The organism is Clavibacter sp. GW821-FHT01D01 (assembly GCF_059422605.1).
The window spans coordinates 1-52,900 of record NZ_JBWKXC010000014.1; the positions used below are offsets into that span (position 1 = coordinate 1).

Below are 52,900 nucleotides of genomic sequence, written 5' to 3' on the forward strand. Positions count from 1 at the left end.
GGGCCGGTGACGATCCATGTCCTGCAGGGGTCCACGGTCCTGGTGCCCGGGCCGTGCGGGACCCGCCACGCCGGACCGGGATGCTGACCGGCTCGTGCCCTCGCACCGCGCGGCGACCCCGATCGCGCACCAGGCCCGTGGCGTAGGGTGACGCTGATGTCCCGCGCCGTAGAACTCCCCCTCGACCTCCCCGAGCTCACCGTGCAGTCGGCGGGCGGTGCCCGCGTCCGACGCTCGGTCCTCCCGTCCGGCGTGCGCATCCTCAGCGAGGACGTGCCCGGCAGCCGCAGCGCCACGATCGGCATGTGGGTCGCGGTCGGCTCCCGCGACGAGCAGCCGGGCGACCTCGGATCCACCCACTTCCTCGAGCACCTGCTCTTCAAGGGCACGCCGTCGCGCACGGCCCTCGACATCGCGGTGTCCTTCGACGCGGTCGGCGGCGAGCACAACGCCGTCACGGCCAAGGAGTACACCTGCTACTACGCGAAGGTGCAGGACCGCGACCTCGGCATGGCCGTGGACGTGCTGGCCGACATGGTCACCTCCAGCCTCATCGACGCCGAGGAGTTCGAGACCGAGCGCGGCGTCATCCTGGAGGAGCTCGCCATGGCGGACGACGACCCGGGCGACGTCACGAGCGAGCGCTTCTTCGAGGCCGTGCTGGGCGAGCATCCTCTGGGCCGTCCCATCGGCGGCAGCCCGGCCGACATCGAGGCCGCCGAGCGCGACGCCGTGGTCGCCCACTACCGCCGCAACTACCGCCCGCAGGACCTCGTCATCACGGCAGCCGGAGCCGTGGACCACGACGCCCTCGTCTCCCGCGTCACCGCGGGTCTCGAGCGCGCCGGCTGGGACCTCGGCGTCCCGGCGGCTCCCGTCGCCCGGCGCACGGGCGCCGCAGGGGTCATCACGCGCGGCAGCGAGCTGGTCGTCGTCGACCGCCCCATCGAGCAGACCAACATCCTGCTCGGCGTCCCCGGCCTCGCCGCCTCCGACGACCGGCGTCCGGCCCTCGCCATGCTCAACTCGGTGCTCGGCGGCGGGATGTCGTCGCGCCTGTTCCAGGAGGTGCGGGAGAAGCGCGGCCTCGCGTACTCCGTCTACTCGTTCGGCGCCTCCTACTCCGACGCGGGCGTCTTCGGCCTCTACGCCGGATGCACGGCGGCCAAGACGGCGCAGGTCTCCCGCCTCATGCTCGACGAGTTCCGGAAGCTCGCCGAGGAGCACGTCACCGAGGAGGAGCTGTCCCGCGCGTTCGGCCAGCTCTCCGGCCAGTCGGCCCTCGCCCTCGAGGACTCGGACACGCGCATGTCGCGCCTCGGCCGCTCCGAGATCACCACGGGCGAGTACGTCGACCTCGACGAGACCCTCGTCCGCCTGTCCCGGGTCACCGCGGAGGACGTCCGCGCCCTCGCCGCTGACCTCGTGTCCCGTCCGCTCTCGATCGCCGCTGTGGGCACCGTCGGCGCCGACGCGTTCGCGCCGCTGCTCGAGACCACCTCGCTCCCGTAGGAGGAACCGTGTCCCACTACATCTACCTCGTCCGCCACGGCGAGCAGCAGGATGCCGAGCACGGCCTTCCCGACGGCCCGCTCTCGGGCCGCGGCAAGCGCCAGGCGCACTGCATCGCCGACCGGCTGAGCGGGGTCCCGTTCACCTCCGTCCGCCACTCGCCGCTCGCGCGCGCCGAGGAGACGGCCGCCATCATGGCGGAGCGCATGCCGGCGATCGAGCCCGAGCCGTCCTCGCTGCTGTTCGACTGCATCCCGTCGGGTCCGGTGCCGGACATGCCGCACGCGTTCGAGTCGTTCTTCGGCGGCATCACCGAGGAGGAGATCGACGCGGGCAGCGCGCAGATGGCCGATGCGGTGAGCGAGTTCCTCGCACCCGCGCGCGGCGACCGCCACGACCTGCTCATCACCCACAACTTCGTCATCGCCTGGTTCGTGCGGCACGTCTTCGACGCCCCCGACTGGCGGTGGATGGGCATCAACCAGGCCAACTGCGGACTCACCATCATCCGCGTGCGCTCGGCGAAGCCGCCGGTGCTCGTCGTGCACAACGACCTCGGCCACCTGCCCGTCGAGCTGCGCACCGGGCTCCCCGAGCAGCAGCCGTACTAGCGCCGCGGAGCGCCGGGCCGACCCGCACCGCGCGGAGACGCGCCGGTACGCTGGGCGGATGACAACCACGGTCGCCGTCGTCGGCGCTACGGGCCGCATGGGCCAGCTGATCTCCCAGATCGTCGAGGCGAGCACGGAGTTCGAGCTCGTCGCGAGCCTCGACTCCAAGGACGAGCTGTCGGACATGCTCGGCGCCGACATCGCCGTCGACGTGACGCTCCCGGCGGTCAGCCAGGGCGTCGTCGAGTACGCGGTCGCGCACGGCATGAACGTCCTCGTCGGCACGAGCGGCTGGACGGGCGAGCGCATCCAGGCCCTGGAGCGGCGGATCACGGGCAACCTCGCCGTCGGCGTCGTCATCATCCCGAACTTCTCCGTCGGCAGCGTCCTCGCGACCTCGTTCGCGCAGATGGCCGCCCGGTTCTACGACTCCATCGAGATCGTCGAGGCGCACGGCGCCTCCAAGATCGACTCTCCCTCGGGCACCGCGGTCCGCACCGCCGAGCTCATGTCGCAGGCGCGCGGAACGCGGGGGCCCGTGCAGGCGCCGCACACCGACCAGCGCGCGCGGGGCCAGCAGGTCGCGAGCATCCCCGTGCACAGCCTGCGGATGCAGGGCGTCGTCGCCAAGCAGGACGTCGTCTTCGGCGGCAACGGCGAGGTCCTCACCATCAGCCACGACACCCTGGCGCCGAGCGCCTACGAGGCGGGCATCCTGCTCGCGCTCCGCGAGACCCGCACGGCGCGGGGCGTCGTGGTCGGGCTCGACCGGCTCATCGACCTCGACGGATCGCGCGAGCGCGCGTCCCAGCAGGCCTCGGCCGCAGCGTCCGCGGGCCCCGTGGACGACGGGGGTCCGAGCGGTCAGGCCGCCACCGTCACGAGCGCCTGATGGGCACCCGCATCGGCGTGGGCCTCATGGCCGTGCTCATGGTGCTGTACCTGGCGGTGCTCGGCCAGCGCGCCGTGCTGCTCGTGATCTCCAGCGAGCCCGTGGGCGTCGCGCTCGGCCTCGGCCTCGTCATCCTCCCGGTGCTCGGCGTCTGGGCGCTCGTCCGGGAGCTCCTGTTCGGCACGCGCAGCGCGCGCCTCGTGCGGATCCTCGACGAGGAGGGCGGCCTGCCCGAGGACGACCTCCCGACGCGCGCGAGCGGGCGGCCGATCCGCGAGGCGGCGGACGCCACGTTCCCCCGGTACCAGGCCGAGGTGGAGCAGGATCCCGACAGCTGGCGCGCCTGGTTCCGGCTGGGCCTCGCCTACGACGCGAGCGGCGACCGCCGCCGCGCCCGCGGAGCCATCCGCCAGGCGATCGCGCTGCACGGCGCCGAGCCCGCCGCCTGAGCGCCGCCCGCGACGGCATCGGCACCACGACGCACGAAGGGTGGACCGCCCCGCCCCCGCCCTTGCCCCCGCGCCGATGGCATCGTCGCCGAAGTGCGGGCCGCTACCCCTTCGCGAGCAGGCGGTCGATGGCGAGCTCCACCGTGGGGTCGCGGAAGGCGAACCCGTCCGCGAGGAGCTTCCCGGGTCGCGCGGGCTGGCTGGACAGCAGCAGCTCCTGACCGGCGTCCTGCAGCGCGAGCCGGATGAGGAACTCCGGCGCGGGGATCAGGTAGGGCCGGTGCATGCGCTTCGCCAGGTGCCGCATGAGCCGGTCGGCCATGACGGGCTCGGGGCCGGTGAGGTTCACGGGTCCGGAGACGGACGAGGTCAGGAGGTGGACGATGGCGGCGGCCTCGTCGCGGAGCGAGATCCACGGCCACACCTGCCCGCCCGTGCCGAGGCGCCCGGCCAGGCCGAGGTTCGTGAGGAGGCGCAGCGGTGCGAGGGCCCCGGCCTCGGCGAGCACCAGCCCGGTGCGGAGCGTCGCCACGCGGACGTCGGCGGAGGCCTGGAACGCCTCGGCCTCCCACGCCTCCACGACCTCGGCGAGGAAGCCCGTCCCGCGCGGGGAGTCCTCCGTGAGGCGCTCGGCCGGCCGGTCGCCGTAGAAGCCCACCGCGGATCCGTTGAGCAGCACCCGGGGCGGGTGCGCCGCGGTGGCGAGCGCTCCGACGATGGTCCGCGTGGCCGTCACGCGCGACGACCGGATCTCCTCCTGGTACGGCTTCGTCCACGGGAGCCGGCTGATGGAGGCTCCCGACAGGTTCACCACGGCGTCGACCCCGTCGAGCACCGCGGGATCCAGCCGTCCCGCGGACGGCTCCCACTCGTGCTCGTCGGGTGACGACGCCGGGTGGCGCACGAGCCGCTGCACCCGGTGGCCGGCGGACTCCAGCTGCGCCTGCAGCTCGGTGCCGATCGTGCCGCCGGCGCCGGAGATGAGGACGGTGAGCGGTGCGGGGGATGCGGTGCTGTCGGACATGGTCGAGCCCTTCGTCGGTGCCCATCAGCCTAGGACGCGGCCCCGCGAGGACGCCGGGGAACGGCCGCGGAGCGCCGGGCCCGCCGGGCTCCCGGCGTCGGACGGTCGCGTACAGTGACGTCGTGCCCCACGACGACATCGCCTTCCGATCCGACATGACCGTGGAGCTCGTCCGCTCGAGCGCCCACGACTCCGACGTGATCTTCGCCGCCCGCGTCTCCACCGCCGGCGAGAAGACCCTCGAGCGCGCCCTCGACGAGCCCGACGCGCAGGACCGCGCCCTGGAGGGCGACGTCGACACGGAGGCGGAGGAGAAGCGGGTGAAGCGCGACCGCGGCCTCATCAACTACCTCATGCGCGACCGTCACGGATCGCCCTTCGAGCACAACTCGATGACCTTCTACGTCCAGGCGCCGATCTTCGTGTTCCGCGAGTTCATGCGCCACCGCATGGCGTCCTACAACGAGGAGTCGGGCCGCTACAAGGAGCTCGACGCCGTCTTCTACGTCCCGGGCCCGGAGCGCAACCTCGTGCAGGTCGGCAAGCCCGGCGCGTACGAGTTCCACGCCGGGAGCCCGGAGCAGACCGCGCTCGTGCAGGAGGAGACCCGGCGCACGTCCGCCGAGGCCTACGCCTCCTACCAGCGCATGCTCGAGCAGGGCGTCGCCCGCGAGGTGGCCCGCATCGTGCTCCCGCTCAACATCTACTCGTCGATGTACGTCACCCTCAACGCCCGCGCCCTCATGAACTTCCTGTCCCTGCGCACCAAGCACGAGGACTCGACGTTCCCGAGCTTCCCGCAGCGGGAGATCGAGATGTGCGCGGAGCGCATGGAGGCCGAGTTCGAGCGGCTCATGCCCCTCACCCACGCGGCCTTCCAGAAGAACGGCCGCGTCGCGCCGTAGTGCGCGACGCGGCCGTGCGCGCCGTCACCCCACGCGCACCGCGACGCTGGTCCGCGAGACGGTGGGGTAGGGGTACCGCTCTCCCGTCACCCGCACCGCGAGGAGCCGCCCGCGGTCGGCGGCGACGGGCGTGTACGCGGGTGCCTCGGCGCCCGGGATGACCACCCCGTCGCGCAGCCACTGGTAGGTCAGCCAGATGGGCGCCGGGCGCCAGAACCCGGTCCGCACGGTGAGCTGCCGTCCGACGAGCGGGAGCCCGCCGATCGCCGGCACGCCCGGGGAGATGACGGGCATCGCGACGCGCGGCGTCGGGGCCGAGACGCGCTCGAGAGAGGCGCGGCCCGGTGCGCTGCCCCGGACGCCGACGGTGATGCGCTTGCCGCCGTCGAAGCGCGCGTCGACCTCGTAGGTCGGTCCCGAGGCGCCGGAGATCCGCTGGCCGTCGCGGTACCACTGGTAGGCGAGCGCGACCGGGCCGGGACGCCACGTACCGGTCCGGACGGACAGGGTGCTCCCCGCGACCGCCCGGCCGACGACGGTCGGGGTCGGCGCGGAGGTGAACGACGGCGTCCCGGGCGCGCTGCCGGTGGCGAGATCCAGGTACACGTACCGGGCCACGTCGACGTTGGGCCCGTGCCAGAACAGGAAGCGGACCGTGCGGTCGTAGCCGACGTCGACGGTGGTCGATCCCACGGCGTCGGCGAAGGTGTACGGGTCGTCGCCGAACGCGTAGACGACCGAACGCTCCTCCGGCCAGCCGGCGAGGTACCCGCGCACGTCCCAGGCGAGGGTGATCCGGGGCCCGTCGACCGTGATGACCGGGTCGTACCGCGTGGGGTACCCCAGCGAGCGGACGTCCACGGGCGCGGACGCGGCGCCGATGACGGGGACGCCGTCGATCACGCCGGCGGCCCGGAAGGAGATGACGTGCGGTCCGGCCGGGGCCGGGATGCGGATCACGGCGGAATCGAGCGGGCCCGTGTGGGCGGTCGTCCAGGGGCCCTGGCCGTCCAGCCGGTACTCGAAGCGGGGCTCGTCGACCACGAGCTCCCCGAGGTCGAGCCCGACGTAGACCTCGATCTCGGGGATGTCCGTGACCTCCCCGCCGATGTTCACGACGGGGGCGGGGAGCGCGGCGACCGGGTCCGCCGCGACGCGGGACGGCGGCGCACCGGGCGCGGCGATGGCCGGCGATGCGCCGACGAGCGAGACCCCGGTGACGAGCGCCAGGGTGAGGGCCAGAGCGGGCGTGCGCCTGCTCCGTGCCGTGAGGGTCATGGTCCACCGCCTTCTCGAGGACTCCGTCGTCCTCACGCGCAGGATGCTCCCGTGCGGGCCGTTCCGGCATCCCCCGTCCGGGGGCGGGTCGGGCCCGTCAGGGGCGACGGGGCGCGGATCCCGCTCCCGTCCGCGCGCGGTCCGAGCGTTACGATGGGAGCCGTGTCCTCAGAGAACCCCTTCGGCCAGGTCCTGGTGGCGCTCGTCACCCCGTTCACGGCCGACGGCGAGGTGGACTGGGCGGCCGTCGAGAAGCACATGGACGACGTCATCGTCGCGGGCGCGGACGGCATCGTCGTCACGGGCACCACGGGCGAGACCAGCACGCTGACCGACCCGGAGAAGATCAAGCTCGTCGAGGTGGGCCGGTCGGTGAGCGCGGGCCGCGCCAAGATCATCACGGGCGGTGGCTCCAACGAGACCGCGCACGCCATGCAGCTGGCCCGCCAGAGCGAGAAGGCCGGCGCCGACGGCAACATGATCGTCACGCCGTACTACAACAAGCCCACGCAGGCGGGCGTGCTCACGCACTTCCGGATGATCGCGGACGCCACGGACCTGCCCGTCATCCTGTACGACATCCCCGGCCGCACCGGCATCCCCATCCAGTACGAGACCATCCTGCGGGCGGCGAAGCACCCGAACATCCTCGCGGTGAAGGACGCCAAGGGCGACCTCGCGCAGGCGAGCCGCGTGCTCAACCAGACCGGCCTCATGTACTTCGCGGGCGACGACGCGAACGCGCTCCCCACGCTCGCCATCGGCGGCACCGGGCTCATCGGCGTCACCGCGAACATCACGGCCACGCCGTACCGCACCATGGTCGACGCCGTGAACGCGGGCGACCTGCGCGCCGCCACGCACGCCCACCAGCAGCTCGAGCCGCTCGTCCGCGCGGTCATGACCCACGTGCCCGGCACGGTCGCGGCGAAGTACATCCTCCACGGCCTCGGCCGCATCGGCAGCCCCCGCGTCCGCCTGCCCCTCGTCGGGCCGGAGGAGTGGGAGGCCGCCCAGATCGAGGACGAGATCGACCTCGTCCGCGACGTCCCCGGCGTCGACTTCCGCAACTTCCGCCCCGATCGCAACGCGGCCGCCGGCGGAGCCCTGCCCCAGGTCGCCGGCACCACGCGCTGACGCGCGCCCGCATCTCCCCGCAGCCGGCCCCCGGGCCGCACCGTCACCTAGGAGCCCCATGCCCCGGACCATCTACGATCCTCCCGCTCTCAAGCCCGGCACCCTGCGCATCACGCCCATCGGCGGCCTGGGCGAGATCGGGCGCAACATGACCACGTTCGAGATCGACGGCAAGATCCTCGTCGTCGACTGCGGCGTGCTCTTCCCCGAGGAGCACCAGCCCGGCGTCGACCTGATCCTCCCCGACTTCAGCTCCATCGCGGACCGCCTGGACGACGTCGTCGGCATCGTCCTCACGCACGGCCACGAGGACCACATCGGCGCCGTGCCGTACCTCCTCAAGCTGAAGCAGGACATCCCGCTGATCGGCTCCGGCCTCACGCTCGCCCTCATCGAGGCGAAGCTCAAGGAGCACCGGATCAAGCCGTACACGTTCCAGGTGAAGGAGGGCGACCGCGAGCGCCTCGGGCCGTTCGAGCTCGAGTTCGTGGCCGTCAACCACTCCATCCCGGACGCGCTGGCGGTCGCCATCAAGACGGAGGCCGGCAGCGTCCTGCACACCGGCGACTTCAAGATGGACCAGCTGCCGCTCGACGACCGCATCACGGACCTCCGCGCGTTCGCCCGGCTCGGCGAGGCCGGCATCGACCTGTTCATGTCGGACTCCACGAACGCCGACGTGCCCGGGTTCACGCTCACGGAGCGCTCCATCGGCCCGGTGCTCGAGGCCGTCATCTCGAAGGCGCCGCGCCGCGTCATCGTCGCGAGCTTCTCCAGCCACGTCCACCGCGTGCAGCAGGTGCTGGACGCGGCCGCCGCGAACGGGCGCCGCGTCGCCTTCATCGGCCGGTCGATGATCCGCAACATGACCATCGCGGCCGACCTCGGCTACCTGAAGGTGCCGGACGGGGTCCTCATCGACTCCAAGAAGGCCGTCAACCTGCGGGACGACGAGATCGTGTACATGAGCACGGGGTCCCAGGGCGAGCCGATGGCCGTGCTCAGCCGCATGGTGAACTCGGAGCACCAGATCGAGATCGGCCAGGACGACACCGTCATCCTCGCGTCGAGCCTCATCCCCGGCAACGAGAACGCCGTGTACCGCATCATCAACGGGCTCACGAAGCTCGGCGCCAACGTCGTGCACAAGGCCAACGCCAAGGTCCACGTCTCGGGCCACGCGGCCGCGGGCGAGCTGCTCTACTGCTACAACATCCTGAAGCCCCGCAACGTCCTTCCCGTCCACGGCGAGTACCGTCACCTGGTCGCGAACCAGCAGCTGGCGATCCAGACGGGCGTGCCGGAGCGCAACACGTTCCTCGCGGAGGACGGCACGGTGCTCGACATGAAGGACGGCCACGTGCGCGTCACGGGTCAGCTCGACATCGGCTACGTCTACGTCGACGGCTCCACGGTCGGCGAGATCACCGACGCCGACCTCAAGGACCGCCGCATCCTCTCCGAGGAGGGCTTCGTCACGATCTTCGCCGTCGTCGAGCCGCAGACCGGCAAGGTCATCGTCGGTCCGGAGATCGAGGCCCGTGGCTTCGCCGAGGACTCGAAGGTCTTCGACAGCGTCAAGCCGCTGGTCGTCCGGGCCCTCGCGGAGGCCGCCGCGAACGGCACGCGCGACACCCACGCCTACTCCCAGGTCGTGCGCCGCACGGTCGGCCGGTGGGTCAACTCGTCGCACCGCCGTCGGCCGATGATCATCCCGGTGGTCATCGAGGCCTAGCCCGGTGCCGTCACGGCACGGCTGACAGGACGTCCGGAGGGGGCGGGGGAGACCCCGTCCCCTCCGTCGTGCGGCCCCCCGACGGCACGCGCATCTCATCCCCGCGGACGACCCGCCGCGCCGGTCCCCGGCCCTAGCGTCGGAGGCGACCGGACGGGCCGCTGGGGACCGCCGGGGAAGGAGCGGCTGTGGGCGTCTGGCGGAGATGGATCCTCCCGATCACGAGGCTCGTCGTGCTGGCCGCCATCGCGGTGGCCCTCGTGCGCATGGCGTTCTTCGGGACGGCGACCGAGGAGGTCGCCGAGGTGCCCACGGGCTCCGTGGTCGAGTCGCAGGTGCCGGCGACCCTCGCGACGGTGGTGAACGACGTGACGGTGGAGGGCAGCATCCAGCCGGACCCGGACGTGACGGTCAAGGCGACCCTGCAGGGGAAGGTCTCCAAGCTCGTCGCCGGCCAGGGCGCGACCGTCGCCGCGGGCGATCCCGTGCTCGTCATCCGCCAGGAGACGCCGGTGGACCCCGTGGTCGCCGCCGACGGCACGGTCACGCAGTCGAAGCCGAAGGTCGTGACCGAGACCGTCACCGCCTCCACCGCGGGCTCGCTCGCGGAGCTCGGCGTCCTCGTCGGCCAGGAGGTGTCCGTGGGCGATGCCGTCGGCCGCATCTCGCCGCCGACCTTCCGCGCCACCGCGCCGCTCACCGCCGAGGAGCAGTACCGGCTGGTCACGCAGCCCACGACCGCGGAGGTCGCCATCACGTCCGGTCCCGCGCCGTTCGAGTGCTCGGACCTCCGCATCGGCCAGCAGTCCTCGGGTGGCGGCGGCACGCCGTCCGGCGATGACGCCGGGTCGACCGGGGGAGCGGAGCCGGCCTCCACGGGCGCGACCGTGTCCTGCGCCATCCCCGCGGACGCCCGCGTCTTCCCGGGACTCACGGCCGAGATCACGATCCCCGCGGGCGAGGCGGCCGACGTGCTGACGCTCCCGACCACCGCCGTCGAGGGCCTCGCCGACACCGGCAACGTCTGGTTGGCGTCGGAGACCGGGGAGCCGGAGGAGCGCGCCGTCGGCCTCGGCATCAGCGACGGGAAGGTCGTGCAGATCACCTCGGGGCTCTCCGAGGGCGACATGGTGCTCGAGTTCGTGCCCGGCGCCCCGGCACCGGAGGTCGACCCGATGACCATGCAGGGCGGGTACGGCGGATGAGCCTCATCCGGCTCGAGCAGGTCACCCGCACGGTCCTCCGCCCCGACGACGAGCCGTTGACGATCCTGCACGGCGTCGACCTCGACGTCTCCGTGGGCGACCACGTCTCCATCGTCGGGCGCTCCGGTTCCGGCAAGTCGACCCTGCTCAACATCCTCGGGCTGCTGGACACCCCGACCACGGGCGAGGTGCTCCTCGACGACGTGCCGATGGCCCGGGTCTCCGGCTCCCGGCGCGACCGGGCGCGCGGCGGCGACATCGGCTTCATCTTCCAGCAGTTCAACCTGCTGCAGGGACGCACGGCGCGGGAGAACGTGATGACGCCGCTGCTGTACTCCACCGGCCGCACCTTCTGGCGTCGGGCGTCCATCGCGGCCGACATGCTGGAGCGCGTGGGCCTCGGCCACCGGATCGACTCCATGCCCGAGACCCTCTCCGGGGGCGAGCAGCAGCGCGTGGCCATCGCCCGCGCGCTCGTCCGGTCGCCGCGGCTGATCCTCGCCGACGAGCCCACGGGCGCCCTCGACATCGAGACGGGCGCCACCGTGATGACCCTGCTCGCCGAGGTCGCGCACGCGTCCGGCGCGGCCCTCGTCACCATCACGCACGACCCGACGGTCGCCGCCCGCGCCGACCGGCACCACCGGCTGGAGGCCGGCGTGCTCGCCCCGTCCGAGGTCCTCGTCCGCGAGGCCGTCGCGTGAGCGGGTGGCTGGCGCGGACGGGCACGGGCCTCGTCGGCGCGGTCGTCGAGGCGTGGGCGGAGCTGCGGATCCACCGCACGCGCGTCCTCCTCTCCCTCATCGGCGTCGCGGTCGCGGTGGCGGCGATCACGTCCGTCGTCGGGCTCGGCGCGGTCGTGCAGCAGGCGCAGACGGAGCAGTTCGAGCGGCAGTCCGGGCGACCGGCCTCCCTCTCCGTGTCCATGTACTCGGAGACGGGGCAGGGGATGCCGTACGACGACCAGCGCGAGCTCCTCGCGGACGTCGCGGCCCGCTACGGCATCACCTGGTCGACCGTGATCGGCTATGCGCCGCTGTCGGTCGAGCTCCCGGGCGGGACCGCCGAGGTGCAGGGCACGGTGGTGGATCCCGACTACGGCCAGATGCGCCGCGTCGACGTGGTGGACGGCCGGTGGTTCGGCGACCGCGACGCCGACCTGCTCGCCCCGACCCTCGTCGTCAACCGCGCGTTCCTGGCCGGCATGGGCTCGCCCGCCGTCGCGTCGCATCCCACGGTCGTGCTGCGGGGCGAGCAGGGCGAGCGCACGGCGGTGGTCGTGGGCGTCGTCCCCGACATGTACGAGCAGGAGCCGCCGTCGATGTACGTGCTGTCCGCGACCGCCGAGCGGATGATGGGCGCGGACGCGCTGGCGGGCATGAGCCCGCAGATGGAGCTGTGGGTCCCGGAGGACGAGGCCGACGGCCTGTCCGAGGCCATCCGGTCCGACGTCGCGGCCTCCGCGCCCGAGGGCGTGGAGGCGTCCGTGAACCGGAACGACTACGGGACCTACGACTACGACCCGCTGCTGTCGCTGAAGATCCTCGTCGGGGGAGTGGCGGGGCTCGTGCTCCTGCTGGGTGCGCTCGGGCTCGTGAACATCTCGCTGGTGACCGTCAAGCAGCGGATCCGCGAGATCGGCGTCCGCCGGAGCTTCGGCGCGAGCGCGGGCCGGGTCTTCTTCGCGGTGATGATGGAGAGCATCGTCGCCACGGTGGCGGCGGGCGTGGTCGGCGTCATGGCGGCCGTCGCGATCGTGAAGAACCCGTGGATCCTGTCGTTCGTCGCCTCGGGCGTCACGGAGTTCCCGCCGTTCCCGCTCTCGGCGGCGCTGCTCGGCCTCGGCGCGTCCCTCGCGGTGGGCGCGATCGCGGGCCTGATGCCGGCGCTGGTCGCCGTCCGCGTGTCGGTCATCGACGCGATCCGGTATTGATGCCGCGGCCGGGCGGGGAGCGTCCCGCCCGGCCCGGCGGACCGTCGCGGACGGCGGTGCGGGATAACGTGGGACGCATGGCTACGAGCACCAGGTCGACCAGCCGCGCCGGGAAGACCTCCTCGGGCGCGCCGCGTGCCACGCCCCCGCGCAAGGGGCGTGCCGCCGAGACGAAGCAGCAGACCGTCGCCTACCCCGTGCAGCCGGAGCGCCGCGGGCCGCTCGTCGCCGCCTGGATGGGGCTCGCCCACGCCACCGGCGCCCTGTTCCGCGCCCTCGGACCGGAGAAGCTCGCGAAGGAGGAGCGCCGCGACGGCATCCCCTTCCTGCTCGTGGTGCTCGCCGTCGCCGGGGTCGTCGTCGAGTGGTTCAACCCGCTCAACGACGTGGCCATGGCGTTCGACGCCTACACGTTCGGCGGGCTCTTCGGCCGGGTGGCGTTCGCGCTGCCCATCGTCATGGTCCTCCTGGCGCTCTGGCTGTTCCGCCACCCCTCCTCGGTCAGCGACAACGGGCGCATCGGGGTCGGCGTGACGCTCTTCCTCGTCTCCATCGCCGCGCTCTGCCATCTGTTCAACGGGGCTCCGGATCCGCGCGACGGCATGCTCGCCCTCGCTCGCGCCGGGGGAGTGCTCGGCTGGGTGCTGGCGGCGCCCCTGGCGCTGCTCATCACGTCCATCGGCGCGGGCATCGTCGCCGGGATCCTCCTGGTGCTCTCCCTCTTCATCATCACGCGCACGCCGCCGAACCGCGTCGGCGTCCGCCTGCGCGAGCTCTACTCGTACCTGTTCGGCGCCCCGCCGGTCGACGAGGAGCAGCGCGCGGCCGAGCGCGCCGCCCGCAGGTCCGGTGCGACCCAGCAGGTGGAGCTGGACGGCGTCGACGACGACGGCCCCGTGGACACCGACAGCCTGCCGTGGTGGCGCCGCAACCGCAGCCAGCGCGAGGACGCCCCGGCGTTCGACAGCCCGGTCCTGGCGCCGCACGCGGGATCCGACGGCGAGGACGACCCGGTGCGCCCGCCGCGCAGACCGGCAGCCGAGGCTCCTACCGCGGTCATCGACCGCACGGTGGACCCGGACTCGACGCGCCCTGAGCCCGGTGCCTTCGCGGGCGACGACGCCGCCACCCGCCGGATCGACCTCGACGCCCCCGTCGTGGACGCCGCGGCCACGGCGATCCTCCCGACCATCCCCGCGCACCCCACCGGCATCCGCGACGACGACGAGCCCGCCGTCCTCCCCGGCTTCGAGGACGACGGGTCGGAGGCCGCCACGGTCACGGGCGCGTCGGACGCCCCGCAGGCGCCGTACCGCCTGCCCGCCGCGAGCACCCTCTCGCCGGGCACGCCCGCCAAGTCCCGCTCCTCCGTCAACGACGAGGTGGTCCGCGCGCTCACCGAGGTCCTCACCAACTTCCAGGTCGATGCGACGGTCACGGGCTTCTCGCGCGGCCCCACCGTGACGCGGTACGAGCTCGAGCTGGCCCCCGGGGTCAAGGTCGAGCGCGTCACGGCCCTCGCGAAGAACATCAGCTATGCCGTCGCCTCGAACGAGGTCCGCATCCTCTCGCCCATCCCGGGACGCAGCGCCATCGGCGTGGAGATCCCGAACACCGACCGCGAGATCGTCTCCCTCGGCGACGTGCTGCGCTCGTCCGCCGCCACGAACAGCGCCCACCCGATGACCATCGGCGTCGGCAAGGACGTCGAGGGCGGCTACGTCATCGCCAACCTCGCGAAGATGCCCCACCTCCTGGTCGCCGGATCCACGGGCTCCGGCAAGTCGAGCTTCGTGAACTCCATGATCACCTCGCTCCTCATGCGCGCGAAGCCGAGCGACGTGCGCATGGTGCTCATCGACCCCAAGCGCGTGGAGCTCACCATCTACGCCGGCGTCCCGCACCTCATCACGCCCATCATCACCAACCCGAAGAAGGCGGCCGAGGCGCTGCAGTGGGTGGTGAAGGAGATGGACATGAGGTACGACGACCTCGCCAGCTTCGGCTTCCGCCACATCGACGACTTCAACAAGGCCGTGACGGGCGGCAGCATCGTCCTCCCGGAGGGCAGCGAGCGGACGCTCCGCCCCTACCCCTACCTCCTCGTGGTGGTGGACGAGCTGGCCGACCTCATGATGGTCGCGCCGCGCGACGTCGAGGACTCGATCGTCCGCATCACGCAGCTCGCCCGCGCGGCCGGCATCCACCTCGTGCTCGCGACGCAGCGCCCGTCCGTCGACGTCGTCACGGGCCTCATCAAGGCGAACGTCCCGTCGCGCCTCGCCTTCGCGGTGTCGAGCATGACCGACTCCCGCGTCATCCTCGACCAGCCCGGCGCGGACAAGCTCATCGGACAGGGCGACGGCCTGTTCCTCCCCATGGGCGCCAACAAGGCCGTCCGCGTGCAGGGCGCGTGGGTGCAGGAGGCCGAGATCGCCAAGGTGGTGGAGCACGTCACCCGCCAGGCCCGCCCCGAGTACCGGCAGGACGTCGCGGTCGCCGCCGAGAGGAAGGAGATCGACGCCGACATCGGCGACGACCTCGAGGTGCTGCTCGCGGCCGCCGAGCTCGTCGTCAGCACGCAGTTCGGATCCACGTCGATGCTGCAGCGCAAGCTCCGCGTGGGCTTCGCCAAGGCCGGCCGCCTCATGGACCTCCTCGAGGCGCGGGAGATCGTCGGCCCGTCCGAGGGGTCGAAGGCGCGCGACGTGCTCGTCTCGGCCGAGCAGCTCCCCGGCGTCCTCGCGACGCTGCGCGGGGAGACGCCGGCACCGGCGCCCGCCTCGGCACCGGCCGCCTCCGCATCCGCCACCGGTGCTGCCGACGACGGGGACGACGCGGACCGCTACCCGTCGGATCCGCTGCACAAGGACCTGGACGCGTACGAGCAGGTGGAGGCCGAGGGCGACGACGACGCCTGGGGCCTGACGGGCAGGGACTGATCGCCATGGCCGACGGGAACGCAGCACGGACCGGCGCGTCCGGCGCTCCCCGCGTCTGGCGCGCGGGGGACTCGCCCGCGAGCCCGTGGAACGTCGCCAACGTCCTGACCATCGCCCGGATCCTGCTGGCCCCCGTCTTCGTCGTGCTGCTCGCGGCGGACGACGGCGCCGACGGCCCGCTCCGCTACGCGGCCGCCGCCCTGTTCGTGATCGCCATCGCGACCGACGGCATCGACGGCCACATCGCCCGGAGCCGCAACCTGGTCACCGACCTCGGGAAGCTGCTCGACCCCATCGCCGACAAGGTGCTCACGGGCGCCGCGCTCGTGATGCTCTCCGTGCTCGGCGAGCTCCCCTGGTGGGTGACCATCGTGATCCTCGTGCGCGAGCTCGGCATCACGGCATACCGCTTCGCCGTGCTCCGCGACCGCGTCGTGGCGGCGTCACGGGGCGGCAAGCTGAAGACCGTCGCACAGGCCGTCGCCATCAGCGTGGCGCTGCTCCCGCTGTGGGACGTGATGGGGGACGGCATGCACGTCGTCAACGCCGTGCTCATGTCCATCGCCCTGGTGCTCACCGTCCTCTCCGGCCTCGACTACATGCGCCAGGCCCTGCGCGCGGAGCGGGCGTCGTGAACGCGTCGGCGGACGCCACCGACGAGCAGCTCGCCGGGCGGGTCATCGCCGCCCTCGTCGCGAGCGGCCGTCGCCTCGCGGTGGCCGAATCGCTCACGGGCGGCCTCCTCACGGCGGCCCTCGTGGGGGTCCCCGGCGCCTCGCGGGCCCTGTCGGGCGGCATCGTGTCCTACGACACGGCGCTCAAGCGCACCATCCTCGGCGTCGAGTCCTCCATCCTCGCGGTCCACGGGGCGGTGCACCCCGACGTCGCCCGTCAGATGGCGCGCGGCGTCCGCCAGGCGTGCGCCATCGACGGACGCCCCGCCGACGTCGGCGTCTCCACGACCGGCGCCGCGGGTCCGGATCCCCAGGACGGGCAGCGGCCGGGCACGGCCTTCGTCGGCCTGTCCATCGACGGCGACTCCCGCGCCATCGCGCTGCACCTCGACGGGGACCGTCAGGCGGTCCGCGCCGGCGTCGTCCGCGCGGCCCTCACGGCACTCGTCGACGCCCTCGACCCCGACGGGAACATCTGATGCGCATCCCGCGTTGTCGTAAGCAGGTTCACAAGCAACGCCCAGTGCCCGTGCTTAGCCTTGGTCCTCGGCCAGATGCTCTCGCATCCGCCCCGGACCTCCGGTTCGATCAGGCACCAGGCAGAACGAGGAGGGTCCCGTGGTTCTAGTCCGTCAGGAGATCGGCGACGTCCTTCGGGACTTCCGCCTGCAGAAGGGGCGCACGCTCCGCCAGGTCGCCAGCAAGGCGAGCGTCGCGCTCGGCTACCTCAGCGAGGTCGAGCGGGGTCAGAAGGAGGCGTCGAGCGAGATCCTCGCCTCCGTCGCCGACGCGCTCGACACCCCCATCTCGGTCATCATGCGCGAGGTCGGCGACCGTCTCGCCGTCATCGAGGCGCTCAACCCCATCCCCGACACCATCCCGGACGACCTGGTCGCCGGCTTCGACAGCGGGCTCGTCGCCCGCTGAGCCCCCGCCCACCGCACGCCCTCCCGCCCCGCCCGTCCTCGTGACGGGCGGGGCGTCGTCGTGCCGGGACGAGCGGGTACCGTTGTCGGCATGCGACTGAGCGAGTTCCAGCGGGCCGTCTCCGACGAGTTCGGAGCCGGTTACGGGCCGGTGCTCGTCGCGGACCTGGTGCTCGGCGAGCTCGGGGGCCGCACGTCGGCGCAGGCGCTGCGCGACGGCACCCCCGCCCGCGAGGTCTGGCTGGCGCTCTGCCGCGCGCAGGACGTGCCCCGATCCCGTTGGAACGGCGCAGGACTCCCCGAGCCCCGCACCTGACGCCGCGGCGCCGTCCTGCTCGAGCCCCGCGCCAGCCCGACGGGCGCTTCGTCCGCCTCCGGTCCGCGTCGGGATCCCGGCGCGCCGCACGGCGCGTCGTTCGAATATCCCTTCGAACGCGCGTAGTCTCCCCACAGGAGCGATTCGAAGCGGGACTGCACGGGTCCGGCCCCTCCGGCAGGGATGTCGGCGGCGCCGCATAACGTGCACCTCGCGGAGATCACCCGCCGCCTTGTCGGCGCCGGACCCCGCGGCCAGCGGGATCGGAGCGACAGCCTGCAGGCACCCCACCTTCGACACGAGGAGCACCCCATGGCATCATCCGCAGACCGCGAGAAGTCCCTAGAGACCGCGCTCGCCCAGATCGACCGGCAGTTCGGCAAGGGCTCGGTCATGCGCCTGGGCAGCGACGAGCGGGCCCCGGTCGCCGTCATCCCCACCGGCTCCGTCGCCCTTGACGTGGCGCTCGGCATCGGCGGGCTGCCGCGCGGCCGCATCGTCGAGATCTACGGCCCCGAGTCGTCCGGGAAGACCACGCTCACGCTGCACGCCATCGCGAACGCGCAGCGCGCCGGCGGCATCGCCGCCTTCATCGACGCGGAGCACGCTCTCGACCCCGAGTACGCGAAGAAGCTCGGCGTCGACATCGACGCGCTCCTCGTGTCCCAGCCCGACACGGGCGAGCAGGCCCTGGAGATCGCCGACATGCTCGTGCGCTCCGGGTCCATCGACCTCGTCGTCATCGACTCGGTCGCGGCGCTCGTGCCGCGCGCCGAGATCGAGGGCGAGATGGGCGACTCGCACGTCGGCCTCCAGGCGCGGCTCATGTCGCAGGCCCTCCGCAAGCTCACGGGTGGGCTCAACCAGACCCAGACCACCATGATCTTCATCAACCAGCTGCGCGAGAAGATCGGCGTCTTCTTCGGCAGCCCGGAGACCACCGCGGGTGGCAAGGCGCTCAAGTTCTACGCCTCGGTCCGCCTCGACATCCGGCGCATCGAGACGCTGAAGGACGGCACCGACGCGGTCGGCAACCGCACGCGCGTGAAGGTCGTCAAGAACAAGATGGCGCCGCCCTTCAAGCAGGCCGAGTTCGACATCCTGTACGGCACCGGCATCTCCCGCGAGGGCAGCCTCATCGACTTCGGCGTCGAGCACGAGATCGTCCGCAAGTCCGGCGCCTGGTACACCTACGACGGCGACCAGCTCGGCCAGGGCAAGGAGAACTCGCGCAAGCACCTCCTCAACAACCCGGACATCGCGGCCGAGATCGAGCAGAAGATCAAGGTCAAGCTCGGCCTCGTGAAGGACCCGAACGCGGATGCGGCTGCGGCCGACGCCGCACCGGCTCCCGTCGTCGCGGCCGCGCCCAAGGCGTCCGCGCGCAAGAGCGCCTGAGCCGACGCTCCACGGCGGGGCGCGTCACCATGACGCGCCCCGCCCTCCCGCACCTGCACGACACCGGTCCGACCCGTCGTCGACGGTCGGCCGCCCGAGGACGGACGCACCATGGTCAGATTCCCCTCCGCCGGCGAGCAGGGCACGGGCCCCGGGCCCGATGAGGTCGCCCCCGTCGCCTCCCTCGCGGACCGTCGCTCGCGCAGGGCCGCCGCCCGGCCGCTCGTCGAACCGGCCGACCCTCCGGTCGAGCCGACCGACCCTGTCGCCGGGACGGCCGATGCGCGTGACGGGTCGACGCACCCGTCCCGCGGCCGCACGGTGACCGAGGTGGACGGCATCGTCACCATCGGTGCCGCCGTCGACGCATCCGAGGCCGGTCGCGCCCTGGCGGCGCAGGAGCGCATCGCCGCGGCGCGCCGAGTGCTCGCCGAGGCGGAGGCGCAGGCCTCGCGCGGCACGTCGGCCCCCGAGCCGGCCGCGGGGGCGGGCATCGCCTCCGACGCCGTCGACGGCCGGGACGCCCCGGCATCGTCGCCCGCGGAGGCGGCCGCGGAGGAGATCCCCGCCGCCTGGCGAGCCGAGGAGGAGCGGGCGGAGCGCGCACGCGCCCGCGCTGAGCAGGACGAGGCGTACCGCCGGGACATGATCCAGCTCGAGGAGCAGCGGGTCGAGGACGAGCGGTGCGAGGCGGAGGCGGAGGAGGAGCGGGCGGCCGAGCGCACGCCCGAACGGCAGCGTCGTCGCGCCGACAACGTCCTCGCCAACCGGCTGCGAGGGCGGGGCCTCTCGCTCGCGGAGGCTCGGGACGTGCTCGACGGGGCGGAGATCGACCCGGACATCGCCGAGGAGACCCTCGCACGCTACGTGTCGCTGCAGTACATCGACGAGGCCGCGCTGGCGGAGCAGATCCTGCATACGCACCTCGACCGGAAGGGCCTCGGGCGACGATCGGTCGAGATGGAGATGCGCCGCCGCAAGCTCGACCCGCTCGTCATCGAGGAGGCCATGGCCGAGCAGCCGGACGACGAGCTGGCGCGGGCCACCGAGGTCGCCATGAAGCGCGTCGGGCAGCTGTCGTCGTACGACGACGAGACGGCCGAACGGCGCCTGACGTCGTTCCTGATGCGCCGCGGCTACGGCGGCGGCGTGGTGCGCGATGCCGCGAAGGCGGCGCTGGCGACCCGGCGCGGGTCGTCCCGCGTCCGCTTCCGCTGATCCGGTGCGGGGGAACGGGCCGCGACCCCGCACGTAGGATTGACGGATCATGAGCACCGTCGCCGAGCATGTCCGTGTCGCCGTCCCTCCCGCTGAAGACCGGCCCCGCACGTACGAGGTCCGCACCTACGGCTGCCAGATGAACGTCCACGACTCCGAGCGGCTCACGGGCTCGCTCGAGGCGGCCGGGTACGTCTCCGCCGAGGGAGCGGAGGCGGACATCGTGGTCATCAACACCTGCGCCGTCCGCGAGAACGCCGACAACAAGCTCTACGGCAACCTCGGCCATCTCGCAGGCGTCAAGCGCCGGCACGAGGGCATGCAGATCGCCGTCGGCGGCTGCCTCGCGCAGAAGGACCGCGCGACCGTGCTGGAGAAGGCGCCGTGGGTCGACGTCGTCTTCGGCACCCACAACATGGGCGCCCTCCCCGCGCTCCTCGAGCGCGCGCGCCACAACGGCGAGGCGCAGCTCGAGATCCTGGAGAGCCTCGAGACCTTCCCGTCGACGCTGCCGACGAAGCGCGACGAGATCGCGAGCGGCTGGGTCTCCATCTCCGTCGGGTGCAACAACACCTGCACCTTCTGCATCGTGCCGGCCCTGCGCGGCAAGGAGAAGGACCGCCGGCCGGGCGACGTCCTCGCCGAGATCCAGGCGCTGGTCGACGACGGCGCCGTCGAGGTCACGCTCCTCGGCCAGAACGTGAACTCGTACGGCGTCGAGTTCGGCGACCGCCGGGCGTTCGGCAAGCTGCTGCGCGCCGCGGGCGCCATCGACGGCCTCGAGCGCATCCGCTTCACCAGCCCGCATCCCGCCGCGTTCACCGACGACGTCATCGACGCGATGGCGGAGACGCCCGCCGTCATGCCGCAGCTGCACATGCCGCTGCAGTCCGGATCCGATCGGGTCCTGAAGGCCATGCGGCGGTCCTACCGGTCCGAGCGCTTCCTCGGGATCCTCGACCGCGTGCGCACCCGCATCCCGGACGCCGCGATCACCACCGACATCATCGTGGGCTTCCCGGGCGAGACCGAGGACGACTTCCGGGAGACCCTCCGCGTGGTCGAGGCGGCGCGGTTCTCGTCCGCGTTCACGTTCCAGTACTCCATCCGCCCGGGCACCCCTGCGGCGACCATGGACGAGCAGGTCCCGGCGGACGTGGTGGCCGAGCGCTACGGGCGCCTCACGGCCCTGCAGGAGCGCATCAGCCACGAGGAGAACCAGCGCGTGGTCGGCCGCACCGTCGAGGTGCTCGTCAGCGCCCACGAGGGCCGGAAGGACGGCGACACGCGACGCGTCACCGGCCGGGCCCAGGACGGGCGCCTCGTGCACCTCGACGTGCCCGCGGGCAGCGGCGAGCCCCGCCCCGGCGACGCGGTGCAGGTGGAGATCACCCGCGCGGCGCCGTTCCACCTGATCGCCGACTCGGTAGACCAGGCTCCGCTGCGCATCCGCCGCACCCGCGCCGGCGATGCGTACGAGCGCGCCCAGGCCGACTCCTGCGGCGTGCCGACCCCCACGGTCGGCGCGTCGGCCGGGGGAGCGCCGCGCGTCTCCCTGGGCCTCCCGTCGCTGCGCGTCGGCGACGGCGCCCCGACGGCCCTGCCCCGCCACCCGCACGCGTGACCGGGCTCGTCGCGGTCGTCGGTGCCACGGGGACGGGCAAGTCGGCCCTGTCGCTGGACATCGCGGAGCGGCTCCGGTCGGACGGCCGGAGCGCGGAGATCGTCAACGCCGACGCCATGCAGCTCTACCGCGGCATGGACATCGGCACCGCGAAGCTGCCCGAGGCCGGACGGCGCGGGGTGCCGCACCACCTCCTCGACGTCCTCGACGTGACGGCGGAGGCCACCGTCGCGGCCTACCAGGAGGACGCCCGGGCGGTGGTCACGGACATCCTCGCCCGCGGAGCGGTCCCGATCCTCGTCGGCGGGTCCGGTCTGTACGCGTCGTCCGTGCTCTTCGACTACGCGTTCCCCGGCACCGATCCCGAGATCCGCGAGCGGCTCGAGCGGGAGCTCGCCGAGACGGGGCCCGGCATGCTGCACCGTCGGCTCCGGCAGCTGGATCCCGCCGCCGCCCAGCGCATCGGCGCCCACAACGGACGACGGCTCGTGCGCGCCCTCGAGGTCGTCGAGATGACGGGACCGCAGCCGGAGCGCGCGTCCGCCGAGCCGAGCGCGTGGCGTCCCGCCCGGATCCTCACGCTGACGCTGCCGCGGGAGGAGCTCGTGCCGCGCCTCGACGCGCGTGTGGCGGGGATGTGGGCGGAGGGCCTCGTCGACGAGGTCGCGCGCCTCCTGCCCGCGGGGCTCGCGGACGGAGTGACGGCATCCCGAGCCATCGGCTACGCGCAGGCGGCGCGGCAGCTCGCGGGCGAGCTGAGCGAGGCGGAGGCGGTGGAGGAGACGCGCGCGCTCACCCGCCGGTACGCGCGCCGCCAGGTGTCGTGGTTCGGCCGCTACGCCGACGCGGTGCGCCTCGACGCGCGCGACCCCGACCTCCTCGCGCACGCCCTCGGCGCCCTCCCGGCGGCGCGCCCGTAGGCTGGCGGGATGGCAGACCTGCAGTTCACCAAGGGCCAGGGCACGGGCAACGACTTCGTGCTGTTCGCCGATCCCGCGGGCGAGATCGACCTGACCGACACCCAGGTGCAGGCGCTCTGCGACCGCCACTTCGGCATCGGCGCCGACGGGACCATCCGCGCCGTCCTCTCCCGCCGCATCCCCGAGGGCCGCGCCGCCCTCGACGAGGACCCGGACGCCGAGTGGTTCATGGACTACCGCAACGTCGACGGCAGCCCGGCCGAGATGTGCGGCAACGGCATCCGCGTGTTCACGCTCTTCCTCATCGAGAACGGGCTCATCGAGCTGCCGCCGGGACGCACCGTCGCCATCGGCACCCGCGCGGGCGTCCGCGACGTGCAGCGCAGCGGTTCCGGCTTCCAGGTGGACCTCGGCCGCTGGGCCCTCGCGGGCGGCGAGCCGCTCGTGCGCGCGAAGGACCTCCAGGTCGCCCGGCCGGGCCTCGGCATCGACGTGGGCAACCCGCACGTGGTCGTCGCGCTGTCGAGCGAGGACGAGCTGGCCGAGGCGGACCTCGCGTTCGTCCCCCAGCTGGATCCCGAGCCCGCCGACGGCGCGAACGTCGAGCTCGTGGTGCCCGCCGACCCGCTCGTGGTGGACGGCGTCGGCCACATCACCATGCGCGTGCACGAGCGCGGCAGCGGCGAGACGCTGAGCTGCGGCACGGGCGCGGCGGCGGCCGCCCTCGCGACCCGGCACTGGGCGGGTGCCGCGGCCCCGCACCAGTGGCGGGTGCAGGTGCCCGGGGGCGTGCTCGGGGTGCGGATGTTCCCGACGGAGGACGGCGAGCACGTCGGGCTCTCGGGTCCCGCGGAGCTCGTGTTCGACGGGGTCGTGGCGCTGGCCTGATCCGGCCTCCCGCCTCGGGCGGGCGCGATCCGGATCGCGCCCGCGGCGGGCGCGCTGAGCGGAGCGATGCGGCTAGGCGCCGCTGCTGCCCGCGGCGTGGTGCACCCGCAGCACGCGGAAGCCCTTGTCGGACGCGGCGCGCGTCGTCTCGAGCCCGTCCGGCAGGGTCGCGACGAGCCAGCGCTGCAGCGAGTCGGACCCGAGGTTCCGCTGCACGACGAGCCACGCGTCGGCGTCGGCCGCGAGCCGCGGGAGCCAGTCGAGCAGGATGCCGTGCAGCGCGTCCTTGCCGACGCGGATCGGGGGGTTCGACCACACGGTGGCGAACGACAGCCCGGCGGGAACATCCTCGGGCAGCACGGCGTTGACGTTCTCGAGACCGAGGGACCGGGCGTTCGCCCGCGTCAGCTCGAGGGCCCGCTCGTTCACGTCGACCGCCCACACGGTGGCCGCCGGCGACCGCATCGCGAGATCGAGCGCGACGGGACCCCAGCCGCATCCCACGTCCAGCACGTGCCCCTCCGCCGGAGGGGCCGGGACGTTCCGGAGCAGCACGAGGGTCCCCTGGTCGACGTGCTCGGGACTGAACACCCCGCCCGCGGTCTCGACGTCGACCGTCCGTCCGCCCAGCTCGACCGTGATCGTGCGGGTGCGCAGGGGCCCGGCCGGCGACGAGGAGAAGTAATGCGCGTCGGCCATGCACGGGACGATACCGGACGCCGAGGCTACGATGGGAGCACATGATCACGCACGACGAGCACGACCACGAGTCCGCGGACACGACGACGACGTCCACCGAGACCAGCATCGGGGACGACGTCGTCGCGCGCGTCCTCGCCCGGGCGGAGGAGCGGTCCGCCGGCTACGCCCTCTTCCGCGGATCCGGCGCGCAGGCGCTGTCCGCGAGCCCTGACACCGAGCAGGGATCCGACGGCGACCAGAGCGAGCGGGCCGACCGGCAGGCGCTCCGCCGCGTCGCCGGCCTCTCGACCGAGCTCGAGGACGTCACCGAGGTCGAGTACCGGCAGCTGCGCCTGGAGAACGTCGTGCTCATCGGCGTCTACTCCCAGGGCTCGGTCGACGACGCCGAGAACAGCATGCGGGAGCTCGCGGCCCTCGCCGAGACGGCGGGCGCCGTGGTGCTCGACGGGCTCCTGCAGCGCCGTCCCACGCCGGACCCGAGCACCTACTTCGGCCGCGGCAAGGCGGAGGAGCTGCGCGCGCTCGTCGCCGCCGTCGGCGCGGACACCGTCATCGCCGACACGGAGCTGGCGCCCAGCCAGCGGCGTGCGCTGGAGGACGTGGTGAAGGTCAAGGTCATCGACCGCACGGCCGTCATCCTCGACATCTTCAGCCAGCACGCCAAGAGCCGCGAGGGCAAGGCCCAGGTCGAGCTCGCGCAGCTGCAGTACCTGCTGCCGCGCCTCCGCGGCTGGGGCGACTCGATGTCGCGGCAGGCCGGCGGCCAGGTGGGCGGCGCGGGGGCGGGCATGGGATCCCGTGGTCCCGGCGAGACGAAGATCGAGCTCGACCGCCGTCGCATCAACACGCGCATGGCGCGGCTCCGCAAGCAGATCCAGGCGATGAAGCCGGCGCGCGACACCAAGCGCGCCAACCGCGATCGGCACTCCGTGCCCTCGGTCGCCATCGTCGGGTACACGAACGCCGGGAAGTCGTCGCTCCTCAACCGGGTGACGAAGGCCGGCGTGCTCGTCGAGAACGCGCTGTTCGCGACGCTCGACGCGACCGTGCGGAAGACGGAGACGGACCAGGGGCAGCTGTACACGCTCGCCGACACCGTCGGCTTCGTGCGGAACCTGCCCCACCAGCTGGTGGAGGCGTTCCGCTCGACGCTGGAGGAGCTCGCCGACGCCGACGTCCTGGTCCACGTGGTCGACGCCTCGCACCCGGACCCGGCGGCGCAGCTCGCCACCGTCCACGAGGTCATCGCCGAGGTCGACGCGTCGTCGATCCCGGAGATCGTCGTCTTCAACAAGAGCGACCTCGCGTCGGACGACGACCGCGTCGTCCTCCGCGGCCTCGCGCCGCAGGGCGTCTTCGTCTCCGCCCGGACGGGCGAGGGCGTCGACGAGCTGCGTCGGCGCATCGCCGAGCTGCTCCCGCAGCCCACCATCGAGGTCGACCTGCTGGTGCCCTTCGAGCACGGCGAGATCGTCGCGATGCTGCACGACGGCGCGAAGGTGCTCGAGACCTCGTACGTCGAGGAGGGCACGCGCGTGCGCGCGCTGGTCACGGCCGAGCAGGAGGCGCAGGTCCAGGCCTACGCGGTGGTGCCCGCGAGCTGACCGGCGCCGCCGCGACGCACGAGAGCGGCCGTCCCCCTCGGGGGACGGCCGCTCTCGTGCGCGATGCGGCGCCGGATCAGACGGAGCGCATGACCGCCACGACCTTGCCGACGACCTCGGCGAAGTCCCCGAGGATCGGCTCGAACGCGCTGTTGCGTGGCAGCAGCCAGGTGTGGCCGTCGCGCTGGCGGAAGACCTTGACGGTCGCCTCGTCGTCGAGCATGGCGGCGACGATGTCGCCGTTCTCGGCCGTCTTCTGCTGGCGCACGACCACCCAGTCGCCGTCGCAGATGGCGGCGTCGATCATGGAGTCGCCGACCACCCGCAGCATGAAGAGGTCGCCCTTGCCGACGAGCTGCCGGGGGAGGGGGAAGACCTCCTCCACCATCTGCTCCGCGGTGATGGGGATGCCGGCCGCGATCCGGCCGACCATGGGCACCATCGCGGCGTCGCCGACGGGCGTCGCCGGCTCGCCGCCCTCCGCCGCGCCGGTGCCGGGCAGGTCGATGAGGACCTCGAGCGCGCGCGGGCGGTTCGGGTCGCGCCGCAGGTAGCCGGAGAGCTCGAGCTGGTTCAGCTGGTGCGTGACGCTCGAGAGCGAGGCGAGGCCGACGGCGTCGCCGATCTCCCGCATGCTCGGCGGGTACCCCTGTCCGGCGATGGTGCGCTGGATGAACTCCAGGATCGAGATCTGCTTCTCGCTGAGGCTCTTGCGGCGCCTCGTGGCGCCACCGCCCGCTGCTCGCTCGTCCGCCATGGCACGGTCCGCCTCTCGTCGCCGACGCCTCCGCGGCTCGTCGGCCCGGCGGGCGGACGCCCTCACGGGGGCGATGTCGGTGGTACCCGGTCGAATGGACTCCAGGCACTCGAAACTGTATCCAGCCGAGGCACCCCGGGCAAACACCTGTTCGAGCGTGTCGCGCGTCCGGAGCCCGTCCGAGGCCGATGAGGGCTTGCGGAGGCCGTGATTCGAATGTATGTTCGGAACACAGCTTCGCACCCGGCTCTCCCGGCCGAGAGCCGGGTGCGGGCTGCCCGACCCGCATCGCATGCCGTACCGCACTGCACCGCAGGGCGCGTCGCCTCGACGCCCCACCGTCTCGCACGAGAGGTCACCATGAACACCGCAGCAGCACTCCGCACCGTCACCACAGCCGATGCCACCACGGCCGCCGTCCTCGACGCATCCGCCCCGGAGGCCGCCGTCGCGCCCCGCACGCGCCTGCGTATCACGCGGCGCGGCCGCATCGTCCTCACCGCCCTGGTCGCGGCCCCGCTCGCGCTCGGCGCCGGGCTCGTCGCCCTCAACGGCGGCGCGGCGGTCGCAGCCAAGGACGCCTCGGGCACCACGTTCGAGTACGTGACGGTCTCGAGCGGCCAGTCCCTGTGGGACCTCGCGGAGGAGATCGCGCCGTCCGCGGACCCGCGCGACGTCATCGCCTCGGTCGTCGACCTCAACCGCCTGCCCACGTCGGACGTCGCGGCCGGCCAGCAGCTCGCCGTCCCCGCCGAGTACGCGCACTGATCCTGCGTCCCTCCTCGGCGGCGGGAGGGCGCGGGTCCGCCTCGGCTCCTGGTGGCGGCCGGCACCGGGGCGGGCCCGTCGGGACCGGTCGGTAGCATGGTCATCATGAGCACCCCCGCGCGCACCGCGCACGTCACGCGGCAGACCAGCGAGTCCCGCATCGATCTCCGGCTCGACCTCGACGGCACCGGCGCCTCCGAGATCAGCACCTCGGTCCCGTTCTACGACCACATGCTCACCGCCTTCGCGAAGCACTCGCTGACCGACCTGAAGGTCACCGCCACGGGCGACACCCACATCGACGTGCACCACACCGTGGAGGACGTCGGCATCGTCCTCGGCCAGGCCATCCGCGAGGCGCTCGGCGACAAGTCCGGCATCGCGCGCTTCGGCGATGCGCTCGTCCCGCTCGACGAGGCGCTCGTCCAGTCCGTCGTCGACATCTCCGGCCGGCCGTTCCTCGTGCACTCCGGCGAGCCCGCGGGCTTCGAGATGCACCTCATCGGCGGGCACTTCACCGGGTCCATGGTCCGCCACGTGTTCGAGGCCATCACCTTCCACGCGGGCCTCACCGTCCACGTGACCGTCCTGGGCGGTCGCGACCCGCACCACATCGCCGAGGCGGAGTTCAAGTCGTTCGCCCGCGCGTTCCGTCAGGCCAAGGAGCTCGACCCGCGCGTGTCCGGGATCCCCTCCACGAAGGGCGCCCTGTGACGCGCCCCTCCGTCGTGGTCCTCGACTACGGCAGCGGCAACGTGCACTCCGCCGTCAAGGCGCTGGAGCTGGCGGGCGCCGACGTCGAGCTGACGGGCGACACGAGGCGCGCGCACGAGGCCGACGGCCTCCTCGTCCCCGGCGTCGGCGCGTTCTCCGCCGTCATGAGCGCTCTCCGCGCGGCCGGGGGCGACCGCATCGTCGACCGCCGTCTGGCCGGCGGGCGCCCGGTGCTCGGCATCTGCGTCGGCATGCAGGTCATGTTCGACCGGGGTGTCGAGCGCGACGTGGACGTCGCGGGCCTGGGGGAGTGGCCGGGCACGGTAGACCGCATCGAGTCGGACGTCCTCCCGCACATGGGCTGGAACACCGTGGACGTCCCCGAGGGCTCCGCGCTGTTCGCCGGCCTCGAGGAGGAGCGGTTCTACTTCGTCCACTCGTACGCAGCCAGGGCGTGGGGCATCGATCCGCTCCCCCCGCTCCCCGCGCCCCGGGTGACCTGGGCGACCCACGGCGAGCGGTTCGTCGCCGCCGTGGAGAACGGCCCGCTCACCGCCACGCAGTTCCACCCCGAGAAGTCGGGCGACGCCGGGATCCGGCTGCTCGCGAACTGGCTCGGCACCCTCCGCGCCGCCTGACGTCCTCTCCCGCCGTCGCCGACGGCCCGCACGCCCGCACGCCCGATCCTCGGAAGGTCCCCATGAGCGAGTTCACCACCACGCCCCGCCTGACCCTGCTGCCCGCCGTCGACGTCGCGGGGGGACAGGCCGTGCGCCTCACCCAGGGAGCGGCCGGCACGGAGACCGGCTACGGGGATCCCGTGGACGCCGCCCGCGACTGGGCCGAGCAGGGTGCCGAGTGGCTGCACCTCGTCGACCTCGACGCCGCCTTCGGCCGGGGCGACAACCTGTCCGTCATCGCCCGCGTGATCCGCGCCATCGACGGCGTCCAGATCGAGCTCTCCGGCGGCATCCGCGACGACCGGTCGCTCGACGTGGCGCTCGAGAGCGGCGCGACGCGCATCAACCTCGGCACGGCAGCGCTCGAGAACCCCGAGTGGGCCGCCAGCGTCATCGCGCAGCACGGCGAGGCGGTGGCGGTCGGTCTCGACGTCCGCGGACGCACGCTGTCCGCCCGCGGGTGGACGCAGGACGGCGGCGACATCTGGGAGGTGCTCGAGCGCCTCGAGGACGCCGGGTGCGCGCGCTACGTCGTGACGGACGTGACGAAGGACGGCACGCTCCAGGGTCCGAACCTGCAGCTCCTCCGCGACGTGCTCGAGCGCACCAGCCGACCCGTCGTGGCGTCGGGCGGCGTGTCGAGCCTCGACGACATCCAGGCGCTCCGCGAGCTCGTGCCGCTCGGCCTCGAGGGCGCCATCGTCGGCAAGGCCCTCTACGCCGGCGCCTTCACGCTGGGCGAGGCGCTCGACGTCGCCGGGGAATGATGGCCGGCTCCTCCCCGTCCGCGGACTCGGCCGGGACGCCGTGGGCGGGTCGATCGTTCGAGCCGACCGCCTTCCCCGGCGACGACGGCTCCGCGCCGCCTGCCCTGGCCGAGGCGCTCGCCCGGCACGGTCGCGGTGAGGCGGGCCCGGAGGTCGTCGTGGACGCGCTGCGGGACTCGCGTCTGCTGATCCCGCTCGTCGCCCGCCTGGGCGAGGAGGGCGTCGGCGAGCACGGGCTGACCGTCGACAAGAGCGCCGAGCTGTCCATCATCACGGTCCAGGGCCCGGACGGCCGCACCGTGATGCCGGTGTTCACCTCGGTCACGGCCATGGGCCGCTGGAATCCGGCGGCGCGGCCCGTCCCCGCCGACGCGGTCCGCGTGGCGTTGGCCGCCGCCAGCGAGGAGACCGACCTCGTCGTGCTCGACCCCATGTCCGACACCGAGTTCGTGCTGCGCCGACCCGCCGTCTGGGCGGTCGCGCGATCGCTGCCCTGGATCCCGAGCCCGGAGGACCCCGAGGTCGCCGCCGCGCTGCGGGCCGGCGTCGACGAGGAGCCGGCGGTCGTGTCGCTCCGCACCGCGACGGGGGATCCGCGCGCGCGCCTGGAGGGGCCGGAGCTGGTGATCGAGCTCGCGCTCGTCGACGGACTCGACCGCGCCGCGCTCGACGGGCTGCTCGCACGGCTGCAGGACGCGTGGTCGCGCAGCGACGTGATCGCGCAGCGGGTGGACAGCATGGCGCTGCGGATCACGTCGGCGTCCTGAGGCCCCTGCCGGCGAGGCCCGACCGCGGGCGGATCCTGGTCGGGCGCCGTGCGACGCCGTCCCGCTACGAGACGGGGCCGGTGTACTTCTCGCCCGGGCCCTTGCCGATCTCGTCCGGGTAGGGGGAGGCCTCGCGGAAGGCGAGCTGCAGGGAGCGCAGGCCGTCGCGGAGGCTGCGGGCGTGCTGGTCGCCGAGCTCGGGGGAGGCGGCGGTGACGAGCCCGGCGAGCGAGATGATGAGCTTCCGCGCCTCGGCGAGGTCGGTCTGCGTCGCGGGGTCGTCGGCGAGCCCGCACTTGACGGCGGCCGCGCTCATGAGGTGGACGGCCGTGGTGGTGATGACCTCGACGGCCGAGACCTCGGCGATGTCGCGCGCGTACTGGTCGGCGACGAATCCGGCCGTGTCGTCGTCGGCGACGCCGGCAGCGGCGCCGGTGCCCGTAGCGGACGGGTCGGCGGGCTCCTCGAAGCGGTGCACGTGGGCGTCGGCGGGTCCGGCGGACGCGGGGTCGGCGGGAGCGGCGTCGGGGCGGGGCGAGTCGGTCATGTCAGTCCTCGGGCTCGGTGGCGGTGCCGGATGGCGGCGGAGGCGGCGGGCCCGGTCGACGCCCGCCCTTCCGGGGCGGGGTCGGCGTCTGCTATGCTCGTCGACGGCTCCGGGGTTGTCACAGTCCCGGTTCGAAAGAGGATTGATCTCCCACCCGCGCTTGACCGCCTCCATAGGTTACCGGGTCGATTTCGCTCCCCCGTCCGATGCCGTTCCTCCCGAGGAGCGGCGCACGACGGGAGCCCCGCATCGCGGGCATGGGCGTGTTGCCGAGTACGACGGAACCGTCGCACCCTGGTGAAGAACCCTCCTCGTCTCGAATCCGAGCGGCTCCGAGAGCCGCCGGGCCACCCGAAGACACGAATAGGAGCAGTCCATCAGCGATCCCCGTACCAACGATCGAATCCGAGTTCCCGAGGTTCGCCTCGTTGGCCCAGCAGGCGAGCAGGTCGGCGTCGTATCCATCGACGTCGCACTCCGGCTCGCGCAGGAAGCCGACCTCGACCTCGTCGAGGTCGCGCCCAATTCCAAGCCCCCCGTGGCGAAGATCATGGACTACGGCAAGTTCAAGTACGAGGCCGCGCAGAAGGCCAAGGAAGCTCGCCGCAACCAGGCGAACACCATCCTCAAGGAGGTGCGCTTCCGCCTGAAGATCGACAAGCACGACTACGAGACCAAGCGCAAGCGCGCCGAGGGCTTCCTGCAGGACGGCGACAAGGTCAAGGCCATGATCCTGTTCCGCGGGCGCGAGCAGTCGCGTCCCGACCAGGGCGTGCGCCTGCTCAAGATGTTCGCGGAGGACGTCGCCGAGTTCGGCAGCGTCGAGTCCACCCCCACGATCGACGGCCGCAACATGGTCATGGTCATCGGACCGCACAAGAACAAGTCCGAGGCCAAGGCCGAGGCCAACGCGAAGCGCGACGCCACCAAGGCGAGCGCACGAGAAGCGAGAGAAGAGAACAATGCCTAAGCAGAAGACCCACTCGGGTGCCAAGAAGCGTTTCAAGGTCACCGGCAGCGGCAAGATCATGAAGCAGCAGGCCGGCATGCGGCACAACCTCGAGGTCAAGTCCTCCAAGCGCAAGGCGCGACTCAACCAGGACCAGCCCCTGGCCAAGGCCGACATGAAGGTCGCCAAGAAGCTCCTCGGCCGCTAGGCCCCTCGTCGTCCGCGACACCTGAACTCGAATAGGAATCACTGAAATGGCAAGAGTCAAGAGGGCCGTCAACGCCCACAAGAAGCGTCGGGTCATCCTCGAGCGCGCCGCCGGCTACCGCGGGCAGCGTTCGCGCCTGTACCGCAAGGCCAAGGAGCAGGTCACCCACTCCCTCGTCTACGCGTACCGCGACCGCCGCGCCAAGAAGGGCGAGTTCCGCCGCCTCTGGATCCAGCGCATCAACGCCGCCGCGCGCGCGAACGGCCTCACGTACAACCGCCTCATCCAGGGCCTCGCCCTCGCCGGCGTCCAGGTCGACCGTCGCATCCTCGCGGACCTCGCCGTCCACGAGCCCGCGACCTTCGCCTCGCTCGTCCAGACGGCCAAGGCCGCGCTGCCCGCGAACACCTCGGCCCCCAAGGTCGCCGCGAACGCGTAGCACGCACCGCACCGAACCGCTGATGGCGCGTCCCCTGCCGGGGGCGCGCCATTAGTCTTGGGCCCATGCTCGACAACCCCCGTTCCCCGCGCGTCCGCGGCGTCGCCAAGCTCGCGAAGCGGGACGCCCGCGCCGACACCGGGCTCTTCCTGCTCGAGGGGCCGCAGGCCGTGTCCGAGGCCCTGGCGTTCCGTCCCGACCTGGTGCTCGAGCTCTTCGCGACGCCCACGGCCCTGGACCGGTACCCCGACCTCGCCCGCGCCGTGCGCGAGTCGGGCATCGAGGTGGAGTTCGTGACGGAGGACGTCATCGCCTCCATGGCCGACACGGTCACCCCTCAGGGCGTCGTCGGCGTCTGCCGGCAGTTCCCGACCTCGCTCAAGCAGATCCTGGGCGACGAGCCGCGGCTCATCGCGATCCTCGAGGAGGTGCGCGACCCCGGCAACGCGGGCACCATCATCCGGGCCGCCGACGCGGCCGGCGCCGACGCCGTGATCCTCACCGGCCGCTCGGTCGACCTCTACAACCCGAAGGTCGTCCGCGCGACGACCGGTTCCCTCTTCCACCTGCCCGTGGCGATCATGCCGGAGCTGGACGCGGTGCTCGAGCGCGTGAGGGCGGCGGGCCTGCAGGTGCTCGCGGCGGACGTGAAGGGCGACGACCTCCTCGCCGAGCGCACGTCCGGCGGTCTCGCGGCGCCCACCGCATGGCTCTTCGGCAACGAGGCCCGGGGCCTCCAGGATGAGCACCTCGCCCTCGCGGACCGCGCTGTCGTCGTGCCGATCTACGGGCAGGCGGAGTCGATGAACCTCGCCACGGCAGCGTCCGTGTGCCTGTACGAGTCCGCGTTCGCCCAGCGCGCCTGAGGGCGTCGAGCCGGTTCCCGGCCGTCTGCCAGGGCGCGTCCGTGGGGCGTCCGCGTGCGCGCGCGACCGGTCATCTCCCGGTCTGACCGGCGGAAAGGCCGGCCCCGCGTCACGAGTGGGTGACGATGCCGCCCGGAAACGCGGACGAAACACCGTCACGGATATGGTGTTCGCATGGAGCCGAGCCACACGGCGGACCGCGCCTCGAACGCCGCAGCAGCGGTGGGCGAGCCCCTGGTCGTCGTCTCACACGTCAACAAGCACTTCGGGGACCTGCACGTCCTCAAGGACATCTCGACCACGGTGAACCGCGGCGAGGTCGTCGTCGTCATCGGCCCCAGCGGGTCGGGCAAGTCCACGCTGTGCCGGGCCATCAACCGGCTCGAGACCATCGACGACGGGACCATCTCCATCGACGGCGAGGACCTCCCGTCGGAGGGCGCGGAGCTCGCGCGCCTCCGCGCCGACGTCGGCATGGTGTTCCAGTCGTTCAACCTGTTCGCGCACAAGACGGTGCTCGAGAACGTGACCCTCGGGCCCATCAAGGTCCGCAAGAAGGGCAAGGCCGAGGCGGAGAAGCGGGCGATGGAGCTCCTCGACCGCGTCGGCGTCGCGAACCAGGCCCAGAAGATGCCCGCCCAGCTCTCCGGCGGCCAGCAGCAGCGCGTCGCCATCGCCCGGGCCCTGGCCATGGACCCGAAGCTGATCCTCCTCGACGAGCCGACCTCCGCGCTCGACCCCGAGATGATCACCGAGGTCCTCGACGTCATGGTCGGCCTCGCCAAGGACGGCATGACGATGATGGTCGTCACCCACGAGATGGGCTTCGCCCGCAAGGCCGCCGACCGCGTGATCTTCATGGCCGACGGCGCCATCGAGGAGGACACCACCCCGCAGGCGTTCTTCGACGACCCGCAGAGCCCCCGCGCGAAGGACTTCCTCTCGAAGATCCTCGCCCACTGACGCGCGCGGAGGGCACGCGCCCTCCCGCTCACCGCCCCCGGTCGCCGTCGAGGCAGGCCCGTCCGGGTGCCGCACGACCCGCACCACCGCACCACGCGCGATCCCCCTCGCATCCGTCATCCACCTCACCAGCAGAGAAACGGGAACCATGAAGCACAGGAACCTCTCCATCCTCGCGGCGGCCGCCGCGGTCGTCGTCGGCCTCACCGGCTGCGGCGCGGCCGGCAGCGCCTCCGGCGGAGCCGTCGACGCGGGCACCGACGCCCCCGCCAACGGCGACGGCCCCTACAAGCTCGAGCTCGCCGAGGACCCCACGTTCGACGAGGGCACCACCATGGCGCGCCTCGCCGAGGCCGGCTCGATGAAGGTCGGCACGAAGTTCGACCAGCCGCTGTTCGGCCTCGCGGGCCTCGACGGCAAGCCCGCCGGATTCGACGTCGCGATCTCGGCGCTCATCGCCAGCAAGCTCGGCATCGGCTTCGACGACATCCAGTTCACGGAGACGGTCTCGGCCAACCGCGAGCCCTTCATCCAGAACGGCTCGGTCGACGCGGTCGTCGCGACCTACACGATCAACGACAAGCGCAAGGAGGTCGTGGACTTCGCGGGCCCGTACTACGTCGCCGGCCAGGCGCTGATGGTCCTCGCGGACGACACCGAGATCAACACGCCCGAGGACGTCCGCGGCAAGCAGGTCTGCTCCGTCGCCGGATCCACCCCGGCCGCGAACATCGAGGCCACGTTCGGCGCCGTCGTCGTGCCGACCGACGTCTACAGCAAGTGCCTCGACCCGCTGCGCAACGGCCAGGTCTCCGCGGTCACCACCGACAACGTGATCCTCTCCGGCTTCATCGACCAGAACGAGGGCGAGTTCAAGCTCGTCGGCGACGGCGAGACCTTCACGGAGGAGCCCTACGGCATCGGCATCGCCAAGGACGACGAGGCGTTCCGCACGTTCATCAACGACACGCTGCAGGAGGCCTACGACGACGGCACCTGGGCGCGCCTGTTCGAGGCGACGGCCGGCACGGTCATCGACACGCCGGAGCCCCCGGCGATCGACCGCTACTAGCACCACCGGGTCCCGCACGCCCCGCGCGTGCGGGACCCGTCCCTGTCCGGGGTCCCCGTGCCCCGACCCGACCCGCCCGGCCCCGCCGGTGCCCAGCCAGGAGGTGTGCCGTGGACGTGATCCTCGACAATCTCGACGTGTTCCTGCGGGGGTTCGGCGGCACGCTGCGCCTCCTCCTCACCACGGTGCTCTTCGCGCTCCCGCTCGGGGTCGTGATCGCCGCCATGAGGATCTCGCCCGTCGCGAGCCTCCGCGCCACCTCCACCGTCTACGTCGAGCTGCTGCGGAACACCCCGCTGCTGCTCGTCTTCACCTTCTTCAGCGTCGTGATCACCTCCATCTCGGGCGCCCTGCCGTTCATGACGGCCGCGGTGCTCGCGCTCACGCTGTACACGGCGCCGTTCTTCGCCGAGGCGATCCGGTCGGGCATCAACAGCGTCCCCGTCGGCCAGGCCGAGGCGGCGCGCAGCATCGGGCTGACGTTCTCGCAGACGCTGGGGCACGTGATCCTGCCGCAGGCGCTCCGCACGGTGGTGCCCCCGCTGATCAACGTGATCATCGCGCTCACCAAGAACACGTCCATCGCGGGCGCCTACTTCATCTACGAGCTGTTCAACGTGGGCCGCGACGTCGCGAACGCCAACGGGAACGCGGTCGTCTGGGTGTTCGTCGGCGTGGCGTTCTTCTACCTCATCATCACGGTCCCGCTCGGCCAGCTGGCGGACCACCTCGAGAAGCGAGTGGCGGTCTCCCGATGAGCCAGGTCCTCTACGACGTCCCCGGTCCCCGTGCCCGCCGGCGCTCGCGCATCCTCTCGATCGTCACGGGCGTCGTCCTCGTCGCCGTCCTGGCCTTCGCCGCCGTCCGCCTCCAGCAGGCCGGGCAGTTCAGCCCCGACATCTGGCTCGTGCTCAACGACCCGCTCGTGTGGGGCCTGCTGCTGAAGGGCCTGTGGGTCGTCCTGCAGTCCGCCGCAGTCGCCGCCGTGCTGGCGATCCTCCTCGGCATGGTGCTCGCGCTCCTGCGGATGAGCGAGCACCGGGTCGTCCGCTACGCGGTCACGGTCGTGCTCGAGTTCTTCCGCGGCATGCCGGTGCTGCTGATGATGCTGTTCATCTACCTGATCTTCCCCATCGGCCCGTACTGGTCGGTCGTCACGGCGCTCACGCTGTACAACGGCGCGATCATCGGCGAGGCGCTGCGCTCCGGCATCCTCGGGCTGCCGCGCGGACAGCGCGAGGCGGGTCTCGCCATCGGCCTGCGCCCGCTGCAGAACCGCCTGCTGGTCGAGTTCCCCCAGGCGTTCCGCACGATGCTGCCGATCATCGTCGCCCAGCTCGTGGTCCTCATCAAGGACACCGCCCTCGGCACGATCGTGAGCCTCGTGGGCCTCACCAAGCAGGGCGAGCTGATCCTCGAGGCGACGAGCCGCGCGAACTCGCTGCCGATCTTCGTGGTCATGGTGGGCATGTACCTCGTCCTGAACCTCACCGTGTCGACCATCGCCCGACGCCTCGCCCGGAAGCGCGGACCGCGCATGGCGAAGACCGTCGCCGCGGGGACCTCGCAGGGCGCGTAGGCGCCGGGAGCGCGCTCGTCGCCGCGCCCCTCCGGCCCGGCGCGGACGGGGAGCGGGGTGCCCGATCGGTAGACTCGGGCCTCATGTCCGAACCCCAGATCTCCGAGGAGAGCGTCGGCGCCGCCGTCGAGCAGGCGCTGGCCGCGCTCGCCGCGACCACCGACTCCGCATCCCTCGCGCAGGCGCGCACCGCCCACATCGGCGAGGCCTCCCCGCTCGCCCGGCTGAACGGATCGCTCCGCTCGCTGCCGCCCGAACAGCGCAAGGACGCCGGCCGGCTCGTCGGCCAGTCGCGTGCCCGCGTCACGCAGGCGTTCCAGGCGCGGGAGGCGGAGATCCAGGAGCAGGAGGCCGCCGCGCGCCTCGTCGCCGAGGCCGTGGACGTCACCGCGCTGCCGAGCCGCTGGCGCGCGGGCTCGCGGCACCCCCTCACCATGCTCGAGGAGCGCATCGCCGACATCTTCGTCGGCATGGGCTGGGAGGTGAACGAGGGCCCCGAGCTCGAGAGCGAGTGGTTCAACTTCGACGCCCTGAACTTCCCGCCGGACCACCCGGCGCGTGCCATGCAGGACTCCTTCTACGTGGACCCCACGGACGCGCACCTCGTGCTGCGCACGCACACGTCGCCCGTGCAGATCCGCACGCTCCTGCAGGACCGGCTGCCCGTCTACACGATCGCGCAGGGACGCACCTTCCGCAGCGACGAGCTCGACGCGACCCACACGCCCGCGTTCCGCCAGGTGGAGGGCATCGCGATCGACCGCGGCCTCACCATGGCGCACCTCCGCGGCACGCTCGAGCACTTCGCGCGCTCGATGTTCGGCGACGAGGCCCGCATCCGGCTGCGCCCGAACTACTTCCCCTTCACCGAGCCGAGCGCCGAGATGGACGTCTGGCACCCGGCCGCCGCGGGCGGACCGCGCTGGATCGAGTGGGGCGGCTGCGGCATGGTGAACCCGAACGTGCTCCGCTCCGCCGGCATCGACCCGGACGAGTACCAGGGCTTCGCGTTCGGGATGGGCACCGAGCGCACCCTCATGTTCCGCAACGACCTCTCCGACATGCGCGACATCGTCGAGGGCGACATCCGATTCGGCGCGCAGTTCGGGATGGTGGTGTAGTCGTGAGGATCCCGATCAGCTGGCTCGGCGAGCACGTCGAGCTCCCCGCGGGCGTCAGCCCCGAGGACGTCCACGCCTCCCTCGTGAGGGTGGGCCTCGAGGAGGAGGACGTGCACGCGTTCCCGATCTCGGGTCCCGTCGTCGTCGGGCAGGTGCTCGAGGCGACCCCCGAGCCGCAGACCAACGGCAAGACCATCAACTGGTGCAGCGTCCGCGTCGCCCCCGAGGGCGCCGCGGCGGCCGACGGCGGCGGCGACGTCCGCGGCATCGTCTGCGGCGCGCACAACTTCGTCGTCGGCGACAAGGTGGTGGTGAGCCTGCCGGGCGCCGTGCTGCCCGGCCCGTTCCCCATCTCCGCGCGGAAGACCTACGGGCACGTCTCCGACGGCATGATCGCCTCGGCCCGCGAGCTCGGCCTCGGCGAGGAGCACGACGGGATCCTCGTCCTGTCCGCCCTCGGCCTCGACCCCGAGGTCGGCACGGATGCGCTCGCGCTCCTGCACCTCGACGACCGGGCCGTCGAGGTCAACGTCACGCCCGACCGCGGGTACGCGTTCTCGATCCGCGGCATCGCCCGCGAGTACGCCCACGCCACGGGGGCGGCGTTCACGGACCCGGCCGACGCGCTGGCGCTCCTCACCGCGGATGCGCCCGCCACCGGCGTCGACGTGCGCGTGGACGACGCCGCGCCCCTCCGCGGCCGCGTCGGATCCGACGTCTTCGTCACGCGCGTCGTCTCCGGCGTCGACGTGTCCCGCCCCACCCCGCCGTGGATGGTCTCGCGGCTGACCCTCGCGGGCATCCGCTCGATCTCGCTCGTCGTCGACGTCACCAACTACGTCATGCTCGAGCTCGGCCAGCCGCTGCACGGCTACGACCTCGACCGGCTCCAGGGCGGCATCGTCGTCCGACGCGCCGCCGAGGGGGAGACGCTCGTCACCCTCGACGGGCGGGAGCGCGCGCTGCATGCGGAGGACCTCGTCATCGCCGACGACTCGGGGCCCGTCGGGCTCGCGGGCGTCATGGGCGGCGCGGCCACGGAGATCGGCGCGGACACCCGCCGCGTCCTGATCGAGGCGGCCGGATTCGACCCCGTGTCGATCGCCCGCACCGCCCGCCGCCACAAGCTGCCGAGCGAGGCGTCCAAGCGCTTCGAGCGCGGCGTCGACCCGCGCATCGCGCCCGCCGCGGCGGCCCGTGCCGTGCAGCTCCTGGAGGAGCTGGCCGGCGGTCACGCGGAGGGCCTCGGCTCGATCCTCGACACCACCACGGCGCCCGCGGCCATCGAGCTGCCGCTCGGGTACCCGGCGTCGCTCGTCGGCGTCGACTACACGGCCGACGAGGTGCGCCGTGCGCTCGTCGACGTGGGCTGCGCCCTGGAGGAGCGCGACGGCGTGCTCGCCGTCACGCCGCCCACCTGGCGTCCGGACCTCCGGCACCGCGCCGACCTCGTGGAGGAGGTCGCGCGCATCGTCGGCTACGAGCGGATCCCCGCCGTGCTGCCCGTCGCGCCTCCCGGCCGCGGTCTCACCACGGCGCAGCGCCTCCGCCGCCAGGCCTCGCTCGCGCTCGCCGCGGGCGGGCTCGCCGAGGTCATGGGCTCCCCGTTCGCCTCCGAGGCGCAGAACGCGCGCTTCGGCGCCGCCGACCGCGAGGACGCCCCCGCCGTCCGGCTCGCCAACCCGCTCGACGTGGCGTTCCCGTACCTGCGTCGCTCGCTGCTGCCCGGCCTCATCGACATCGCACGGCGGAACCTGTCGCGCGGATCCACCGACCTCGCGCTCTTCGAGGCCGGCACCGTGTTCCTCCCGTCCGCGGGGGTGGCGTACGGCTCGCCGCAGATGCCGCCCGGGGCCGCGCGTCCCGACGCGGACGCCCTGCGGGGTCTCGACGCGGGCATCCCGCCGCAGCCGCGCCACGTCGGCGTCCTGATCCTCGGCGACGCCGTGCCGAAGCAGCCGGGCACCCCCGCGCAGCGCGCCGGGCTGATCGACGCGCTCGACGCCGTGCGGCAGCTCGCGCACGCGGTGGGCGTGGAGATCCGGTTCGAGCAGGGCGCGCACCTGGCCATGCACCCGGGGCGCACTGCCGCGGTCGAGGCCGTGACCGCGGACGGCCCGGTCATCGTCGGCTTCGCGGGCGAGCTCCTGCCCGCGCTGGCCGCGGAGCTCGACCTCCCCGACCGCGTCGCGCTCGCCGAGGTCGACCTCGACCGGCTCGTCGCGCTGGCGGGCGGCACGGTCGACGTGCGCCCGCTCACGTCCATGCCCGTCGCGACGCAGGACCTCAGCCTCGTGGTCGGGCTCGAGGTGCCGGCGGGGGAGGTCCTCCGCACGGTCATCCAGGGCGCCGGCGAGCTGCTGGAGTCCGCCCGCCTGGTGGACGACTACCGCGGCTCGGGGGTGGCGGAGGGCGCACGCTCGCTCACGTACGCGCTCCGGTTCCGCGCTCCCGACCGCACGCTCACCGCCGCCGAGGCCAGCGCGGCCCGCGACGGGTCCGTGCGGCTCGCCGCCGAGCGCTTCGGCGCGACGCTCCGCGAGTAGCGGCGGCTCACCCGGGCGCCGCCGAGGCGTCGTGCGGGCGGGCTCCTCCTCCGGAGGGCCCGCCCGCGCTCGCGTCCGCGCCCCGCCGCCGACGGGGCGCCTCCCGCACCGGCACTAGATTTGATGCATGTCATTCTCAGTCGCCGTCGCGGGCGCCAGCGGCTACGCGGGCGGGGAGCTCCTCCGTCTGCTCGCCGACCACCCGCGCCTCGAGGTCCAGACGCTCACCGCCTTCCAGAACGCGGGCGAGCGTCTGCGCCAGGTGCACCCGCACCTCACCTCGTACGCCGACCGCACGTTCGTCGAGACCACGGCGGAGCAGCTGGCCGGACACGACGTCGTCTTCCTGGCGCTGCCGCACGGCAGGTCGGGCGCCATCACGGCCGAGCTCGACGACTCGACGCTCGTCGTCGACTGCGGCGCCGACCACCGGCTGGTCGACGAGGGCGCGTGGGACGCGTTCTACGGCGGCGACTTCGCGGGCGCCTGGCCGTACGGGCTCCCCGAGCTCCTGCACGCGGAGGAGGGCGGCACCCAGCGCACGCGCCTGTCCGGCGTGAAGCGCATCGCGGTGCCCGGGTGCAACGTCACCGCCATCACCCTCGGGCTCCAGCCCGGGATCCGCGCGGGCGTCATCGAGCCCGAGGACGTCGTCGCCGTCCTCGCGGTCGGCCCGTCCGGCGCCGGCCGGGCGCTCCGCACGAACCTCCTCGCGAGCGAGGTCCTCGGATCCGCGAGCGCCTACGCGGTCGGGGGCACCCACCGCCACACGCCGGAGATCCGGCAGAACCTCGAGACGGCGGGCGGCCGGCGCGTGAGCGTCTCCTTCACGCCGGTGCTCGTGCCGATGGCCCGCGGGATCCTCGCCACGGCCACCGCGCGCCTCGCCCCCGGCTTCTCCGCCCACGACGTGCGCGCGGCCTGGGAGCTCGCCTACGCCGACGAGCCGTTCGTGCACCTCCTGCCGGAGGGGGCGTTCCCGAACGTGTCCGACGTCACCGGATCCAACACCGCCCTCGTCGGCCTCGCCATCGACGAGGCCGCGGGCCGCGTCGTCACGGTCACCGCGATCGACAACCTGGTCAAGGGCACGGCGGGCGCCGCGATCCAGTCGGCCAACATCGCCCTGGGGCTGCCCGAGGGCATGGGCCTCCCCGTGAACGGCGTCGCCCCGTGAGCGTCACCGCCGCGCGCGGCTTCGTCGCCGGAGGGGTCGCCGCGGGCCTCAAGTCCACGGGTGCGCTCGACGTCGCCCTCGTCCGGAACCTCGGTCCGTCGCAGGCCGCGGCCGCCGTGTTCACCAGCAACCGCTGCCAGGCGAACCCCATCCTCTGGTCGCGCCAGGTCATCGGCGACGGGCTCGTGAGCGCGGTCGTCCTCAACTCCGGCGGCGCCAACTGCTACACGGGCTCCCGCGGCTTCCAGGTGACGCACTCCACGGCGGAGGCGGTCGGCCGCGCGCTCGACGTATCCAGCGGCGACGTTCTCGTGTGCAGCACGGGCCTCATCGGCGAGCAGCTCCCGCTCGACCGGCTCGAGGACGGGGTCGCGCGCGTCGCGGTCGCGCTCGCCGAGGACGGCGGGGACGACGCCGCGCGCGCCATCATGACCACGGACACCCGCCCCAAGCAGTCGATCCGCGCATCCGACGCCGGCTGGACGGTGGGCGGGATGGCCAAGGGCGCGGGCATGCTCGCGCCGGGCCTCGCCACCATGCTCGTCGTGATCACCACCGACGCCGACCTCGACGCCGCCGCGCTCGACGCGGCGCTGCGTGAGGCCACCCGGGTCACCTTCGACCGGCTCGACTCCGACGGCTGCATGTCGACCAACGACCAGGTGACGCTGCTCGCGTCCGCCGCCTCCGGTGTCGTGCCGGACGCCGCGGAGTTCCGGACCGCGCTCACGGCCGTCTGCGCCGACCTCGCCGAGCAGCTGCAGGCCGACGCCGAGGGCGCGTCCCACGACATCGCCATCGAGGTCGTGCACGCGGCCGACGACGCCGACGCCGTCGAGGTGGGCCGCGCGGTGGCGCGCAGCAACCTCTTCAAGGCCGCAGTGTTCGGCAACGACCCCAACTGGGGCCGGGTGCTCGCGGCCGTGGGCACCACGGGCGCGGCGTTCGACCCGTACGGCATCGACGTCGCGATCAACGGCGTGCAGGTCTGCCGGGCGGGCGAGCCGCACGAGAGCCGCGACCTGGTCGACCTGCACCCGCGGTCCGTGCGCGTCCTGATCGACCTCCACGCGGGCGACGCGACGGCGACGATCCTCACCAACGACCTCACGCACGACTACGTGCACGAGAACAGCGCGTACGCGAGCTGATGGCGGACGCAGACGGGACGCACGTGACCGGCATCACCCAGGAGGACGCGGACCTCGACCAGGCGCAGGCCGAGTCGAAGGCGGCGACGCTCATCGAGTCCCTGTCGTGGCTGCAGCGCTTCCACGACCGCATCGTGGTCGTGAAGTTCGGCGGCAACGCCATGGTCGACGAGGACCTCACGCGCACGTTCGCCGAGGACGTCGTCTACCTCCGCTACGCGGGGCTCCGTCCGGTCGTCGTGCACGGCGGCGGGCCGCAGATCAGCGCCATGCTCACGCGCCTCGGCATCGAGAGCGAGTTCCGCGGGGGATACCGCGTCACCACTCCCGAGGTCCTCGAGGTCGTCCGCATGGTGCTCACCGGGCAGGTGAGCCGCGACGTGGTGCGCGGCATCAACGCGCACGGCCCGCTCGCGGCCGCCGTCTCCGGCGAGGACGCGGGCCTGTTCACGGGACGCCGCCGCGGCGCGGTCGTCGACGGCGTCGAGGTGGACCTCGGCCTCGTGGGCGACGTCGTGGCGGTGGATCCCACGGCCGTGCTCGCGCAGCTCGACGCGGGGCGCATCCCCGTCGTCTCCTCCATCGCGCCCGACGAGTCCGACCCGGGGGTGTCGCTGAACGTGAACGCCGACGCCGCGGCCGCCGCCCTCGCCGTCGCGCTCGGCGCCGAGAAGCTCGTGATCCTCACCGACGTCGCCGGCCTCTACCGGGACTGGCCCGACCGCGGCTCGCTCGTCTCCGACATCCGCGCGGACGAGCTCCGCGCGCTCCTCCCGACGCTCGAGTCGGGGATGATCCCCAAGATGGCGGCGTGCCTCGAGGCCGTCGACGGGGGAGTGCCCAAGGCCGCCATCATCGACGGCCGCATCCCGCACTCGATGCTCCTCGAGATCTTCACCACGAACGGAATCGGAACGGAGGTCGTGCCCGCATGACCACGACGCAGCCAGAGCGCCGCACCACGCAGACGGAGAGCGAGTGGTCCGACCGCTTCCAGACGGCGATGATGCGCTCCTCGCCGCCGCCGCTCGCCATGCTCGTGCGCGGCGAGGGCTGCCGCGTCTGGGACTCCACGGGACGCGAGTACCTCGACTTCCTCGCGGGCATCGCCGTCAACTCGCTCGGGCACGCGCACCCGGCGCTCATCCGCGCCGTCACGGCGCAGGTGTCCACGCTCGCGCACGTGTCCAACTACTTCGCGACGCCGCCGCAGATCGCGCTCGCGGAGCGCCTGCGCCGGATCACGGGCGCGGGCGACACCGGCCGCGTCTACTTCGGCAACTCGGGGGCCGAGGCCAACGAGGCCGCGTTCAAGCTCGCCCGTCGGAACGGGAGCGACCGGCGCACGCGCGTCATCACGCTGCAGGGCTCGTTCCACGGCAGGACGATGGGCGCGCTCGCGCTCACGGGGCAGCCCGCGCTGCAGGCGCCGTTCCTGCCGCTCCCGGGCGGGGTCGAGCACATCGCGCCCACGCTCGAGGCGCTCGAGGCCGCCATCGACGACCGGGTGCAGGCGCTCGTCCTCGAGCCCATCCAGGGCGAGGCCGGCGTCGTCGACCTGCCGGCGGGGTTCCTCCGCCGGGCCCGCGAGCTCACGCGGGAGCACGGCGCGCTGCTCATCCTCGACGAGATCCAGACGGGCGTCGGCCGCACGGGCCGCTGGTTCGCCTACGAGCACGAGGGCGTCCGCCCGGACGCGGTCACCATCGCGAAGGGCATCGCGGGCGGCGTCCCGATCGGGGCGCTCGTCGCGTTCGACGCGGCGGCCGACCTCCTCACCAAGGGCCAGCACGGCTCCACGTTCGGCGGCAACCCGCTGGCCACGGCGGCCGGCGACGCGGTCCTCGCCGAGATCGAGGAGGCGGGGCTCGTCGAGAACGCGGCGCGCCGCGGCGAGGAGATCCGCGCCGCCATCTCGGGCCTCGAGTCGCCGCTGATCGCGGAGGTCCGGGGCCGGGGCCTGCTCATCGGCGTCGGCCTCCACCACGAGGACGGCGGGCGCATCGCGGCCGCCGCGCTGGGCGAGGGCCTCATCATCAACGCGCCGAACGCCCGGAGCCTCCGCATCGCGCCGCCGCTGATCGTGGGCGACGCCGAGGTGCGCGACTTCCGCGAGCGGTTCGGGCGGGCGCTCGGCCACCTGCGCTGACCCCGCGGGGGCCGGTCCGCCGCCCGGCGCGGGCTCCCCTGCACCGCCGCGCGGATCGCACGCCGGGCACCCCCGCGCGGGGGTGCCCGGCGACGGATCCGCCCCCGCGCGTCCCCTAGGCTTGTCGGATCCGCAAGTCCCCCGAGAGCGAGCGATGCGATGACCCGCCACTTCCTGCGCGACGACGACCTGAGCCCCGCCGAGCAGGCCGAGGTGCTCGACCTCGCGGTGCGGCTGAAGCGCGAGCGCTGGTCCGAGCGGCCCCTCGCGGGCCCGCAGACCGTCGCGGTCATCTTCGACAAGTCCTCGACCCGCACGCGCGTCTCCTTCGCGGTCGGCATCGCCGACCTCGGCGGCGTCCCGCTCATCATCAGCACGGCGAACAGCCAGCTGGGCGGCAAGGAGACCGCGAGCGACACCGCGCGGGTGCTTGAGCGCCAGGTCGCCGCCATCGTCTGGCGCACGTACGGGCAGGCCGGGCTCGAGGAGATGGCGGAGGGCACGACCGTCCCCGTCGTCAACGCGCTCTCCGACGACTTCCACCCCTGCCAGCTCCTCGCCGACCTGCTCACCATCCGCGAGCACCGCGGGGACCCCGCCGGCCAGACCCTGACCTTCCTCGGCGACGGCGCCTGCAACATGGCGCAGTCCTACCTGCTCGCCGGTGCGACCGCGGGCATGCACGTGCGGATCGCGGCGCCCGCCGGCTACGTGCCCGCGGAGGCCGTCGTCGCGGACGCCGAGCGCATCGCCGCGTCCACGGGCGGCTCCGTCCGGGTCCTCACGGATCCGGTCGAGGCCGTCACGGGCGCCGACGTCGTGGTCACCGACACCTGGGTGTCGATGGGCCGCGAGGAGGAGAAGGCCGCGCGCCTGGCCGACCTCGGCGCCTACCAGGTCACGACCGCGCTCATGGAGCACGCGGTCGACGACGCGATCTTCCTGCACTGCCTGCCCGCCGACCGCGAGTACGAGGTGGCCGCCGAGGTCATCGACGGCCCGCGTTCGGTGGTCTGGGACGAGGCGGAGAACCGCCTGCACGCCCAGAAGGCGCTGCTCGTCTGGCTCCTGCGCCAGGCGTAGGCAGCACGCACCCCCCGAGACACCCAGCAACGGAAACGGAGAACGACATGGCCGAACGCGTGGTCCTCGCCTACTCAGGCGGACTCGACACCTCAGTCGGCATCGGCTGGCTCAAGGACGCCACCGGCAAGGAGGTCGTGGCGCTCGCCGTCGACGTCGGCCAGGGCGGCGAGGACATGGAGGTCATCCGGCAGCGCGCGCTCGACTGCGGCGCGGTCGAGGCCGTGGTGGTGGACGCGAAGGACGAGTTCGCGGACGACTACATCGTCCCGGCCCTCAAGGCCAACGCGCTCTACCAGAAGCGCTACCCGCTGGTCTCGGGCCTCAGCCGCCCGCTGATCGCGAAGCACCTGGCGCGCGTCGCCCACGAGCTCGGCGCGAACAGCGTCGCGCACGGCTGCACCGGCAAGGGCAACGACCAGGTGCGCTTCGAGGCCGCCGTCGCCGCGCTCGCGCCCGACCTGACCTCCATCGCGCCCGTCCGCGACCTCGCGCTGACCCGCGACAAGGCCATCGTCTACGCGAACGAGCACGACCTCCCCATCGAGCAGAGCAAGAAGAGCCCGTACTCCATCGACAAGAACGTGTGGGGCCGCGCGGTCGAGACCGGCTTCCTCGAGGACCCGTGGAACGGCCCCATCGAGGACCTCTACGAGTACACGCAGGACCCGGACGTCCTCCGCGACGCCACCGAGGTCACCATCACCTTCGAGGCGGGCGTCCCCGTGGCGATCGACGGCGTGCGCTACTCGCCGCTGCGCATCGTCCAGGAGCTGAACGCCGCGGCGGGTGCGCACGGCATCGGCCGCATCGACGTCGTCGAGGACCGCCTCGTCGGCATCAAGAGCCGCGAGGTCTACGAGGCCCCGGCCGCGATGACCCTCATCGAGGCGCACGAGGAGCTCGAGAGCCTCACGATCGAGCGCGACCTCGGCCGCTACAAGCGCGGCGTCGAGAAGGACTGGGCGAACCTCGTCTACGACGGGCTCTGGTTCTCGGGCCTCAAGCGCTCGCTCGACGCGTTCATCGAGGACTCGCAGCGCCACGTCTCGGGCGACATCCGCATGACGCTGCGCGGCGGTCGCGCGGTCGTCACCGGCCGGCGCAGCGAGACGAGCCTGTACGACTTCGACCTCGCGACCTACGACACCGGCGACACGTTCGACCAGTCGCTGTCGAAGGGCTTCATCGAGCTGTGGTCGCTGCCGAGCAAGATCTCGGCCCGTCGCGACCTCGCGGTCGAGCAGGCCGCGCTGGCCGCCGACGCCGCGACGCCCGACGCCGCGCCCGCCGCGGAGTAGCCGCATGACCGAGAGCACGGATCCGTCCTCCCGGGCGGGCGAGGCGGGTGCCCTCTGGGGCGGCCGCTTCGCCGGCGGTCCGTCGCCGGAGCTCGTCGAGCTGAGCCGCTCGACGCACTTCGACTGGCAGCTCGCGCCGTACGACATCGCGGGGTCCCGGGCGCACGCCCGGGCCCTCGCGGCCGCCGGCTACCTGTCGGACGCCGAGCGGCAGTCCATGCTGCAGGCGCTCGACACCCTGGAGGACCGCGTGCGCTCGGGCGCCCTGGTCGCATCGGAGGCCGACGAGGACGTGCACGGCGCGCTCGAGCGCGGCCTCATGGACATCGCGGGACCCGAGCTCGGCGGCAAGCTCCGCGCGGGCCGCAGCCGCAACGACCAGATCGCCACCCTCGTCCGCATGTACCTGCGCGACCACGCCTCGGTGATCCACGCGATGCTCGTGCGCCTCGTCGACGCCCTCGCCGCGCAGGCGGAGGCGGCGGGCGGCGCGGTCATGCCGGGGCGCACCCACCTGCAGCACGCGCAGCCGGTGCTCCTCGCGCACCACCTGCTGGCCCACTGCTGGCCGCTCGTGCGCGACCTCGAGCGCCTCGCCGACTGGGACGCGCGCGCCGACGTGTCGCCCTACGGATCCGGAGCGCTCGCGGGCAGCACCCTCGGCCTCGACGCCGGCGCGGTCGCCCGCGACCTCGGCTTCGCCCGCAGCTCCGAGAACTCGATCGACGGCACCGCCAGCCGCGACGTCGTGGCGGAGTTCGCGTTCGTGCTCGCGCAGGTCGGCATCGACCTCTCGCGGCTGAGCGAGGAGATCATCCTCTGGAACACGCGCGAGTTCGGGTTCGTCACGCTCAGCGACGCGTTCTCGACCGGGTCCTCGATCATGCCGCAGAAGAAGAACCCGGACATCGCCGAGCTCGCGCGCGGCAAGTCGGGGCGCCTCATCGGCAACCTGGCCGGGCTCCTGGCCACCCTCAAGGGGCTCCCGCTCGCGTACAACCGCGACCTGCAGGAGGACAAGGAGCCCGTGTTCGACTCGGTGCAGACCCTCGAGGTGCTGCTGCCCGCGTTCACCGGCATGATCGCGACGCTCCGCTTCGACACCGACCGCATGGCCGAGCTGGCGCCGCAGGGGTTCTCGCTCGCGACCGACGTGGCGGAGTGGCTGGTGAAGCACCGCGTGGCCTTCCGGGATGCGCATGAGATCACGGGCGAGCTCGTGAAGCTCGCCGAGTCCCGTGGCGTGGGGCTCGAGGACCTGGACGACGCCGACCTGCGCTCGGTCTCGCCGCACCTCGTGCCGGAGGTCCGCGAGGTCCTGAGCGTCGAGGGGTCGGTGGCGAGCCGCGACGGTGTCGGCGGCACGGCGCGCATGCGCGTCGACGAGCAGCGCGCGGAGCTCGTGGCGCGGGTCGCGGCCCTCCGCTCCCGGGCCGATGCCGCGGCCGAGCGCCGTGCGGCCGCATCCGCGGACGCCCCCGCATGACGCTCTCGAACGGCCGCCGGCCCGAGCGACCGGAGCCCCGGCACCGGTGGCTCCTGCCGCTCGTGGTCGGCCTCGCGGTCGCCGTCCTCGTGTTCGTGGTCGTCGTGGCGAGCCTCAACGGCGAGCTGGTCTGATCCCGTCGTGATCGAGGCCGCGTTCTTCGCGCGCGACGCCGTCGAGGTCGCGCCCGCCCTCCTCGGGGCGGTGCTGTCGCGCGATTCCGAGGAGGGGCGGGTCGCCGTCCGTCTCACCGAGGTCGAGGCCTACCGCGGCGTCGGCGAGGACCCGGGCTCGCACTCGTTCCGCGGGCGCCGGGCGCGCAACGCGACGATGTTCGGGCCGCCCGGCCACCTCTACGCGTACTTCACGTACGGGATGCACACCTGCGCCAACGTCGTCTGCGGCCCGGAGGGCACGAGCGCGGGCGTGCTCCTGCGGGCGGGCGGCATCGTCGAGGGCGTCGACCTGGCGCGGAGCCGCCGGGGCGCCGCCGTCCGGGACCGCGACCTCGCCCGGGGTCCGGCCCGTCTCGCCGTCGCGCTCGGGATCCCGCTGTCGGACGACGGCGCCGCGCTCGACGCCGCGCCCTACGAGCTGACGCTCCCGGACGCGCCGCTCGCGCTGCCGGCGTCGGGCCCGCGCGTGGGGGTGTCCGGCCCCGGCGGGTCCGGTGAGCTGTTCCCGTGGCGGTTCTGGGTGCCGGGGGATCCGACGGTCTCCCCGTACCGCGCGCACGTCCCCCGCATCCGCCGCTGACCGGCGGGCCCTACCGGACGACCAGCACGACCGCCGCGCAGGTCGCGGCCCACAGCCAGCTGACGAGCGTGCCGATGATGAACCGCTCGCGCGCCTCCGCGGCCTCGCCGAGCTCGCTGAAGCGGCCGACGCCCTTGATGGCGATCACGACCGCGAGCGCCTCGGGGTAGCCGGCGAGGATCACGGCCACGACGGCGAGCCGCTCGAGCATGCCGATCGTCGCGCCGCCGCGCAGCACCTCGTGCTTCGGCCGGCGGATCGCCGCCGGGTCGTCGTCGTGCCCCCGGGGTGCCACGAGTATCCCGCCGAACGCGCCCTGCGGCACCGATCCGCGGGTGGCGAGCGCGAGCACGACCGTGGACGCGGATCCCCCGCCGAGCACGGCCAGCACCACCGCGACGAGTCCGAGGAAGCCGACGACCAGCGGTGAGGCCGGGGAGGCGAGCGCCAGTCCCAGCACGAGCGCGGCGGCGAGCGCGCCCGCCGCGGCCGCGACCAGCCCGGTGCGCGGGGAGCGGAGGGTGAGCAGCGCGAGGACGAGCGCCGTGGTCGCGAGCACGCAGAGCACCGACCAGGCGGCGATCTCCGGGGCCGATCCCGCGGGGATCACGCGTCCGCTCCGTCGACGGTGCGGGGTGAGGCGACGTTCGCGGATGCGCGGGAGTCGAGGTGCGCCAGCAGCGCGACGAGTCCCGGGACCGCCGCGCGCTCGGCGCGCCAGCCGCTGGTGCGGAGGCGGGTGCTGACCGCCTGCGGGGTGATGCCGAGCGCCGCCGCCACCTCGCGCTGGGTCCCGCCGCCGGCCATGCGGTCGACGACGTCCCAGCCCTGGGGGGTGCGACGGTCGCGGGTGAGCAGCAGGAGGGTGATCAGCGACTCGACGGCGTCGGCGCCGGGCAGCGCGCCCGGCGCCCCGGCGTCGGCCGCGTCCGTCTCGGCGGATGGATCCGATGCGAGGGCGAACCGCGTGGCGCTCCGCTTGGCCGCCGTCACGGCTTCCCGGGCCGCGATGAACGCCGGCCCGGTCGCCTCCCGCGTGGCCCGGGGGAGCGGTGTCCGCACGTCGCCGATGCCGAGGCCGACGCTCCAGTGCTCGGCGCGGGTGAGCCGGAGCACCATGTCGAGCGCCGTGCCGGCGTCGAGCACGAGCGCCTGCACCTCGTCGCCGGAGGTGCGGTCGACGGGGAGCGCGAGCTGCCCCGCGTACCGCTCGGCGAGGTCGTCGCGCGCGGTCCCCGCGCGGTCGACGTCGGTGCGGCTGGCCTTCTGGTCGGCGGTGATGACGAACATGATCCCCTCAATGCGTGATCATTGATCTCCGCGCATCAATTCTAAGCACTTGATCCGTGTGGATCAATGCCCCGAGCCTGATCCTCACGCAGCCTCCGATCCTGCCCCGAGCATCCGCCCGGCCTCCGACACCCGCACCACACCCGCGCGGCGTCCGGTCCGCGCCACCTCCCCGCCGGGTCCACCCCATGGGGTCCTCACCGTGGGGTCCGCCCGTCGAGTCCGCCCCGCGGCCGCCGCCACCGCCGCGCCCCGCGGCCCCGGCGAGGACGCGCTGATACCGTGGCAGCGTGACGAACGCCGACCCCACCCGCCTCGCCTCCCAGCAGAACGACCCGTCCTTCGAGGACGTCTGGGAGGAGATCGTCTGGCGCGGGTACGTGCACGTGTCGACGGACGAGGAGGCGCTGAAGGCCCTCCTCGCCGGACCCCCCATCACGTACTACTGCGGCTTCGACCCCACGGCACCGAGCCTGCACCTCGGCAACCTCGTGCAGCTCCTGCTGATGCGCCGGCTCCAGCTCGCCGGGCACCGGCCGCTGGGCCTCGTGGGCGGGTCGACGGGGCTGATCGGCGATCCCCGTCCCACCGCGGAGCGCACCCTCAACGACCCGGGCGTCGTGGCCGAGTGGGTGCGCCGCCTGCAGGCGCAGGTCACGGCCTTCCTCAGCGGGGAGGGCGACAACGCGGTGCGGATCGTCAACAACCTGGACTGGACGGCGCCGCTCACCGCGATCGACTTCCTGCGGGAGGTGGGCAAGCACTTCCGGGTGGGCACGATGCTCAAGAAGGACGCGGTCAGCGCACGGCTGAACTCGGACGAGGGGATCAGCTACACGGAGTTCAGCTACCAGATCCTGCAGGGCCTCGACTTCCGGGAGCTGTACCGCACCCACGGGTGCGTGCTGCAGACCGGTGGCAGCGACCAGTGGGGGAACCTGACGAGCGGCACCGACCTGATCCGACGCAGCGAGCGGGTGGCGGCGCATGCCATCGGGACGCCGCTCATCACCAACTCCGACGGGACGAAGTTCGGCAAGAGCGAGGGCAACGCCGTCTGGCTCGATGCGGAGCTCACGAGCCCGTACGCGTTCTACCAGTTTTGGCTCAACACGGACGACGCCGACGTGGTCCACCGCCTGCGCGTCTTCACGTTCCTCGGCCGCGACCGGATCGACGAGCTCGCCCGTGCCGTGGAGGCCGAGCCCTTCCGTCGGGCGGCGCAGCGCGAGCTGGCATGGGAGGTGACCACCCTGGTCCACGGGGAGGCCGCGACCGCCGCCGCCATCGCCGCGTCCCAGGCCCTGTTCGGGCAGGGGGAGCTGAGCGCCCTCGACGAGCCGACGCTGCGCGCGGCGCTGGGGGAGCTGCCGTCGGCGGCGATCCCCGCGGGCACGACCGTGATCCAGGCGCTCGTCGACACCGGACTCGTGCAGAGCGCGGGGGAGGGTCGGCGGGCGGTCGCGCAGGGCGGGGTGTACGTGAACAACGCCGCCGTGGCCCACGCCGACGCCGTCGTGGAGGATCTCCTGCATGGTCGATTCGCGGTCCTCCGCCGCGGCAAGAAGACCCTCGCCGGCCTCACGGTCGACTGAATCGGCTTCCTACCGGCTCTTCTCCGAGGAGAGCGTCGCGACACGCCCGGGATGCGGGTTGTTTTGCGGGGGTGGGGTGGTCCGCGTAATGTCTCCTCTTGTCGCCGGGACGGGCGGGAAGCGAAAAGCTTCCGGAGCTGTTCTGGCGGGTGATGATCCTGGTGAAACAGAAGTTGCCGCGGCTTACGGGTTGCGTGTCTACCACCAACTGAGCTAGGGTCTGAATCTGCTTCCGACGTGAGTGCTGGGCTTTCGGCCTGGATCACTCCCACGGGG

The 52,900-nt window shown here is 73.1% G+C and carries 53 protein-coding genes; 46 read left to right on the forward strand and 7 right to left on the reverse strand.

Annotation, left to right across the window (positions count from 1 at the left end):
* Positions 1-156 precede the first annotated feature (156 nt).
* Genes AC07VC_RS14830 through AC07VC_RS14845 form a run of 4 tightly spaced genes read left to right on the forward strand, consistent with a single transcriptional unit; the run spans position 157 to position 3,464 of the window.
* Positions 157-1,512, forward strand: a complete 1,356-nt coding sequence (locus AC07VC_RS14830; RefSeq protein ID WP_317228847.1) for a M16 family metallopeptidase — start codon at positions 157-159, stop codon at positions 1,510-1,512.
* Positions 1,513-1,520: 8 nt separating this feature from the next.
* A complete protein-coding gene (locus tag AC07VC_RS14835; protein ID WP_104289755.1) occupies positions 1,521-2,123 on the forward strand; it encodes a histidine phosphatase family protein in 603 nt (200 codons plus the stop codon).
* A gap of 58 nt (positions 2,124-2,181) precedes the next feature.
* A complete protein-coding gene (gene dapB, locus AC07VC_RS14840; RefSeq protein ID WP_317228846.1) occupies positions 2,182-3,015 on the forward strand; it encodes a 4-hydroxy-tetrahydrodipicolinate reductase in 834 nt (277 codons plus the stop codon).
* A complete protein-coding gene (locus tag AC07VC_RS14845) occupies positions 3,015-3,464 on the forward strand; it encodes a tetratricopeptide repeat protein (protein WP_494676153.1) in 450 nt (149 codons plus the stop codon). The genes dapB and AC07VC_RS14845 overlap by 1 nt, the downstream gene beginning before the upstream one ends.
* Before the next feature lie 103 nt (positions 3,465-3,567).
* Here the strand turns inward: AC07VC_RS14845 and AC07VC_RS14850 are convergent, their stop codons facing one another.
* The gene (locus tag AC07VC_RS14850) at positions 3,568-4,488 is read right to left on the reverse strand and encodes a TIGR01777 family oxidoreductase (RefSeq protein WP_317228844.1); all 921 of its coding nucleotides are present in this window, start codon (positions 4,486-4,488) and stop codon (positions 3,568-3,570) included.
* A 155-nt stretch (positions 4,489-4,643) separates the two neighbouring features.
* Between AC07VC_RS14850 and thyX the strand changes: the two genes are divergently transcribed.
* Positions 4,644-5,393, forward strand: a complete 750-nt coding sequence (gene thyX, locus AC07VC_RS14855; protein WP_494676577.1) for an FAD-dependent thymidylate synthase — start codon at positions 4,644-4,646, stop codon at positions 5,391-5,393.
* A 24-nt stretch (positions 5,394-5,417) separates the two neighbouring features.
* Here the strand turns inward: thyX and AC07VC_RS14860 are convergent, their stop codons facing one another.
* Complete coding sequence (locus AC07VC_RS14860; protein WP_494676152.1) at positions 5,418-6,671, reverse strand: hypothetical protein; 1,254 nt, start codon at positions 6,669-6,671, stop codon at positions 5,418-5,420.
* Positions 6,672-6,824: 153 nt separating this feature from the next.
* Here AC07VC_RS14860 and dapA point away from each other — a divergent pair, with 153 nt between their 5' ends.
* From dapA to dapF, 15 genes are all read left to right on the forward strand, one after another.
* Positions 6,825-7,808: a 4-hydroxy-tetrahydrodipicolinate synthase gene (gene dapA, locus AC07VC_RS14865; RefSeq protein ID WP_104289759.1), complete on the forward strand. Its 984-nt coding sequence runs from the start codon at positions 6,825-6,827 to the stop codon at positions 7,806-7,808.
* 58 nt (positions 7,809-7,866) lie between these two features.
* A complete protein-coding gene (locus AC07VC_RS14870) occupies positions 7,867-9,543 on the forward strand; it encodes a ribonuclease J (protein ID WP_494676151.1) in 1,677 nt (558 codons plus the stop codon).
* Between the two features lie 188 nt (positions 9,544-9,731).
* A complete protein-coding gene (locus AC07VC_RS14875) occupies positions 9,732-10,748 on the forward strand; it encodes a permuted SH3 domain-containing protein (protein WP_494676150.1) in 1,017 nt (338 codons plus the stop codon).
* Positions 10,745-11,452: an ABC transporter ATP-binding protein gene (locus AC07VC_RS14880; protein ID WP_494676149.1), complete on the forward strand. Its 708-nt coding sequence runs from the start codon at positions 10,745-10,747 to the stop codon at positions 11,450-11,452. The genes AC07VC_RS14875 and AC07VC_RS14880 overlap by 4 nt, the downstream gene beginning before the upstream one ends.
* A complete protein-coding gene (locus tag AC07VC_RS14885) occupies positions 11,449-12,681 on the forward strand; it encodes an ABC transporter permease (RefSeq protein ID WP_494676148.1) in 1,233 nt (410 codons plus the stop codon). Before AC07VC_RS14880 ends, AC07VC_RS14885 begins: the two co-directional genes overlap by 4 nt.
* A gap of 77 nt (positions 12,682-12,758) precedes the next feature.
* Complete coding sequence (locus AC07VC_RS14890; RefSeq protein ID WP_494676147.1) at positions 12,759-15,623, forward strand: FtsK/SpoIIIE family DNA translocase; 2,865 nt, start codon at positions 12,759-12,761, stop codon at positions 15,621-15,623.
* A 5-nt stretch (positions 15,624-15,628) separates the two neighbouring features.
* The gene (gene pgsA / locus AC07VC_RS14895; protein ID WP_317228837.1) at positions 15,629-16,258 is read left to right on the forward strand and encodes a CDP-diacylglycerol--glycerol-3-phosphate 3-phosphatidyltransferase; all 630 of its coding nucleotides are present in this window, start codon (positions 15,629-15,631) and stop codon (positions 16,256-16,258) included.
* Complete coding sequence (locus AC07VC_RS14900; protein ID WP_494676146.1) at positions 16,255-16,776, forward strand: CinA family protein; 522 nt, start codon at positions 16,255-16,257, stop codon at positions 16,774-16,776. The genes pgsA and AC07VC_RS14900 overlap by 4 nt, the downstream gene beginning before the upstream one ends.
* A 139-nt stretch (positions 16,777-16,915) precedes the next feature.
* Entirely contained in the window at positions 16,916-17,224 is a 309-nt protein-coding gene (locus tag AC07VC_RS14905) for a helix-turn-helix domain-containing protein (protein ID WP_317228835.1), read from the forward strand.
* Between the two features lie 90 nt (positions 17,225-17,314).
* A complete protein-coding gene (locus AC07VC_RS14910; protein ID WP_494676145.1) occupies positions 17,315-17,539 on the forward strand; it encodes a DUF3046 domain-containing protein in 225 nt (74 codons plus the stop codon).
* 312 nt (positions 17,540-17,851) lie between these two features.
* Entirely contained in the window at positions 17,852-18,937 is a 1,086-nt protein-coding gene (gene recA, locus AC07VC_RS14915) for a recombinase RecA (protein WP_094116179.1), read from the forward strand.
* A 111-nt stretch (positions 18,938-19,048) separates the two neighbouring features.
* Positions 19,049-20,155, forward strand: coding sequence for a regulatory protein RecX (locus tag AC07VC_RS14920; RefSeq protein ID WP_494676144.1), 1,107 nt, complete (start codon positions 19,049-19,051; stop codon positions 20,153-20,155).
* A gap of 49 nt (positions 20,156-20,204) precedes the next feature.
* The gene (gene miaB / locus AC07VC_RS14925) at positions 20,205-21,779 is read left to right on the forward strand and encodes a tRNA (N6-isopentenyl adenosine(37)-C2)-methylthiotransferase MiaB (protein ID WP_494676143.1); all 1,575 of its coding nucleotides are present in this window, start codon (positions 20,205-20,207) and stop codon (positions 21,777-21,779) included.
* Entirely contained in the window at positions 21,776-22,699 is a 924-nt protein-coding gene (gene miaA, locus AC07VC_RS14930; protein WP_494676142.1) for a tRNA (adenosine(37)-N6)-dimethylallyltransferase MiaA, read from the forward strand. Before miaB ends, miaA begins: the two co-directional genes overlap by 4 nt.
* A gap of 9 nt (positions 22,700-22,708) precedes the next feature.
* On the forward strand, positions 22,709-23,587 hold the full coding sequence (gene dapF, locus AC07VC_RS14935) for a diaminopimelate epimerase (RefSeq protein ID WP_494676141.1): 879 nt from the start codon (positions 22,709-22,711) through the stop codon (positions 23,585-23,587).
* Positions 23,588-23,659: 72 nt separating this feature from the next.
* On the opposite strand, the gene AC07VC_RS14940 is transcribed toward dapF, so the two are convergent.
* Positions 23,660-24,286 carry a class I SAM-dependent methyltransferase gene (locus AC07VC_RS14940; RefSeq protein WP_494676140.1) on the reverse strand — a complete coding sequence of 209 codons (627 nt, stop codon included), beginning with the start codon at positions 24,284-24,286 and terminating at the stop codon, positions 23,660-23,662.
* 41 nt (positions 24,287-24,327) lie between these two features.
* On the opposite strand from AC07VC_RS14940, the gene hflX reads away from it, so the two are divergent.
* Positions 24,328-25,893, forward strand: coding sequence for a GTPase HflX (gene hflX, locus AC07VC_RS14945; protein ID WP_094116174.1), 1,566 nt, complete (start codon positions 24,328-24,330; stop codon positions 25,891-25,893).
* A gap of 76 nt (positions 25,894-25,969) precedes the next feature.
* Here hflX and lexA read toward each other — a convergent pair whose 3' ends face one another.
* Positions 25,970-26,650, reverse strand: a complete 681-nt coding sequence (gene lexA, locus AC07VC_RS14950; protein WP_317228828.1) for a transcriptional repressor LexA — start codon at positions 26,648-26,650, stop codon at positions 25,970-25,972.
* 360 nt (positions 26,651-27,010) lie between these two features.
* Here lexA and AC07VC_RS14955 point away from each other — a divergent pair, with 360 nt between their 5' ends.
* The 5 genes from AC07VC_RS14955 to AC07VC_RS14975 all read left to right on the forward strand — a co-directional run bounded on the left by AC07VC_RS14955 (position 27,011) and on the right by AC07VC_RS14975 (position 30,346).
* Positions 27,011-27,418, forward strand: coding sequence for a hypothetical protein (locus AC07VC_RS14955; RefSeq protein WP_317228827.1), 408 nt, complete (start codon positions 27,011-27,013; stop codon positions 27,416-27,418).
* Between the two features lie 105 nt (positions 27,419-27,523).
* Entirely contained in the window at positions 27,524-28,132 is a 609-nt protein-coding gene (gene hisB / locus AC07VC_RS14960) for an imidazoleglycerol-phosphate dehydratase HisB (protein ID WP_494676139.1), read from the forward strand.
* Entirely contained in the window at positions 28,129-28,770 is a 642-nt protein-coding gene (gene hisH, locus AC07VC_RS14965) for an imidazole glycerol phosphate synthase subunit HisH (RefSeq protein ID WP_494676138.1), read from the forward strand. Before hisB ends, hisH begins: the two co-directional genes overlap by 4 nt.
* Before the next feature lie 62 nt (positions 28,771-28,832).
* Positions 28,833-29,579 (forward strand): bifunctional 1-(5-phosphoribosyl)-5-((5-phosphoribosylamino)methylideneamino)imidazole-4-carboxamide isomerase/phosphoribosylanthranilate isomerase PriA, encoded by a 747-nt coding sequence (gene priA, locus AC07VC_RS14970; protein ID WP_094116171.1) that lies wholly within the window; start codon positions 28,833-28,835, stop codon positions 29,577-29,579.
* Positions 29,579-30,346 (forward strand): SseB family protein, encoded by a 768-nt coding sequence (locus AC07VC_RS14975; protein ID WP_494676137.1) that lies wholly within the window; start codon positions 29,579-29,581, stop codon positions 30,344-30,346. Before priA ends, AC07VC_RS14975 begins: the two co-directional genes overlap by 1 nt.
* Before the next feature lie 64 nt (positions 30,347-30,410).
* On the opposite strand, the gene AC07VC_RS14980 is transcribed toward AC07VC_RS14975, so the two are convergent.
* Entirely contained in the window at positions 30,411-30,893 is a 483-nt protein-coding gene (locus AC07VC_RS14980; protein WP_317228823.1) for a DUF1844 domain-containing protein, read from the reverse strand.
* 376 nt (positions 30,894-31,269) lie between these two features.
* On the opposite strand from AC07VC_RS14980, the gene infC reads away from it, so the two are divergent.
* From infC to AC07VC_RS15075, 19 genes are all read left to right on the forward strand, one after another.
* Entirely contained in the window at positions 31,270-31,863 is a 594-nt protein-coding gene (gene infC, locus AC07VC_RS14985) for a translation initiation factor IF-3 (RefSeq protein ID WP_015490649.1), read from the forward strand.
* The gene (gene rpmI, locus AC07VC_RS14990) at positions 31,856-32,050 is read left to right on the forward strand and encodes a 50S ribosomal protein L35 (protein WP_012298616.1); all 195 of its coding nucleotides are present in this window, start codon (positions 31,856-31,858) and stop codon (positions 32,048-32,050) included. The genes infC and rpmI overlap by 8 nt, the downstream gene beginning before the upstream one ends.
* 46 nt (positions 32,051-32,096) lie before the next feature.
* Positions 32,097-32,489: a 50S ribosomal protein L20 gene (gene rplT / locus AC07VC_RS14995; RefSeq protein WP_317228822.1), complete on the forward strand. Its 393-nt coding sequence runs from the start codon at positions 32,097-32,099 to the stop codon at positions 32,487-32,489.
* A 65-nt stretch (positions 32,490-32,554) separates the two neighbouring features.
* On the forward strand, positions 32,555-33,355 hold the full coding sequence (locus tag AC07VC_RS15000; RefSeq protein WP_317228821.1) for a TrmH family RNA methyltransferase: 801 nt from the start codon (positions 32,555-32,557) through the stop codon (positions 33,353-33,355).
* Between the two features lie 174 nt (positions 33,356-33,529).
* Positions 33,530-34,318 carry an amino acid ABC transporter ATP-binding protein gene (locus tag AC07VC_RS15005; protein WP_396335498.1) on the forward strand — a complete coding sequence of 263 codons (789 nt, stop codon included), beginning with the start codon at positions 33,530-33,532 and terminating at the stop codon, positions 34,316-34,318.
* A gap of 148 nt (positions 34,319-34,466) precedes the next feature.
* Positions 34,467-35,390 carry a glutamate ABC transporter substrate-binding protein gene (locus AC07VC_RS15010; RefSeq protein ID WP_317228820.1) on the forward strand — a complete coding sequence of 308 codons (924 nt, stop codon included), beginning with the start codon at positions 34,467-34,469 and terminating at the stop codon, positions 35,388-35,390.
* 110 nt (positions 35,391-35,500) lie between these two features.
* Positions 35,501-36,148 (forward strand): amino acid ABC transporter permease, encoded by a 648-nt coding sequence (locus AC07VC_RS15015; RefSeq protein ID WP_094116166.1) that lies wholly within the window; start codon positions 35,501-35,503, stop codon positions 36,146-36,148.
* Positions 36,145-36,969: an amino acid ABC transporter permease gene (locus AC07VC_RS15020; protein WP_317228819.1), complete on the forward strand. Its 825-nt coding sequence runs from the start codon at positions 36,145-36,147 to the stop codon at positions 36,967-36,969. Before AC07VC_RS15015 ends, AC07VC_RS15020 begins: the two co-directional genes overlap by 4 nt.
* A gap of 83 nt (positions 36,970-37,052) precedes the next feature.
* A complete protein-coding gene (pheS, locus tag AC07VC_RS15025; protein WP_317228818.1) occupies positions 37,053-38,090 on the forward strand; it encodes a phenylalanine--tRNA ligase subunit alpha in 1,038 nt (345 codons plus the stop codon).
* Positions 38,091-38,092: 2 nt separating this feature from the next.
* On the forward strand, positions 38,093-40,636 hold the full coding sequence (pheT, locus tag AC07VC_RS15030) for a phenylalanine--tRNA ligase subunit beta (RefSeq protein WP_494676136.1): 2,544 nt from the start codon (positions 38,093-38,095) through the stop codon (positions 40,634-40,636).
* Between the two features lie 127 nt (positions 40,637-40,763).
* Positions 40,764-41,813, forward strand: coding sequence for an N-acetyl-gamma-glutamyl-phosphate reductase (argC, locus tag AC07VC_RS15035; RefSeq protein ID WP_494676135.1), 1,050 nt, complete (start codon positions 40,764-40,766; stop codon positions 41,811-41,813).
* Positions 41,810-42,964: a bifunctional glutamate N-acetyltransferase/amino-acid acetyltransferase ArgJ gene (argJ, locus tag AC07VC_RS15040; protein WP_494676134.1), complete on the forward strand. Its 1,155-nt coding sequence runs from the start codon at positions 41,810-41,812 to the stop codon at positions 42,962-42,964. The genes argC and argJ overlap by 4 nt, the downstream gene beginning before the upstream one ends.
* Positions 42,965-42,987: 23 nt before the next feature.
* Positions 42,988-43,899, forward strand: coding sequence for an acetylglutamate kinase (argB, locus tag AC07VC_RS15045; protein ID WP_181034797.1), 912 nt, complete (start codon positions 42,988-42,990; stop codon positions 43,897-43,899).
* On the forward strand, positions 43,896-45,113 hold the full coding sequence (locus AC07VC_RS15050) for an acetylornithine transaminase (protein WP_494676133.1): 1,218 nt from the start codon (positions 43,896-43,898) through the stop codon (positions 45,111-45,113). The genes argB and AC07VC_RS15050 overlap by 4 nt, the downstream gene beginning before the upstream one ends.
* 159 nt (positions 45,114-45,272) lie before the next feature.
* On the forward strand, positions 45,273-46,196 hold the full coding sequence (gene argF / locus AC07VC_RS15055; RefSeq protein ID WP_494676132.1) for an ornithine carbamoyltransferase: 924 nt from the start codon (positions 45,273-45,275) through the stop codon (positions 46,194-46,196).
* A 47-nt stretch (positions 46,197-46,243) separates the two neighbouring features.
* Positions 46,244-47,497, forward strand: coding sequence for an argininosuccinate synthase (locus AC07VC_RS15060; RefSeq protein ID WP_494676131.1), 1,254 nt, complete (start codon positions 46,244-46,246; stop codon positions 47,495-47,497).
* Positions 47,498-47,501: 4 nt separating this feature from the next.
* Positions 47,502-48,983 (forward strand): argininosuccinate lyase, encoded by a 1,482-nt coding sequence (gene argH, locus AC07VC_RS15065; protein WP_494676130.1) that lies wholly within the window; start codon positions 47,502-47,504, stop codon positions 48,981-48,983.
* Positions 48,980-49,117, forward strand: a complete 138-nt coding sequence (locus AC07VC_RS15070) for a hypothetical protein (RefSeq protein WP_181034796.1) — start codon at positions 48,980-48,982, stop codon at positions 49,115-49,117. The genes argH and AC07VC_RS15070 overlap by 4 nt, the downstream gene beginning before the upstream one ends.
* Before the next feature lie 7 nt (positions 49,118-49,124).
* Positions 49,125-49,739, forward strand: coding sequence for a DNA-3-methyladenine glycosylase (locus AC07VC_RS15075; protein ID WP_317228810.1), 615 nt, complete (start codon positions 49,125-49,127; stop codon positions 49,737-49,739).
* 10 nt (positions 49,740-49,749) lie between these two features.
* Here AC07VC_RS15075 and AC07VC_RS15080 read toward each other — a convergent pair whose 3' ends face one another.
* Both AC07VC_RS15080 and AC07VC_RS15085 read right to left on the reverse strand, forming a co-directional pair.
* Positions 49,750-50,349 carry a hypothetical protein gene (locus tag AC07VC_RS15080; protein ID WP_494676129.1) on the reverse strand — a complete coding sequence of 200 codons (600 nt, stop codon included), beginning with the start codon at positions 50,347-50,349 and terminating at the stop codon, positions 49,750-49,752.
* On the reverse strand, positions 50,346-51,029 hold the full coding sequence (locus AC07VC_RS15085; protein ID WP_494676128.1) for a DNA-binding protein: 684 nt from the start codon (positions 51,027-51,029) through the stop codon (positions 50,346-50,348). The genes AC07VC_RS15080 and AC07VC_RS15085 overlap by 4 nt, the downstream gene beginning before the upstream one ends.
* Positions 51,030-51,319: 290 nt before the next feature.
* On the opposite strand from AC07VC_RS15085, the gene tyrS reads away from it, so the two are divergent.
* On the forward strand, positions 51,320-52,624 hold the full coding sequence (gene tyrS / locus AC07VC_RS15090) for a tyrosine--tRNA ligase (protein ID WP_494676127.1): 1,305 nt from the start codon (positions 51,320-51,322) through the stop codon (positions 52,622-52,624).
* The last annotated feature ends 276 nt before the right edge of the window (positions 52,625-52,900 follow it).

Excerpts from the sequence above, each read along its gene's own strand:
- argC (WP_494676135.1), top strand. The coding sequence starts at position 40,764 with ATGTCATTCTCAGTCGCCGTCGCGGGCGCCAGCGGCTACGCGGGCGGG.
- AC07VC_RS14860 (WP_494676152.1), bottom strand. The coding sequence starts at position 6,671 with ATGACCCTCACGGCACGGAGCAGGCGCACGCCCGCTCTGGCCCTCACC.
- AC07VC_RS15085 (WP_494676128.1), bottom strand. The coding sequence starts at position 51,029 with ATGTTCGTCATCACCGCCGACCAGAAGGCCAGCCGCACCGACGTCGAC.
- AC07VC_RS15005 (WP_396335498.1), top strand. The coding sequence starts at position 33,530 with ATGGAGCCGAGCCACACGGCGGACCGCGCCTCGAACGCCGCAGCAGCG.
- AC07VC_RS15070 (WP_181034796.1), top strand. The coding sequence starts at position 48,980 with ATGACGCTCTCGAACGGCCGCCGGCCCGAGCGACCGGAGCCCCGGCAC.
- AC07VC_RS15010 (WP_317228820.1), top strand. The coding sequence starts at position 34,467 with ATGAAGCACAGGAACCTCTCCATCCTCGCGGCGGCCGCCGCGGTCGTC.
- AC07VC_RS14920 (WP_494676144.1), top strand. The coding sequence starts at position 19,049 with ATGGTCAGATTCCCCTCCGCCGGCGAGCAGGGCACGGGCCCCGGGCCC.
- pheS (WP_317228818.1), top strand. The coding sequence starts at position 37,053 with ATGTCCGAACCCCAGATCTCCGAGGAGAGCGTCGGCGCCGCCGTCGAG.
- pgsA (WP_317228837.1), top strand. The coding sequence starts at position 15,629 with ATGGCCGACGGGAACGCAGCACGGACCGGCGCGTCCGGCGCTCCCCGC.
- argH (WP_494676130.1), top strand. The coding sequence starts at position 47,502 with ATGACCGAGAGCACGGATCCGTCCTCCCGGGCGGGCGAGGCGGGTGCC.
- AC07VC_RS14980 (WP_317228823.1), bottom strand. The coding sequence starts at position 30,893 with ATGACCGACTCGCCCCGCCCCGACGCCGCTCCCGCCGACCCCGCGTCC.
- AC07VC_RS14940 (WP_494676140.1), bottom strand. The coding sequence starts at position 24,286 with ATGGCCGACGCGCATTACTTCTCCTCGTCGCCGGCCGGGCCCCTGCGC.
- lexA (WP_317228828.1), bottom strand. The coding sequence starts at position 26,650 with ATGGCGGACGAGCGAGCAGCGGGCGGTGGCGCCACGAGGCGCCGCAAG.
- AC07VC_RS14850 (WP_317228844.1), bottom strand. The coding sequence starts at position 4,488 with ATGTCCGACAGCACCGCATCCCCCGCACCGCTCACCGTCCTCATCTCC.
- miaB (WP_494676143.1), top strand. The coding sequence starts at position 20,205 with ATGAGCACCGTCGCCGAGCATGTCCGTGTCGCCGTCCCTCCCGCTGAA.
- recA (WP_094116179.1), top strand. The coding sequence starts at position 17,852 with ATGGCATCATCCGCAGACCGCGAGAAGTCCCTAGAGACCGCGCTCGCC.
- dapA (WP_104289759.1), top strand. The coding sequence starts at position 6,825 with ATGGGAGCCGTGTCCTCAGAGAACCCCTTCGGCCAGGTCCTGGTGGCG.
- AC07VC_RS14890 (WP_494676147.1), top strand. The coding sequence starts at position 12,759 with ATGGCTACGAGCACCAGGTCGACCAGCCGCGCCGGGAAGACCTCCTCG.
- AC07VC_RS14910 (WP_494676145.1), top strand. The coding sequence starts at position 17,315 with ATGCGACTGAGCGAGTTCCAGCGGGCCGTCTCCGACGAGTTCGGAGCC.
- AC07VC_RS14975 (WP_494676137.1), top strand. The coding sequence starts at position 29,579 with ATGGCCGGCTCCTCCCCGTCCGCGGACTCGGCCGGGACGCCGTGGGCG.
- AC07VC_RS14880 (WP_494676149.1), top strand. The coding sequence starts at position 10,745 with ATGAGCCTCATCCGGCTCGAGCAGGTCACCCGCACGGTCCTCCGCCCC.
- dapF (WP_494676141.1), top strand. The coding sequence starts at position 22,709 with ATGGCAGACCTGCAGTTCACCAAGGGCCAGGGCACGGGCAACGACTTC.
- priA (WP_094116171.1), top strand. The coding sequence starts at position 28,833 with ATGAGCGAGTTCACCACCACGCCCCGCCTGACCCTGCTGCCCGCCGTC.
- AC07VC_RS14845 (WP_494676153.1), top strand. The coding sequence starts at position 3,015 with ATGGGCACCCGCATCGGCGTGGGCCTCATGGCCGTGCTCATGGTGCTG.
- dapB (WP_317228846.1), top strand. The coding sequence starts at position 2,182 with ATGACAACCACGGTCGCCGTCGTCGGCGCTACGGGCCGCATGGGCCAG.
- AC07VC_RS14955 (WP_317228827.1), top strand. The coding sequence starts at position 27,011 with ATGAACACCGCAGCAGCACTCCGCACCGTCACCACAGCCGATGCCACC.
- rpmI (WP_012298616.1), top strand. The coding sequence starts at position 31,856 with ATGCCTAAGCAGAAGACCCACTCGGGTGCCAAGAAGCGTTTCAAGGTC.
- rplT (WP_317228822.1), top strand. The coding sequence starts at position 32,097 with ATGGCAAGAGTCAAGAGGGCCGTCAACGCCCACAAGAAGCGTCGGGTC.
- thyX (WP_494676577.1), top strand. The coding sequence starts at position 4,644 with ATGACCGTGGAGCTCGTCCGCTCGAGCGCCCACGACTCCGACGTGATC.
- AC07VC_RS15000 (WP_317228821.1), top strand. The coding sequence starts at position 32,555 with ATGCTCGACAACCCCCGTTCCCCGCGCGTCCGCGGCGTCGCCAAGCTC.
- AC07VC_RS15060 (WP_494676131.1), top strand. The coding sequence starts at position 46,244 with ATGGCCGAACGCGTGGTCCTCGCCTACTCAGGCGGACTCGACACCTCA.
- hisB (WP_494676139.1), top strand. The coding sequence starts at position 27,524 with ATGAGCACCCCCGCGCGCACCGCGCACGTCACGCGGCAGACCAGCGAG.
- AC07VC_RS15050 (WP_494676133.1), top strand. The coding sequence starts at position 43,896 with ATGACCACGACGCAGCCAGAGCGCCGCACCACGCAGACGGAGAGCGAG.
- hflX (WP_094116174.1), top strand. The coding sequence starts at position 24,328 with ATGATCACGCACGACGAGCACGACCACGAGTCCGCGGACACGACGACG.
- AC07VC_RS14830 (WP_317228847.1), top strand. The coding sequence starts at position 157 with ATGTCCCGCGCCGTAGAACTCCCCCTCGACCTCCCCGAGCTCACCGTG.
- AC07VC_RS14870 (WP_494676151.1), top strand. The coding sequence starts at position 7,867 with ATGCCCCGGACCATCTACGATCCTCCCGCTCTCAAGCCCGGCACCCTG.
- argF (WP_494676132.1), top strand. The coding sequence starts at position 45,273 with ATGACCCGCCACTTCCTGCGCGACGACGACCTGAGCCCCGCCGAGCAG.
- AC07VC_RS15020 (WP_317228819.1), top strand. The coding sequence starts at position 36,145 with ATGAGCCAGGTCCTCTACGACGTCCCCGGTCCCCGTGCCCGCCGGCGC.